Annotated in this window: 47 protein-coding genes, 1 tRNA gene and 2 rRNA genes (2 of these 50 cut by a window edge); 31 read left to right on the forward strand and 19 right to left on the reverse strand. The window is 62.6% G+C overall.

Going from position 1 to position 57,110, the window contains the following annotated elements; translation table 11 throughout:
- The 6 genes from GU3_RS04090 to GU3_RS04115 form a co-directional block, all read left to right on the forward strand.
- Nucleotides 1–2,792: ribosomal RNA gene (locus GU3_RS04090) — 23S ribosomal RNA — on the forward strand (it extends 97 nt beyond the left edge of the window).
- Nucleotides 2,793–2,878: 86 nt separating this feature from the next.
- Nucleotides 2,879–2,993 (forward strand): 5S ribosomal RNA (rrf, locus tag GU3_RS04095).
- A gap of 34 nt (nucleotides 2,994–3,027) precedes the next feature.
- A tRNA-Asp gene (locus GU3_RS04100) sits at nucleotides 3,028–3,104 on the forward strand.
- 429 nt (nucleotides 3,105–3,533) lie between these two features.
- Entirely contained in the window at nucleotides 3,534–4,970 is a 1,437-nt protein-coding gene (locus GU3_RS04105) for a nucleobase:cation symporter-2 family protein (protein ID WP_014291287.1), read from the forward strand.
- A gap of 123 nt (nucleotides 4,971–5,093) precedes the next feature.
- Entirely contained in the window at nucleotides 5,094–6,437 is a 1,344-nt protein-coding gene (locus tag GU3_RS04110) for an 8-oxoguanine deaminase (protein WP_014291288.1), read from the forward strand.
- Nucleotides 6,438–6,568: 131 nt separating this feature from the next.
- On the forward strand, nucleotides 6,569–7,270 hold the full coding sequence (locus tag GU3_RS04115) for a phosphatase PAP2 family protein (protein ID WP_014291289.1): 702 nt from the start codon (nucleotides 6,569–6,571) through the stop codon (nucleotides 7,268–7,270).
- 33 nt (nucleotides 7,271–7,303) lie between these two features.
- Here the strand turns inward: GU3_RS04115 and GU3_RS04120 are convergent, their stop codons facing one another.
- Nucleotides 7,304–8,479, reverse strand: coding sequence for a CinA family nicotinamide mononucleotide deamidase-related protein (locus tag GU3_RS04120; protein WP_014291290.1), 1,176 nt, complete (start codon nucleotides 8,477–8,479; stop codon nucleotides 7,304–7,306).
- 141 nt (nucleotides 8,480–8,620) lie between these two features.
- Between GU3_RS04120 and metA the strand changes: the two genes are divergently transcribed.
- Nucleotides 8,621–9,574, forward strand: coding sequence for a homoserine O-succinyltransferase (gene metA / locus GU3_RS04125; protein WP_014291291.1), 954 nt, complete (start codon nucleotides 8,621–8,623; stop codon nucleotides 9,572–9,574).
- 34 nt (nucleotides 9,575–9,608) lie between these two features.
- Here metA and GU3_RS04130 read toward each other — a convergent pair whose 3' ends face one another.
- Nucleotides 9,609–10,898: a sodium:proton antiporter gene (locus GU3_RS04130; protein ID WP_014291292.1), complete on the reverse strand. Its 1,290-nt coding sequence runs from the start codon at nucleotides 10,896–10,898 to the stop codon at nucleotides 9,609–9,611.
- Nucleotides 10,899–11,140: 242 nt separating this feature from the next.
- Between GU3_RS04130 and metH the strand changes: the two genes are divergently transcribed.
- Together metH and GU3_RS04140 are read left to right on the forward strand one after the other, a co-directional pair.
- Nucleotides 11,141–14,821, forward strand: a complete 3,681-nt coding sequence (gene metH, locus GU3_RS04135) for a methionine synthase (protein WP_041542916.1) — start codon at nucleotides 11,141–11,143, stop codon at nucleotides 14,819–14,821.
- 226 nt (nucleotides 14,822–15,047) lie between these two features.
- Nucleotides 15,048–16,271, forward strand: a complete 1,224-nt coding sequence (locus GU3_RS04140) for a serine hydrolase (RefSeq protein WP_014291294.1) — start codon at nucleotides 15,048–15,050, stop codon at nucleotides 16,269–16,271.
- A gap of 470 nt (nucleotides 16,272–16,741) precedes the next feature.
- On the opposite strand, the gene GU3_RS04145 is transcribed toward GU3_RS04140, so the two are convergent.
- Nucleotides 16,742–17,194 (reverse strand): methylated-DNA--[protein]-cysteine S-methyltransferase, encoded by a 453-nt coding sequence (locus GU3_RS04145; protein WP_014291295.1) that lies wholly within the window; start codon nucleotides 17,192–17,194, stop codon nucleotides 16,742–16,744.
- Between the two features lie 68 nt (nucleotides 17,195–17,262).
- Nucleotides 17,263–17,574 (reverse strand): YqfO family protein, encoded by a 312-nt coding sequence (locus tag GU3_RS04150; RefSeq protein ID WP_014291296.1) that lies wholly within the window; start codon nucleotides 17,572–17,574, stop codon nucleotides 17,263–17,265.
- Nucleotides 17,575–17,686: 112 nt separating this feature from the next.
- Between GU3_RS04150 and GU3_RS04155 the strand changes: the two genes are divergently transcribed.
- Genes GU3_RS04155 through GU3_RS04180 form a run of 6 tightly spaced genes read left to right on the forward strand, consistent with a single transcriptional unit; the run spans nucleotide 17,687 to nucleotide 23,549 of the window.
- Nucleotides 17,687–19,345, forward strand: coding sequence for a chloride channel protein (locus GU3_RS04155; RefSeq protein ID WP_014291297.1), 1,659 nt, complete (start codon nucleotides 17,687–17,689; stop codon nucleotides 19,343–19,345).
- On the forward strand, nucleotides 19,342–20,451 hold the full coding sequence (locus GU3_RS04160; RefSeq protein WP_014291298.1) for an ABC transporter permease: 1,110 nt from the start codon (nucleotides 19,342–19,344) through the stop codon (nucleotides 20,449–20,451). The genes GU3_RS04155 and GU3_RS04160 overlap by 4 nt, the downstream gene beginning before the upstream one ends.
- On the forward strand, nucleotides 20,448–21,227 hold the full coding sequence (locus GU3_RS04165) for an ABC transporter ATP-binding protein (RefSeq protein WP_014291299.1): 780 nt from the start codon (nucleotides 20,448–20,450) through the stop codon (nucleotides 21,225–21,227). Before GU3_RS04160 ends, GU3_RS04165 begins: the two co-directional genes overlap by 4 nt.
- 2 nt (nucleotides 21,228–21,229) lie before the next feature.
- Nucleotides 21,230–22,147, forward strand: a complete 918-nt coding sequence (locus GU3_RS04170; RefSeq protein ID WP_014291300.1) for an MlaD family protein — start codon at nucleotides 21,230–21,232, stop codon at nucleotides 22,145–22,147.
- Nucleotides 22,144–22,749 (forward strand): ABC-type transport auxiliary lipoprotein family protein, encoded by a 606-nt coding sequence (locus GU3_RS04175; RefSeq protein ID WP_014291301.1) that lies wholly within the window; start codon nucleotides 22,144–22,146, stop codon nucleotides 22,747–22,749. Before GU3_RS04170 ends, GU3_RS04175 begins: the two co-directional genes overlap by 4 nt.
- Nucleotides 22,746–23,549 (forward strand): glutaminyl-peptide cyclotransferase, encoded by an 804-nt coding sequence (locus GU3_RS04180; RefSeq protein WP_014291302.1) that lies wholly within the window; start codon nucleotides 22,746–22,748, stop codon nucleotides 23,547–23,549. The genes GU3_RS04175 and GU3_RS04180 overlap by 4 nt, the downstream gene beginning before the upstream one ends.
- Here GU3_RS04180 and GU3_RS04185 read toward each other — a convergent pair.
- Both GU3_RS04185 and uvrA read right to left on the reverse strand, forming a co-directional pair.
- Nucleotides 23,495–25,216, reverse strand: a complete 1,722-nt coding sequence (locus tag GU3_RS04185; protein ID WP_014291303.1) for a PglL family O-oligosaccharyltransferase — start codon at nucleotides 25,214–25,216, stop codon at nucleotides 23,495–23,497. The genes GU3_RS04180 and GU3_RS04185 overlap by 55 nt on opposite strands.
- A 19-nt stretch (nucleotides 25,217–25,235) precedes the next feature.
- Nucleotides 25,236–28,064, reverse strand: coding sequence for an excinuclease ABC subunit UvrA (gene uvrA, locus GU3_RS04190; protein ID WP_014291304.1), 2,829 nt, complete (start codon nucleotides 28,062–28,064; stop codon nucleotides 25,236–25,238).
- 149 nt (nucleotides 28,065–28,213) lie between these two features.
- Between uvrA and GU3_RS04195 the strand changes: the two genes are divergently transcribed.
- The 3 genes from GU3_RS04195 (at nucleotide 28,214) to GU3_RS04205 (ending at nucleotide 32,269) form a co-directional block, all read left to right on the forward strand.
- Nucleotides 28,214–29,587 carry an MFS transporter gene (locus GU3_RS04195; RefSeq protein WP_014291305.1) on the forward strand — a complete coding sequence of 458 codons (1,374 nt, stop codon included), beginning with the start codon at nucleotides 28,214–28,216 and terminating at the stop codon, nucleotides 29,585–29,587.
- Between the two features lie 14 nt (nucleotides 29,588–29,601).
- The gene (locus GU3_RS04200; protein WP_014291306.1) at nucleotides 29,602–30,189 is read left to right on the forward strand and encodes a single-stranded DNA-binding protein; all 588 of its coding nucleotides are present in this window, start codon (nucleotides 29,602–29,604) and stop codon (nucleotides 30,187–30,189) included.
- A 166-nt stretch (nucleotides 30,190–30,355) separates the two neighbouring features.
- Complete coding sequence (locus tag GU3_RS04205; RefSeq protein WP_014291307.1) at nucleotides 30,356–32,269, forward strand: EAL domain-containing protein; 1,914 nt, start codon at nucleotides 30,356–30,358, stop codon at nucleotides 32,267–32,269.
- Between the two features lie 124 nt (nucleotides 32,270–32,393).
- On the opposite strand, the gene GU3_RS04210 is transcribed toward GU3_RS04205, so the two are convergent.
- Complete coding sequence (locus GU3_RS04210; RefSeq protein ID WP_148265848.1) at nucleotides 32,394–33,305, reverse strand: pyridoxal-phosphate dependent enzyme; 912 nt, start codon at nucleotides 33,303–33,305, stop codon at nucleotides 32,394–32,396.
- Between the two features lie 173 nt (nucleotides 33,306–33,478).
- Between GU3_RS04210 and GU3_RS04215 the strand changes: the two genes are divergently transcribed.
- The 8 genes from GU3_RS04215 to tldD all read left to right on the forward strand — a co-directional run bounded on the left by GU3_RS04215 (nucleotide 33,479) and on the right by tldD (nucleotide 44,052).
- Entirely contained in the window at nucleotides 33,479–34,522 is a 1,044-nt protein-coding gene (locus GU3_RS04215; protein ID WP_014291309.1) for a rod shape-determining protein, read from the forward strand.
- Nucleotides 34,523–34,557: 35 nt separating this feature from the next.
- Nucleotides 34,558–35,424, forward strand: coding sequence for a rod shape-determining protein MreC (mreC, locus tag GU3_RS04220; RefSeq protein ID WP_014291310.1), 867 nt, complete (start codon nucleotides 34,558–34,560; stop codon nucleotides 35,422–35,424).
- Nucleotides 35,421–35,909 carry a rod shape-determining protein MreD gene (gene mreD / locus GU3_RS04225; protein WP_014291311.1) on the forward strand — a complete coding sequence of 163 codons (489 nt, stop codon included), beginning with the start codon at nucleotides 35,421–35,423 and terminating at the stop codon, nucleotides 35,907–35,909. The genes mreC and mreD overlap by 4 nt, the downstream gene beginning before the upstream one ends.
- Before the next feature lie 9 nt (nucleotides 35,910–35,918).
- Entirely contained in the window at nucleotides 35,919–36,494 is a 576-nt protein-coding gene (locus GU3_RS04230) for a nucleoside triphosphate pyrophosphatase (RefSeq protein WP_014291312.1), read from the forward strand.
- A gap of 69 nt (nucleotides 36,495–36,563) precedes the next feature.
- Nucleotides 36,564–38,033: a ribonuclease G gene (rng, locus tag GU3_RS04235; RefSeq protein WP_014291313.1), complete on the forward strand. Its 1,470-nt coding sequence runs from the start codon at nucleotides 36,564–36,566 to the stop codon at nucleotides 38,031–38,033.
- On the forward strand, nucleotides 38,033–41,779 hold the full coding sequence (locus GU3_RS04240; protein ID WP_014291314.1) for a YhdP family protein: 3,747 nt from the start codon (nucleotides 38,033–38,035) through the stop codon (nucleotides 41,777–41,779). The genes rng and GU3_RS04240 overlap by 1 nt, the downstream gene beginning before the upstream one ends.
- Before the next feature lie 3 nt (nucleotides 41,780–41,782).
- Nucleotides 41,783–42,610 (forward strand): carbon-nitrogen hydrolase family protein, encoded by an 828-nt coding sequence (locus tag GU3_RS04245; RefSeq protein ID WP_014291315.1) that lies wholly within the window; start codon nucleotides 41,783–41,785, stop codon nucleotides 42,608–42,610.
- Nucleotides 42,607–44,052, forward strand: a complete 1,446-nt coding sequence (gene tldD / locus GU3_RS04250) for a metalloprotease TldD (RefSeq protein ID WP_014291316.1) — start codon at nucleotides 42,607–42,609, stop codon at nucleotides 44,050–44,052. The genes GU3_RS04245 and tldD overlap by 4 nt, the downstream gene beginning before the upstream one ends.
- Before the next feature lie 118 nt (nucleotides 44,053–44,170).
- Here tldD and yjgA read toward each other — a convergent pair whose 3' ends face one another.
- Complete coding sequence (gene yjgA / locus GU3_RS04255; RefSeq protein WP_014291317.1) at nucleotides 44,171–44,692, reverse strand: ribosome biogenesis factor YjgA; 522 nt, start codon at nucleotides 44,690–44,692, stop codon at nucleotides 44,171–44,173.
- A 103-nt stretch (nucleotides 44,693–44,795) separates the two neighbouring features.
- On the opposite strand from yjgA, the gene pmbA reads away from it, so the two are divergent.
- Nucleotides 44,796–46,136, forward strand: coding sequence for a metalloprotease PmbA (gene pmbA, locus GU3_RS04260; protein WP_014291318.1), 1,341 nt, complete (start codon nucleotides 44,796–44,798; stop codon nucleotides 46,134–46,136).
- A gap of 206 nt (nucleotides 46,137–46,342) precedes the next feature.
- On the opposite strand, the gene mgtE is transcribed toward pmbA, so the two are convergent.
- From mgtE to GU3_RS04315, 11 genes are read right to left on the reverse strand one after another with little or no spacing between them, the layout of a single operon-like run.
- Nucleotides 46,343–47,704: a magnesium transporter gene (gene mgtE, locus GU3_RS04265; RefSeq protein WP_014291319.1), complete on the reverse strand. Its 1,362-nt coding sequence runs from the start codon at nucleotides 47,702–47,704 to the stop codon at nucleotides 46,343–46,345.
- An 18-nt stretch (nucleotides 47,705–47,722) separates the two neighbouring features.
- Nucleotides 47,723–47,998: an HPr family phosphocarrier protein gene (locus GU3_RS04270; protein WP_014291320.1), complete on the reverse strand. Its 276-nt coding sequence runs from the start codon at nucleotides 47,996–47,998 to the stop codon at nucleotides 47,723–47,725.
- Nucleotides 47,985–48,851 carry an RNase adapter RapZ gene (gene rapZ, locus GU3_RS04275; protein WP_014291321.1) on the reverse strand — a complete coding sequence of 289 codons (867 nt, stop codon included), beginning with the start codon at nucleotides 48,849–48,851 and terminating at the stop codon, nucleotides 47,985–47,987. The genes GU3_RS04270 and rapZ overlap by 14 nt, the downstream gene beginning before the upstream one ends.
- A gap of 9 nt (nucleotides 48,852–48,860) precedes the next feature.
- Nucleotides 48,861–49,307: a PTS IIA-like nitrogen regulatory protein PtsN gene (gene ptsN / locus GU3_RS04280; protein WP_014291322.1), complete on the reverse strand. Its 447-nt coding sequence runs from the start codon at nucleotides 49,305–49,307 to the stop codon at nucleotides 48,861–48,863.
- Nucleotides 49,308–49,309: 2 nt separating this feature from the next.
- Nucleotides 49,310–49,597 (reverse strand): ribosome hibernation promoting factor, encoded by a 288-nt coding sequence (hpf, locus tag GU3_RS04285; protein ID WP_014291323.1) that lies wholly within the window; start codon nucleotides 49,595–49,597, stop codon nucleotides 49,310–49,312.
- 24 nt (nucleotides 49,598–49,621) lie between these two features.
- Complete coding sequence (locus GU3_RS04290) at nucleotides 49,622–51,058, reverse strand: RNA polymerase factor sigma-54 (protein ID WP_014291324.1); 1,437 nt, start codon at nucleotides 51,056–51,058, stop codon at nucleotides 49,622–49,624.
- A gap of 41 nt (nucleotides 51,059–51,099) precedes the next feature.
- A complete protein-coding gene (gene lptB / locus GU3_RS04295) occupies nucleotides 51,100–51,825 on the reverse strand; it encodes an LPS export ABC transporter ATP-binding protein (protein ID WP_014291325.1) in 726 nt (241 codons plus the stop codon).
- A 2-nt stretch (nucleotides 51,826–51,827) separates the two neighbouring features.
- Nucleotides 51,828–52,349 carry a lipopolysaccharide transport periplasmic protein LptA gene (gene lptA, locus GU3_RS04300; RefSeq protein WP_014291326.1) on the reverse strand — a complete coding sequence of 174 codons (522 nt, stop codon included), beginning with the start codon at nucleotides 52,347–52,349 and terminating at the stop codon, nucleotides 51,828–51,830.
- Nucleotides 52,318–52,866 carry an LPS export ABC transporter periplasmic protein LptC gene (gene lptC, locus GU3_RS04305; protein WP_014291327.1) on the reverse strand — a complete coding sequence of 183 codons (549 nt, stop codon included), beginning with the start codon at nucleotides 52,864–52,866 and terminating at the stop codon, nucleotides 52,318–52,320. Before lptC ends, lptA begins: the two co-directional genes overlap by 32 nt.
- Nucleotides 52,863–53,417, reverse strand: coding sequence for a 3-deoxy-manno-octulosonate-8-phosphatase KdsC (kdsC, locus tag GU3_RS04310; protein WP_202798287.1), 555 nt, complete (start codon nucleotides 53,415–53,417; stop codon nucleotides 52,863–52,865). Before kdsC ends, lptC begins: the two co-directional genes overlap by 4 nt.
- Nucleotides 53,414–54,388, reverse strand: coding sequence for a KpsF/GutQ family sugar-phosphate isomerase (locus GU3_RS04315; protein ID WP_014291329.1), 975 nt, complete (start codon nucleotides 54,386–54,388; stop codon nucleotides 53,414–53,416). Before GU3_RS04315 ends, kdsC begins: the two co-directional genes overlap by 4 nt.
- Nucleotides 54,389–54,563: 175 nt before the next feature.
- On the opposite strand from GU3_RS04315, the gene mlaF reads away from it, so the two are divergent.
- The 4 genes in view from mlaF to GU3_RS04335 are tightly spaced (at most 25 nt apart) and all read left to right on the forward strand, a layout consistent with a single transcriptional unit that may run on beyond the window.
- Nucleotides 54,564–55,364 (forward strand): phospholipid ABC transporter ATP-binding protein MlaF, encoded by an 801-nt coding sequence (gene mlaF, locus GU3_RS04320; RefSeq protein ID WP_014291330.1) that lies wholly within the window; start codon nucleotides 54,564–54,566, stop codon nucleotides 55,362–55,364.
- Nucleotides 55,354–56,133, forward strand: a complete 780-nt coding sequence (gene mlaE / locus GU3_RS04325) for a lipid asymmetry maintenance ABC transporter permease subunit MlaE (protein ID WP_014291331.1) — start codon at nucleotides 55,354–55,356, stop codon at nucleotides 56,131–56,133. Before mlaF ends, mlaE begins: the two co-directional genes overlap by 11 nt.
- A gap of 6 nt (nucleotides 56,134–56,139) precedes the next feature.
- On the forward strand, nucleotides 56,140–56,613 hold the full coding sequence (mlaD, locus tag GU3_RS04330) for an outer membrane lipid asymmetry maintenance protein MlaD (protein WP_014291332.1): 474 nt from the start codon (nucleotides 56,140–56,142) through the stop codon (nucleotides 56,611–56,613).
- 25 nt (nucleotides 56,614–56,638) lie between these two features.
- A protein-coding gene (locus GU3_RS04335) for a phospholipid-binding protein MlaC (protein WP_041542919.1) crosses the window boundary here: on the forward strand, nucleotides 56,639–57,110 show its 5' portion. Its footprint extends 161 nt past the window's final position; only the first 472 of its 633 coding nucleotides appear in the window; it begins with the start codon at nucleotides 56,639–56,641; its stop codon lies beyond the right edge, outside the window.

A 57,110-nucleotide genomic window follows, 5' to 3' on the forward strand; every position in this document is an offset into this window, starting at 1 on the left:
GCTTGAGCCCGTGATGTCCGAATGGGGAAACCCACTGCACTTTGTGCAGTATCGCTGCGTGAATACATAGCGTAGCGAGGCGAACCGGGAGAACTGAAACATCTAAGTACCCCGAGGAAAAGAAATCAACCGAGATTCCCCTAGTAGCGGCGAGCGAACGGGGACCAGCCCTTAAGCAGCGTGAGTGGTAGTGGAACGGTCCTGGAAAGGCCGGCAATACAGGGTGATAGCCCCGTACACCAAACCGCTCTCGTTGTGAAATCGAGTAGGACGGGACACGTGATATCCTGTCTGAACATGGGGGGACCATCCTCCAAGGCTAAATACTCCTGACTGACCGATAGTGAACCAGTACCGTGAGGGAAAGGCGAAAAGAACCCCTGTGAGGGGAGTGAAATAGAACCTGAAACCGTGTACGTACAAGCAGTGGAAGCCCTTCGCGGGTGACTGCGTACCTTTTGTATAATGGGTCAGCGACTTACTTTTAGTAGCAAGGTTAACCGTATAGGGGAGCCGTAGGGAAACCGAGTCTTAACTGGGCGAATAGTTGCTAGGAGTAGACCCGAAACCCGGTGATCTAGCCATGAGCAGGTTGAAGGTTGAGTAACATCAACTGGAGGACCGAACCCACTAATGTTGCAAAATTAGGGGATGACTTGTGGCTGGGGGTGAAAGGCCAATCAAACCGGGAGATAGCTGGTTCTCCCCGAAAGCTATTTAGGTAGCGCCTCGGACGAATACTACTGGGGGTAGAGCACTGTTTGGGCTAGGGGGTCATCCCGACTTACCAACCCCATGCAAACTCCGAATACCAGTAAGTACTATCCGGGAGACACACGGCGGGTGCTAACGTCCGTCGTGAAGAGGGAAACAACCCAGACCGCCGGCTAAGGTCCCAAAGTCCTAGTTAAGTGGGAAACGAGGTGGGAAGGCTCAGACAGCCAGGATGTTGGCTTAGAAGCAGCCATCATTTAAAGAAAGCGTAATAGCTCACTGGTCGAGTCGGCCTGCGCGGAAGATGTAACGGGGCTAAAACTAGGCACCGAAGCCGCGGATTCACGCTTTGCGTGAGTGGTAGGGGAGCGTTCTGTAAGTCTGCGAAGGTGTGTTGTGAAGCATGCTGGAGATATCAGAAGTGCGAATGCTGACATGAGTAACGATAAAGGGGGTGAAAAACCTCCTCGCCGGAAGACCAAGGGTTCCTGTCCAACGTTAATCGGGGCAGGGTGAGTCGGCCCCTAAGGCGAGGCCGAAAGGCGTAGTCGATGGGAAACGGGTTAATATTCCCGTACTGACACACATTGCGATGGGGGGACGGAGAAGGCTAGATGGGCCAGGCGTTGGTTGTCCTGGTGAAAGGGCGTAGGCGGTGACTTTAGGCAAATCCGGAGTCATAACGCTGAGACCCGAGACGAAGGTACTACGGTACCGAAGTCATTGATGCCCTGCTTCCAGGAAAAGCCTCTAAGCTTCAGATGTGTGTGAACCGTACCCCAAACCGACACAGGTGGTCGGGTAGAGAATACCAAGGCGCTTGAGAGAACTCGGGTGAAGGAACTAGGCAAAATAGTACCGTAACTTCGGGAGAAGGTACGCTGGAGCGGGTGAAGTCCTTCGCGGATGGAGCCTGAGCCAGTCGCAGTGACCAGGTGGCTGGGACTGTTTATCAAAAACACAGCACTGTGCCAACTCGCAAGAGGACGTATACGGTGTGACACCTGCCCGGTGCCGGAAGGTTAATTGATGGGGTTAGCCGCAAGGTGAAGCTCTTGATCGAAGCCCCGGTAAACGGCGGCCGTAACTATAACGGTCCTAAGGTAGCGAAATTCCTTGTCGGGTAAGTTCCGACCTGCACGAATGGTGTAACCATGGCCACGCTGTCTCCACCCGAGACTCAGTGAAATTGAAATCGCCGTGAAGATGCGGTGTACCCGCGGCTAGACGGAAAGACCCCGTGAACCTTTACTATAGCTTGGCACTGAACATTGACCCTACATGTGTAGGATAGGTGGGAGGCTGTGAAGCGGTGACGCCAGTTGCCGTGGAGCCGACCTTGAAATACCACCCTTGTATGTTTGATGTTCTAACTTGGTCCCCTTATCGGGGATGAGGACAGTGCCTGGTGGGTAGTTTGACTGGGGCGGTCTCCTCCCAAAGTGTAACGGAGGAGCACGAAGGTTGGCTAAGTACGGTCGGACATCGTACGGTTAGTGCAATGGCATAAGCCAGCTTAACTGCGAGACGGACAGGTCGAGCAGGTGCGAAAGCAGGTCATAGTGATCCGGTGGTTCTGAATGGAAGGGCCATCGCTCAACGGATAAAAGGTACTCCGGGGATAACAGGCTGATACCGCCCAAGAGTTCATATCGACGGCGGTGTTTGGCACCTCGATGTCGGCTCATCACATCCTGGGGCTGAAGTCGGTCCCAAGGGTATGGCTGTTCGCCATTTAAAGTGGTACGCGAGCTGGGTTCAGAACGTCGTGAGACAGTTCGGTCCCTATCTGCCGTGGGCGTTGGATGATTGAGAGGGGCTGCTCCTAGTACGAGAGGACCGGAGTGGACGAACCTCTGGTGTTCGGGTTGTCACGCCAGTGGCACTGCCCGGTAGCTAAGTTCGGAATCGATAACCGCTGAAAGCATCTAAGCGGGAAGCGAGCCTCGAGATGAGTCATCCCTAGGCACTTGATGCCTCTAAAGGGCCGTCCGAGACCAGGACGTTGATAGGCAGGGTGTGGAAGCGCTGTGAGGCGTGCAGCTAACCTGTACTAATGACCCGTGCGGCTTAACCATACAACACCCAAGAAGTGTGAGGCCTTGCAGGCTCAAGAGCACAACCAAATTCATCATCAAAGCTTTTTTCGAATTCAAGTTTAATGCCTGGCGGCCATAGCGTTGTGGAACCACCTGACTCCATGCCGAACTCAGCAGTGAAACGCAACCGCGCCGATGATAGTGTGGCAGCTGCCATGTGAAAGTAGGTCACTGCCAGGCACCCAATTTAGTACTCTGACTATACAGCTTTTGCGGAGCGGTAGTTCAGTTGGTTAGAATACCGGCCTGTCACGCCGGGGGTCGCGGGTTCGAGTCCCGTCCGCTCCGCCATCTTAAAGAAGCCCTTAGCTAGTTGATAGCTAAGGGCTTTTTGCTGTTTTGCCTTCAGTAAAATCCCCCTTGCTCAACCTGTCAAATCACCCCTCGTGACCAAACCGTGACCATTGGGTGACCTGAACCGTCCCGTCCCTTTACTGTATACAATTCTTTATTGGTTTGACCTTTTCTGGCGGCATTCAGTGCTAGGTATAAAGGTGGATATAGATCACATTGATGTCAATTTTGTGTACAAAGAATTCACATCGGTATAACACTCATGTTTTTTTTACGGTATCATCTAGCTGACTCTGCACTTGGCTCCGGCCTTGAAGTGGAGACTGGAGGGTAGTGCCACCGTCTCGACAGGATGTTGGCCAATAATAAAATGGCGGCTCGTTTAAGGAGTCCGCTCATTGGCAACGATTAACAAAGGGATCTGTTATGACCCAGGATGCAAAAACCACTCAAAGCAAAAACCACGATTTGCTTTATTCACTGCACGATAAACCCAGCTTTTTTCCATCTGTCTTTGCTGCATTGCAGCACGTACTGGCCAGTCTGGTCGGTGTCATCACCCCCACCCTGATTGTGGGTGGCGCGCTTGGGCTGGGTGAACATGTTCCCTACCTGATCAGTATGGCGTTGATGGTGTCCGGTGTGGGTACCTTTATTCAATGCCGCCGTATCGGTCCCGTCGGTGCCGGCATGTTGTGCCTGCAGGGCACCAGTTTTGCCTTTCTGACCGCGGTGCTTTCCGCCGGCTTTATCGTCAAGAGCCGGGGCGGTACCCCTGAAGACATTCTGGCCACCATCTTTGGTGTGAGCTTCTGTGCCGCCTTTATCGAAATCTTCCTGAGCCGTTTTGTACACAAGCTGCAGAAGATCATTACTCCCGTGGTCACCGGTACCATCATCATTCTGATTGGTATTCCGTTGATCAAGGTCGCCATGACCGACATCGGTGGCGGCTTTGGTGCCCTGAATACAGAAAACTTCGGCTCCCTCGACAATCTGCTGCTGGCGGGTATTGTTCTGGTCAGTGTCATTCTGCTGAACCGCTCCAAAAACCCCATGATCCGCCTGGCGGCGGTGGTTATCGGCCTGTTCTTGGGCATGCTGGCCGCCTTCTTTATGGGTCGGCTGGACTTCTCTCATATTGCCAGCCTGCCGCTGGTATCCATTCCGGTGCCCTTCAAGTTCGGTTTTCAGTTTGACCTGGCCGCCTTTATTCCACTGGCCATTCTGTTCTGCGTGAGTGCGATGGAAACCACCGGTGACCTGACCGCCAACTCCACCATCTCCCGCGAGCCGGTGAAGGGCCCTGTTTACATCAACCGTATTCGTGGTGGTGTGCTGGCTGATGGCGTGAACTCCATGATCGCTGCGGTGTTCAACAGCATGCCCTCCACTACCTTCAGTCAGAACAACGGCGTTATCGCCCTGACCGGTGTGGCCAGCCGCTTTGTAGGCCTCTATATCGCCGCCATTCTGTTTATCATGGGTCTGTTCCCCATTATCGGCGGCGTGCTGCAGACCATGCCCAAGCCGGTGCTGGGCGGTGCGACCCTGATCATGTTCGGTACCGTGGCGGTAGCCGGTATTCGTGTACTGTCCCAGGCCAACCTGGATCGCCGGAACATGATGATCATTGCCATTTCCGTGGGCATGGGGATTGGTGTTTCCACTGTGCCGGACGTGCTGCAGGCGCTGCCGGATACCGTCGCAAACATTCTGAAATCGCCGGTTGCCATGGGTGCCATCACCGCGATTTTGCTGAGCCTGATTCTTCCTGAAGCTAACCATGAGGAAGCGGAAGAGGAAGCCGACGCCGCCGCTCCGGCGATAGACGCTAAAAAAAAATTAGGTGAGGTTGGTTAATACTCACTACTGAATTGATGCCCGCAATGGCTCAATCCCCTGGCGTACCTTCCCGGATTGTACGTCAGGGGTTTCCACATCCGGGGGATGCCAACTTTCCAGTAAATCGGAGTAGAAAGTCTGATGCAAAACCCCAAAACACTCTGGATAAAATCACCCCTTGCCACGCTTGACCCGGCCTGTGCCGGTGGGGTGGTGGTCAGCGGTAACACCATTGTTGAACTGGTCGCGGAAGGTCAAAAGCCGCAACGCCGGATTGACGAGACCTTTGACGCCAGGGAGCATGTGCTGCTGCCCGGCCTGATCAATGCCCACCACCATTTCTACCAGACCCTGACCCGTGCCCATCCGGTGGCGCTGAACAAGGAGCTGTTTTCCTGGCTGACTTCGCTCTATCCGGTATGGGCGAAGCTGCAGCCGGAAATGGTGGAGGTGTCCACCCAAATCGCCCTGGCCGAGCTGCTGCTGTCCGGTTGTACCACCGCCAATGATCACCATTACCTGTTTCCGCAAGGGCTGGAGCAGGCCATCGATATCCAGGTGGAGCAGTCCCGCAAACTGGGGGTGAGGGTGCACCTGACCCGGGGCTCCATGAGCCTGGGCAAGGAGCAGGGCGGATTGCCCCCTCAGTCCACGGTACAGACAGAAGACGCCATCCTCACCGACAGTGAGCGGCTGATCCACCGTTATCATGACCATGCCGACGGTGCCATGGTGCGGGTGGCGCTGGCTCCCTGCTCACCGTTTTCGGTCAGCACCGAGCTGATGAAGGCCTCGGCCCGGCTGGCCGAGCAACACGATGTGCAACTGCACACCCATCTGGCGGAAACCCACGATGAAACCGAGTTTTGCCAGCGTATGTTCGGCATGCGCCCGGTGGATTACCTGGAATCGGTGGGCTGGCTCAATCACCGTACCTGGCTGGCCCACGGTATTCACTTCAACGAGGAAGAAATCGGTCGTCTGGGCCAGGCGGGGGTGGGTATCGCTCATTGTCCGTCTTCCAACATGTTGCTGGCCTCGGGCCAGTGCCCCACCCTGGATCTGGAAGCGGCGGGTTGTCCGGTGGGCCTCGGCGTGGACGGTTCGGCCTCCAACGACGGGTCCAACATGATACTGGAAGTGCGTCAGGCGCTGTTGCTGCAGCGCCTGCGTTACGGTGCCAAACGCATTACCCACCAGAAGGTGATCGACTGGGCCACTCAAGGCTCGGCCGCCTGTCTGGGGCGGGATGATATTGGTGAGATTGCCGTGGGCAAGCAGGCAGATCTGGCGCTGTTCCGGCTCAACGACATTCAGTTTGCCGGTGCCGGTGATCCCCTGGCGGCCCTGGTGCTCTGTGGCGCGCAGCGGGCCGATAGGGTGATGGTGGCGGGTCGGTGGCGGGTAACAGACGGCACCATTCAGGATCTGGATATCGAGGCGCTGAAGGCACGGCAGCGCACCTTGTCGGCGCAGTTGCGCTGATCCCCGATGGGGAATGAGAGGATTAAAGAGTGCTTCGGCACTCTTTTTTATTGCCTGCCATCGTATTGTTGCGGCTGGTTTTTTTCAGCCAATCTGGTATAAATCCCGGCTTTTGCAAATGGGGGTTCAGAATGCAATGGGATGTAAAAGGCTGGGTCAGTCTGCAGCTGCTGGCCGCCGTGCTTTTTGTTTCCTGGTGGCAGGGGTACTGGCTTGAGCTGGATGAAGGCGTGTTCTGGTGGTTCAATGAGCGGCTGGTCACGGTGCCGGGCTTTGCCGAGCTGGTGGCCTTCGTCAACCAGCGCTGGATCGACGGCGTCGTGGCCTTGCTGATGGCGCTGTTCGTGCTTCGTCATGCCTGGCTGGCCTCCGGGCGGGAGCGCGCGCGCATCGGCTGCCTGTTAGTGATCATGGCCGGTTGTTTTTCACTGGAAGCGGCGGCGGGCAAGGCGTTGCCGGTGGAGCGGCCCAGCCCGACCCTGGTGTACGAGCAGGCCCAGCGGGTCAGCCAGCTGGTGCCCCATATCAAGGCCAAGGACGCCTCGGGCGATTCCTTCCCCAGCGATCACGGCATTGGCTTTGCCACCTTCCTGTTGTTTGCGGTTTACCGTTTTCCACGTCGTTACCTGTACGCCGTGGTGCCCCTGGTGCTGGCCCTGGCCATGCCGCGGGTGATGTCGGGTGCCCACTGGTTTACCGACTTTATCTGCGGCTCCATTCCCCTGGCGCTGATCACCGCCGCCTGGCTGTTTCATACCCCCCTGGCGCACCGGCTGACCGAAACCCTGGTCACCCCGGCGGAAAAACTGCTGCGCCGCTGGCAACTTCAGTAAAGCGCAACAAGGGCGGCCTGGCCGCCCTTTGGGTTATTGCGGCAGGCTGACCTGCTCGCTGCGGGGCAGAATGTCATAGTCGACGATCACCGGCAGCCCTTCCAGCTGCCGGCGCAGCATGTCAAAGGCGGCAAAGGCCAGCAGCCGGCGTCGCATCAGCGGATCGCGAAAGTGTACCTTTACCGTTTGTGCCTGGCAGCCTTCCGGCGTCAGCAGGGCCAGCGGTACGCCATTGGGCCCTTCGGCACCAATGGCCAGGGTGGTGGCCCGGCCCGCGCCCTGTAGCCACTGGGCCAGATCCTCGGCGCTGTCGGGCAGTCCGGCCAGGTAGTGGCCTTCAAACTCCGTGGTCAGGGTGTGAATGGTGTCGGTCAGCCGGCCGCCACTGGCGTCTTCAAACACCACCAGATCCCGGTCGTGCAGTTGTGCCGCCAGCGCATCAAATGTCAGCGTGTTGCGGGCCACCACATGGCTGCCTACCTGCTCCAGCAATTGCGCTTCGGCCTGGGCGATGGCGTCGGCAGTGCCGCTGTCGATGATCAGTTTCAGCTCTATGGTGGGCGAATTGGCCCGGTACCCCAGGGTGATGCCCGCCGGCCAGCTCAGGGGATCGAGCCGATCGCTCAGGCCCGACTCCGACAGCCCGAAGGTAAAGTAGCGCCGTACCTGGCTTTGTCCCTGCTGGCCCAGCCGGGTGCGCAGCCGGGGCAAAATTTCCTGCTCCATCATTTTTTTCAGCTCGGACGGCACCCCGGGGGTAAAGAAAAACAACGCCCGGTTGTATTGCACCGCAAAGCCGCAGGCGGTACCGATGGGATTGTCCACCAGCTCGGCGCCTTCGGGCAGCATGGCCTGCTTGGTATTGCTTTCCGGCATGGTGCGGCCGCGGCCGGCGTATTTGTCCTGCATGACCTTCAGCCAGTGTTCATTCAGCACCAGGGGCACGCCGGCGGCCGCGGCCATGGCCTCGGCGCTGATGTCGTCCGAGGTCGGCCCCAGGCCGCCATTCACGATCACCACATCGGCCTGATGGCTGCGCTGTTCAAACAATTCCACCAGATCGGCCTTGTCGTCGCCCAGGGTAAAGCGCCGGCGTACCTGCCAGCCCTGCTCCAGCAGCCGTTGCGACAGCCAGCCGGCATTGGTATCGGTTATCAGGCCGGTGAGCACCTCGTCGCCGGTACTGACCAGTTCAATCACGGGTTCCATATGTAAATCCTTGAAGAAAAACGCTCAAATTCTAACGCATCTTTTCGGTGCAACACAGGTTGCGGATGACAAGCGCCGGCCCTTATTGTAGATTTCTAGATGTCTAGACTTTCCTACCGATGCAGTACATGGAGTAAGCACATGCCCATTCGAATTCCGGATCGCCTGCCGGCGGCCAATGTCCTGAGCCGAGAAAATATCTTCGTGATGACGGAGACACGGGCGGTGAATCAGGATATACGACCGATGCGGGTGCTGCTGCTCAACCTGATGCCGAAGAAAATCGAAACCGAAAACCAGCTGTTGCGCATGCTGTCGAACTCGCCGCTGCAAATTGGCGTGGATCTGCTGCGCATCGACAACCGGCCGTCCAAGAACACGCCCCAGTCGCACCTGGAGCATTTTTACTACGACTTCGAGCAGATCAAGGATCAGTTTTATGACGGCCTGATCATCACCGGCGCGCCCCTGGGGCTGACCGATTTTTGCGACGTGGTGTACTGGGACAAGATCGAGCAGGTCGTGGAGTGGTCAAAAAGCCATGTCACCTCCACCCTGTTTCTGTGCTGGGCGGCCCAGGCCGGTCTCAAGATCCTGTATAACCTCGACAAGCGTACCCGGCTGGAAAAGCTCTCCGGTGTGTATGAGCACCAGAACATGGGCCAGTTCGAGCCCTTGGTCCGTGGATTTGATGATGTGTTTCTGGCACCCCATTCCCGTTATGCGGATTTTCCGCTGGAGCTGATTCGGGAAAAAACCAACCTCAAGATCCTGGCCGGCTCGGAGCAGGTGGGCATGTACCTGGCGGTGAGCCCGGATCGGCGTCAGGTGTTCGTGACCGGCCACCCGGAATACGATCCCGATACCCTGCACCAGGAATACCAGCGTGATCTGGCGGTGGGCATAGAGCCGAACATGCCGGTGAACTATTACCCCGACAACAACCCGGACAAGGCACCCAGGGCGACCTGGCGCAGCCACGGTCACCTGCTGTTTGCCAACTGGCTCAACTACCACGTTTACCAGCTGACGCCCTATGATCTGAACACCCTCAGCGCCGCCGGTGACACCCTGACCAAAGACTGGGAAGACTAACAACGAAAAAGGGGCCGAGGCCCCTTTCTTCTATTCAGTCGATGGGAAAGCCGGCCTTTTCCGCCGCCTTGGCCTTGTTGATCATCGGGGTAATGGTCATGCCCTGCACGATAATCGAGAACAGCACGATGGCGTAGGTCATCATCAGCACCAGATCGCGCAGGTCAACCTGGCCGTCGCTGCCCAGTTTCACGCCCGCCGGAATGGACAGTGCCATGGCCAGCGACAGACCGCCCCGCAAGCCGCCCCAGGTGAGAATGCGCACCGAATACTTGTTGTAGCTGCGTACCCGGCGAAAGCCCACATAGGGCAGCGCCACGCTGGCAAAGCGGCTGGCCAGTACCAGCGGAATGGACAGCAGCACCAGTATCCAGGCCTGCCAGTGGAACTGCACCAGCAGCATGGCCAGACCAATCAGCAGGAACAGCAGGGCGTTGAGGAACTCGTCCAGCAGATGCCAGAAGTGATCCAGGTATTTCTGGCTCTGCTCCGAAAAGCCGGTGTAGCGGGTCCAGTTGCCGACAATGATGCCCGCCACCACCATGGCCAGGGCGCCGGATACGCCGAGCAGGTTGGCCATGGCAAAACCGGCGGTGGGGACGCACAGGGTCATCAGCAGCTCCATGGAGCCGTCGTCGGTGGCGCTGATCATGATGTGACACATCAGCCCCAGCAAGCCGCCAAAGATGATGCCGCCGATGGCCTCGTGGGTGAACAGCGACATCACTGAGCCGAAGCTGGCTTCATTGCCGTTGAAGGCCACCGCGAAAATGGTCAGAAAGGCCACCAGGCCGATGCCGTCGTTGAACAGCGATTCGCCCTCGATCTGAATGGCAATCTGCTCCGGCGCCCCCAGTTTCTTGACGATGGCCAGCACCGCAATGGGATCGGTGGGGGAGATCAGGGTGCCAAACAGCAGGCAGTAGATAAAGGGAATGGGAATGGCCGCCATATAGCCCAGCAGCCAGAGGCCGCCGGCCACCACCAGGGTGGAGATCAGGACGCCAAAAATCACCAGTACCGAAATTTCCCATTTCTGGCTTTTCAATGCCGGCAGGTTGATGCCGAGGCCGCCGGCGAACAGCAGAAAGCCGAGGATCCCCTGCAGCAGGAAAGAGCCGAAGTCGACGGTCTTGACCACTTCCACCGCATGTTGCTGCAGCTCGGGCCAGGTGGTCTTGCCGAGGATCAGCATCAGAATGGAGATGGCGAGGGCGCCGGAGGTAATGGCGATGGTGGTCTGGATTTTCATGATGTACTGATTGACGAAGGCAATGGTGATCGCCATGGCCGCCAAAAAGCACAGAGTGTAATAAACGCTCATGAGAGGGCACTTCCGAAAGGTTATTTTATTATTTGCAAGCTAAGTTGGCCGAACCGGGTCGGTCGTGCATAGTTTGCCCTATTGGCTACGGCTTCACTAGCGAAAATGCAGCAAATCCGCGCATTTTACCTTCGACTTTTTCGCCGCCGCCGCCAGCCATGCAGATGGCCGGATTTCCGATTGTGCAAAGTGTGGTAGCATGGATGCCGCATACAGGAATCAGGTTGTAACAGGAGTCAGCAGTGTCCCGATCCCCCGTGTTTTCTCAGCTCGAACAGGCCCTGGCCGAACGCATATTGATCATCGACGGGGGCATGGGCACCATGATCCAGTCATACCGGCTGGACGAGGCCGCCTACCGGGGCGAGCGCTTTGCCGACTGGGGCAGTGATCTCAAGGGCAACAACGATCTGCTGGTGTTGACCCAGCCCGAGATCATCGCCCAAATCCACAGCGATTATTTCGCCGCCGGCGCCGACATTGTGGAAACCAATACCTTCAACGCCACCACCATCGCCATGGCCGACTACCACATGGAAAGCCTGGCGGCGGAGATCAACCTGGAGGCGGCCAAACTGGCGCGCCGGGTGGCCGATGAATGGACCGCCAAGGAGCCGCACAAGCCGCGTTTTGTGGCCGGGGTACTGGGCCCGACCAACCGCACCGCCTCCATCTCGCCGGACGTGAATGATCCCGGCTACCGCAACATCAGCTTTGACCAGCTGGTGGCGGCCTACACCGAGGCCACCGAAGCGCTGATCGACGGCGGTGTCGATCTGCTGATGATCGAGACCATCTTCGATACCCTCAACGCCAAGGCGGCGGTGTTTGCCATTGAAGGGGTGTTTGAGAAGCGGGGCGTGCGTCTGCCGGTGATGATTTCCGGCACCATTACCGACGCCTCCGGCCGCACCCTGACCGGCCAGACCACAGAAGCCTTTTACCATTCCCTGCGCCATGCCCAGCCCATTTCCTTTGGTCTGAACTGCGCCCTGGGGCCGGATGAGCTGCGCCAGTACGTGGCCGAGCTGTCCCGCATCAGCGAGACCTATGTGTCGGCCCACCCTAACGCCGGCCTGCCCAACGCCTTTGGTGAATACGATCTGGACGCCGCCGAGATGGCCGCCCACATTCGCGAGTGGGCCGAAAGCGGTTTCCTTAACCTGGTGGGCGGCTGCTGCGGCTCCACCCCCGAGCATATTCGTGCCATCGCCGAGGCGGTCAAGGGCATTGCCCCCCGGCCACTGCCCGAGCTGCCGGTGGCCTGCCGGCTGTCCGGCCTGGAGCCGGTGTTGATCACCCCCGAGAGCATGTTCGTCAACGTGGGGGAACGGACCAACGTGACCGGCTCGGCCAAATTCAAGCGGCTGATCAAGGAAGAGCTCTACGACGAGGCGCTGGAAGTGGCGCTGCAGCAGGTAGAAAACGGCGCCCAGATCATCGACATCAACATGGACGAGGGCATGCTCGACGCCGAGGCCTGCATGGCCCGCTTCCTCAACCTGATCGCCGGCGAACCGGATATTTCCCGCGTGCCCATCATGATCGACTCTTCAAAGTGGGAAGTGATTGAGGCCGGCCTCAAGTGCATTCAGGGCAAGGGCATCGTCAACTCCATCTCCCTGAAGGAAGGGGAAGCCAAGTTTATCGAGCAGGCCCGGCTGGTGCGCCGTTATGGTGCCGCCGTTATCGTCATGGCCTTTGATGAAGTGGGCCAGGCCGACACCCGGGAGCGCAAGTTCGAAATCTGCCAGCGGGCCTACCGGGTGCTGGTGGACAAGGTCGGCTTTCCGCCGGAAGACATCATCTTCGATCCCAATATTTTTGCGGTGGCCACCGGCATCGACGAACACAACAACTATGCAGTCGACTTTATCGAGGCGGTCAAGGACATCAAGGACAACCTGCCCCACGCCATGATCTCCGGCGGCGTGTCCAACGTGTCCTTCTCGTTCCGGGGCAACGAGCCGGTGCGGGAGGCCATTCATGCGGTATTCCTGTACCACGCCATCAAGAACGGCATGGACATGGGTATCGTCAACGCCGGCCAGCTGGCCATTTACGAGGACATCGAGCCCGAGCTGAAGGAGAAGGTGGAGGCGGTGGTGCTCAACCTCAACGATAACGCCACCGAGGCCCTGCTGGAAGTGGCCGAGCGTTATCGCAACAGCGGTGGCCCGGCCAACGACGCCCGGGATCTGGAATGGCGCAGCTGGCCGGTGAACAAGCGCCTCGAGCACGCCCTGGTCAAGGGCTTGACCGACTTTATCGAGGAAGACACCGAAGAGGCCCGCCAGCAGGCGGCGCGCCCGCTCGACGTGATTGAAGGCCCGCTGATGGACGGCATGAACGTGGTCGGCGATCTGTTCGGCGAGGGCAAGATGTTCCTGCCCCAGGTGGTGAAATCGGCCCGGGTGATGAAGCGGGCGGTGGCCTACCTCAACCCCTATATCGAAGCCACCAAGGCGGTGGGCCAGAGCAACGGCAAGATTGTGATGGCCACGGTCAAGGGGGACGTGCACGACATCGGCAAGAACATCGTCGGTGTGGTGTTGCAGTGCAACAACTTTGAGGTGGTGGACCTGGGGGTCATGGTGCCCTGCGAAACCATCCTCAAGACCGCCCGGGAAACCAACGCCGACATGATTGGCCTGTCGGGGCTGATCACCCCGTCACTGGATGAAATGGTACACGTGGCCAAGGAAATGCAGCGTCAGGGCTTCAAGATCCCGTTGCTGATCGGCGGCGCCACCACCTCCAAGGCCCATACCGCGGTGAAGATTGAGCAGAACTACGACGAGCCGGTGGTGTATGTGTCCAACGCGTCACGCGCCGTGGGCGTGGTGCAGAGCCTGCTGAGCGAGACCAACAAGCCGGCCTTTGTGGATCGCCTTAACAAGGAATATGAGGTAGTGCGGGATCAGCACGCCCGCAAAAAGCCCCGCACCAAACCGGTGACCCTGGCCGAGGCCCGGGCCAACAAGGTGGACATCGACTGGGACGCCTACACCCCGCCGGTGCCGGTGAAACCGGGCATTCATGAATTCCGCGACGTGCCCATTGCCACCCTGCGGGAATACATCGACTGGACGCCGTTTTTCCTCACCTGGTCCCTGGCAGGCAAGTACCCGCGCATTCTGGAAGACGAGGTGGTGGGCGAGGAAGCCAAGCGGCTGTTCGCCGATGCCAACGCCATGCTCGACAAGCTGGCCGCCGAGGGCGAGCTGAGCTGCGCCGGGGTGATTGGCCTGTTCCCCGCCAACAGCGTGGGCGACGACGTGGAAATCTATGCCGACGAGAGCCGCTCACGAGTGCTGCACACCCTGCGCTTTTTGCGCCAGCAGACCGAGAAGAAGGACGGCTTTCCCAACTACTGCCTGGCCGACTATGTGGCGCCCAAGGGCAGCAAGCCCGACTACATCGGCGGCTTTGCGGTCACCGGCGGCATCGGCGAGGACGAGATCGTCCAGCGTTACAAGGATGCCCACGACGACTACAACGCCATCATGGCCAGCGCCGTGGCGGACCGGCTGGCGGAGGCCTTTGCCGAATACATGCACCTGCGAGTGCGGCGGGAGTTCTGGGGCTATGCTCCGGACGAAACGCTCAGCAACGACGAGCTGATCCGCGAAAAGTATCAGGGCATTCGTCCGGCGCCGGGCTATCCCGCCTGTCCCGAGCACACCGAAAAAGGCACCCTGTGGCAGTGGCTGGACGTGGAAAACCGCATCGGCATGAAGCTGACCGAATCCTACGCCATGTGGCCGGGGGCGGCGGTGTCGGGCTTCTATTTCTCCTATCCGGACACCCGCTACTTCGCGGTGGCCCGTATTCAGGAAGATCAGTTGCTCGATTATGCCGCCCGTAAGGGCATGACCCGGATCGATGCCGAAAAGTGGCTGGCTCCCAACCTGAATGACTGACCGAAAAAGGCGCCGCAGGCGCCTTTTTGATAAAAATGTGTGCCCTCTTGTTCTGCCTCAGGGCGGGGGGATATATGCTTGATAAGGTAGGCGGACAGATGACCATCTCGGCCGGAGCGTCTTGTCAGCGTGTCGTCCTGTCGTCTGCGCACACGGGGGACTGGACAGGCTTAACGGCTTGGCGTAGCTTCTGCCGGTTTTTATTCAACATTGGGAGGAGGGTCCCATGTTTGTTGTATCCCGTCCGGGAAAAACACTTGCTCACCTTCTTGGGCTGCTGCTGCTTTGCCTGAGCGCCCAGGTTCAGGCCAATCCGCGTTATGCGGCCATCGTGATCGACGCCGAAAACGGCACCGTGCTGCATGCGGCCAATGCCGACGCCAGCCGCTACCCGGCATCCCTGACCAAGATGATGACCCTCTACCTGTTGTTCGAGGCCATGGAGCAGGGGCGCATGACCCTGGACACCGCCATGCCGGTGTCGGCCCACGCCGCCGCCATGCCCCAGACCAATATCTCCCTCAAAAAGGGGGAGACGCTGCGCGTGCGCGATGCCATCCCGGCGCTGATCGTGCGCTCGGCCAACGATGTGGCGGTGGTGGTGGCCGAGGCGCTGGGGGGCAGCGAGGAAGCCTTTGCCCGGCGCATGACCGCCAAGGCGAAAGAGCTGAAAATGCACAATACCACCTTTCGCAATGCCTCGGGGCTGCCCGAACCCAGGCAGATTTCCACCGCCCGGGATCTGGCCGTCCTGTCGTTGCGGCTGATGAAAGACTACCCGGCCTACTACCATTATTTTTCCACCTCCTCGTTCAGCTACAAGGGCCGGACCTATCGCAGCCACAACCGCATGGTGCAGAATGTGCCCGGGGTGGATGGCATGAAAACCGGCTATATTCGCGCCTCCGGGTTTAACGTGGCGACCTCGGCCCTGCGGGATGATCGCCGGGTGGTGGGGGTGGTGATGGGGGGCAAGACCGCGCAGTCACGAGACAAGCAGATGGCCTCGCTGATTGAACGCAGTATCGGGCGGGCCACCCAGGTCGCTCGGGTCTCCGCCAAGGAGGCGCCGGCCGCCGAGCATCTGGTGGTGAGTACCCGCACCGTGCGTCAGACAATGCGTCAGGCACCGCAAACCCAGGCCCCGGTCTCGTTGCAGCCGTCGGCGGTGGCTTCGCTGCCCGTGGCTCAGAGCACAGCCGAAGATAACCTGGGCTGGGCGGTGCAAATCGGCTCCTTCCGTATGCCCGAGCAGGCCCGGGAGCGGGCGTCCGATGCCGCCAGCCGGCTGGGGGATGCGGCCCAGGCCCGGGCCGCGGTGTCTGAAGTGGAGATCAGCAACCGCAAGCTGTTTCGCGCCCGTCTGGTGGGGTTTGAAGAGAAGCAGGCCAAGAATGCCTGCCAGCACCTGTCCCGTCAGGGCATGGATTGCCTGGTGGTCCGGCTGTAATCGCCGCATGAATCGCGGACACGAAAAAGGGGCAACATCACTGTTGCCCCTTTTTCGGTCGTCCTGACGGCTCTATTCCGTGAACCTCATGGCTCCCTGCCATTTCCCTGACTGTATTTCACTCCGTGAAATATTCCCCTTCCCGATCCGTCGGGGTGTCCTGGTCCTTCCTGACCGCGCGTCCTTCCTGACCCGCTTCACCTCTTCAACCCTGAAGGTGTCCTTTTGCCTTCCTGGCCGACCAGTCATCCTGACCGGTCTTCCTGCTTCCTAACGGGGGAGATAATAACCCGAAGCGAGTTCTGCTCAATCCGGCTGGCGCCATTGTCCCTGCGGTCAGAATGGGTTAAAAAATGTCAGTGGTTTGATTTTTAAAAGGAAAAAAGTGGACTTGCGGTGATGGCATAGGGACGAAAATGTATTGTCTGCGCTCAGCTTGAGAGATCTCGCACACGCCGGCGGGGGAATTGTCAGGATCCTGCCTCGTGCGCCAGCAGCCAGCGCTTGCGCGCCAGACCGCCCGCATACCCGGTCAGGCTGCCATTGGCGCCGATCACCCTGTGACAGGGAATGATGATGGCGATGGGGTTGCGGCCATTGGCGGCGCCCACGGCCCGCACCGCCCTGGGATTACCGATGGCGGCGGCGATGTCGGTATAGCTGCAGGGCTGATTCCAGGGAATCTCCTGCAGGGCGCGCCACACTTGTTGCTGAAAAAGCGTTCCGTGCGGAGCCAGCGGCAGGTCGAAGTGCTGCCGCCGGCCGGCGAAATAGGCGGCCAGCTGGGCACTGGCCTCGGCCAGCAGAGGCGAGCCGGCGGCAACGGGCAGGACTTCATCGTCCAGAAACTGAACCCGGGTAATGGCCTCGGGGGTGGCCTCAATGCGAAGGGGGCCGCAGGGGCTGGGCAGAATACAATGCATGGTGCGCGCTCAATGAGGAGTGACAGGCATTGGAGCCCCGCAAGGGAAAAAAGTTGCGGGGCCGGGCTTCAAAGTCCGGCCAGGGGCCAGACGTCATAGGCGGGCTCTTCATAGGGGTGGGCGCGGCGCAGGGCCTCCAGGGCCTCGCGGATCAGGTGATCCTCGCACACCAGCTCGATGCGCAGCTCATCCACCCGCGCCAGCCCGCCGGGCTCGCCGATAAAGGGATTGGCGCCGGCCAGGGGCCGAAACTGCCCTCGGCCAGGGGTTTCAAAGCAGCACTGATCGTAGTTGCCGATTTTGCCGGCACCGGTGGCGAACACCGCCTGTTTCACTACCTCGGCATGGGATTCGGGTACAAAAAATACCAGCTTGTACATAATGCCTCCCGTTCAAAGTCTGTGAAATATACCATAAATCATTGCTGCAAAAGTGGTTTATTCCGCCACTGGGGAGGATAATGGAAAGTCCTGACGCGTTCGGAACCTGTTCATGATGCAAGCGGACAACCTGATCCAGCGCCTGTTTGCGCGCCGTTCCGGCAGCCTGCTGCCGCTGGTGCTGCTGGGCGTAATGACCGGCATCATCGCCAGCCTGGTGATGATGAGTTTTCTGTTGTTGCTCAATGCCACGCTGGACGCGCTCAACGGCAAAAATCTGGAAGATTTCGAGGCGCTGAGCTGGCACTGGCGGCTGGGGCTGCCCCTGCTGGGCAGCGTGCTGCTGATCCTGCTTTACCGGCTGACGCCGCCGGCGTGCCAGTCGGTGGGGCTGGCCTACGTGCTGGAGCGGCTGCAGTTTGGCCAGGGCCGGCTTCCGGCGGCCAATATCGGTTTTCAGTTTGTGGCCGCACTCATTGCCCTGGGCTCCGGCCACAGCGTGGGGCGGGAAGGCCCGGCGGTGCACCTGGGGGCGGGCATTGCCAGCCAGATTGGTCAGCTCAGTGGCCGTCCGCCCAGCCAACTGCGGTTGTTGCTGGGTTGCGGCACGGCGGCGGCGATCTCGGCGGCCTTTAACACTCCCCTGGCCGGGGTGCTGTTCGCCATGGAGGTGGTGCTGATGGAATACAGCCTGCTTGGCTTTGCGCCCATTATCGCCGCTGCCATTACCGCCTCCGCCCTGACCGGTGCTCTGCTGGGGGAGCATGCCGTGCTGGCACCGGTCAGCCTGTCACTGGCGTCCTACTCGGACATGCCCGGTCTGCTGCTGACCGGGCTTTGGGTGGGGCTGCTGGCGGCGCTGTTTCAGCGGCTGGTGCTGGCGTTCATCCGTTTTCCGCTCAAGTCCCGTGCGTTCCGCCTGTTGCTGGCCGGGGGCATGACCGGCGCCCTGGCCCTGGCCGCTCCCCAGATCCTGGGATCCGGTTACGACACCATCAATGCCACGCTCGGCAACCAGCTGCCCTGGCTGCTGTTGCTGGGCATACTGGGGGCCAAGCTGCTGGCCACGGCGGCGGCCATCGGCCTGGGCGTGCCCGGCGGCCAGATTGCCCCCACCCTGATGCTGGGCGTCTGTGCCGGTGGGGTGGCCGGTACCCTGCTCCCTGGTGCATCGGATCCGGCGCTGTATGCGCTGCTGGGCATGGCGGCGATGATGAGCGCCGTGCTGCACGCGCCACTGGCAGCCATCGCCACCGTGCTGGAGCTGTCCCTCAGTGCCGAGGCCATGCTGCCGGCCATGGTGGTGGTACTGGGGGCCAACCTGTTGTGCCAGCACGGTTTTCACCTGCCGTCCCTGGTGATCACCCAATTGCGCGTCCGCGGCCGGGAGCTGCAGACCCATCCGCTGCGCACCGCCCTGGCCCAGCGTTACCTGTCGGAGCTGGCCGACATGAGCCTGGTAGAGTGGAGCGGGGAAGGCGCGCCGCCGCGCACCGATGCCAAGGCCCTGGTGGTCAAGCGGGAGCAGGGCTATTACCTGCTCAACCCGTCACAACTTGAACCCGCCATGACCCCGGAAACCCTGACGGCACTGCTCACTCCCGCCCAGCGGCTGAAACGGCTGGAACGGGACATGTCGCTGCTGGAAGCGCTGCGCATTCTGCAGGGGGAGGGCGGCGCCGGTTTTCTGGTGCCGGTGCGCCGGGGCCGGGGGCTGGTGACCCGCAGCCGGCTGATGCACATGCTTACCGAGGAAGGAGGTCTGTATTGAGCGATAACGAGCGCGGCTGGCAGCTGAGCGCAGGCCGGCTGTGCCTGAGCGGCGACTGGACCCTGGCTCATCACGACCGGCTTGACGCCGGGCTGGCTTCCCTGCCAGCCCGGGACATCAGGACGCTGGACGGCAGCGGGCTGACCCGGCTCGACACCGCCGGCGCCGGCCTGTTGTGGCAGCGGCTGGGGGAGCCGTTGCTGGCGCTGGCCCGGGACGCCACCGGCCTGACCGATGGCCAGCGGGCCTTGTTGCTGGCGGTGGCCGGGGCCATGAGCGGACGGGAGCCGGCACCCGCCCCCGAGACTCGCTGGAGCGACGGCCTGGCCCGGCTGGGGGCCGGGATGCAGTCGGGCTGGCGGCAGGGGCGCTTGCTGCTCGGTTTCACCGGCTTGACTCTGAGCACCGGTCTGGGGCTGGTGCTGCGCCCGGGCCAGTGGCGCCTTACCGCCCTGGTGGCGCAGATGCAGCAGTGTGGCCTGAATGCGGTGCCCATAGTGGCCTTGCTCACCTTTCTGGTGGGGGCCGTGGTGGCCTTTCTCGGGGCCACCGTGCTGGAAAACTTCGGTGCCACCATCTACACCGTGGATCTGGTGGCCTACAGCTTTATGCGCGAGTTTGGCGTGTTGCTGACCGCCATTCTGCTGGCCGGCCGCACCGCCAGCGCCTTTACCGCCCAGCTGGGCTCGATGAAGGTCAACCAGGAGCTGGATGCCCTGCGCGCCCAGGGGCTGGATCCCATCGCCCTGCTGGTATTGCCCCGGCTGCTGGCGCTGTTGCTGACCCTGCCGCTGCTGACCTTTATCGCCATCATCAGCGGCCTGTTTGGCGGCGCCCTGGTGGGCCTGCTGTCGTTGGACATCGCCCCGGCGCGCTACCTGGCCATCGTGCAGGAGGTGCCGGTGCGCCACCTGCTGGTGGGGTTGGGCAAGGCGCCGCTGTTCGCGGTACTGATCGCGCTGATTGGCTGCCTGGAAGGCTTCAAGGTGGCGGGCAGCGCCCAGTCGGTGGGCGAGCACACCACCTCCAGCGTGGTACAGTCGATCTTTGTGGTGATCCTGCTCGACGCCATCGCCGCCCTGTTCCTGATGGAGATGGGCTGGTGAGCGGGGCCATGATTCGGGTGCGGGGCCTGCGCAACTGTTTTGGCAGCCAGGTGGTGCATGATCGTCTGGATCTGGACGTGAACGAAGGGGAGATCCTCGGCCTGGTGGGCGGATCCGGCAGCGGCAAATCGGTGCTGTTGCGCTCCATCATTGGTCTGCACCGCCCCGATGCCGGCGAGGTGCGGCTGTGGCAGCAGGACTTGCTGACCCTGCCGGCGGCGCAACGCAGCCGGCTTGAGCGACGCATGGGCGTGCTGTTTCAGAGCGGCGCCCTGTTTTCTTCCCTGACGGTGCTGGAAAATATCGCCCTGCCGCTGGTGGAGCATGCCGGCCTCAGCCGGGAGCGGGCCGGCGAGCTGGCGGACATCAAGCTGGCGCTGGCCGGGCTGCCGGCGCTGGCGGGCAGGCGTTATCCGGCGAACCTGTCCGGTGGCATGGTCAAACGGGCGGCCCTGGCCCGGGCATTGGCGCTGGATCCGCAAATCCTGTTTCTGGACGAACCCACCGCCGGCCTGGATCCGGTGTCGGCGGCGGCCTTTGACCGGCTGCTGCTGACCCTGCGCGACGCCCTGGGGCTGACCGTGGTGCTGGTCACCCATGATCTCGATACCCTCTATGCCTGCTGTGACCGGGTGGCGGTGCTGGGGCAAAAACGGGTGCAGGCGGCGGGCACCCTGGACGAGGTGGCCGCCACCGAGGATCCCTGGATTCAGGATTATTTTCACGGCCCGCGGGGCAGAGCGGCCCGGCGCGCCGCCCACGGCAACGAGGAGTAAACATGGAAACCCGAGCCCATCATGTGCTGATCGGCCTCTTTACCTTGCTGACGGCGGCGGCGGCCCTGGTCTTTGCCCTCTGGCTGGCCAAGATCGGGGACGAGCGGGAGCTGCGCCGTTACGACATTCTGTTCAGCGAGCCGGTGTCCGGGTTGTCGGTGGGCAGCGCGGTGCAGTACAGCGGCATTCGCGTGGGCGAGGTGGAAAGCCTGACCCTGAACCCGCAGGATCCGCGCCAGGTGCGGGCCCGGGTGCGGATTGCCGCCGATGCGCCGGTCAAAACCGACACTCGGGCCCGGCTGGCCCTGGCCAACATTACCGGGGCCGCCAATATCGAACTCAGCCATGGCTCTCCGTCGAGTCCGCTGCTGGCGGACGGACGCGACGACATTCCGGTGATCCGGGCCGAGCCATCGCCCCTGGCCCGGTTGCGGGTCAGCAGTGAAGAATTGATGTTGAGCCTGAACACCCTGCTCGACAACGCCAACCGGCTGTTGACGCCGGCCAACGCCGCCCATGTGAGCCGGATCCTGGGCAGCCTCGACAGCGTGACCGCCACCCTTGCGCAACAGCAGGGCACCCTGAGCGAGGGCGTGGTTTCCCTGACCACGGCCGCCTCTCGGCTGGATACCCTGCTGGCGCGCCTCGATCGGCAGCTGGCCCGCCACGGTGAGCCCCTGCTGGCCGATACCGCCGCCACCGCCGCCAGCCTGCAGCGCCTGAGCGAACGGCTAGAGCGGCTGCTGACACAACAGCAACCGGCGCTGGAGGCGGGGGCGCAGGGGCTGGCCGAGCTGGAGCCGGCGCTGCGGGAGCTGCGCCGAACCCTGAGATCCCTAGGCGAGCTGGCCCGACAGCTGGAGCAGGATCCCGCCGGTACGCTGCTGGAGCGAGAACCCATGGAGGAGTTTCAACCATGAACAAATGGTGTGTGTGGATGATGGCCCTGCTGGGGCTGGCAGGCTGTTCGGTGCTGCCGCCGGCGGAAACGGTCAGCCGCTACCGGCTGCCCCCGCCCAGCCTGGCCCTGCACGAGCAGGCGCCGCCGCTCAAGGGGCTGCGCCTGGTGCGGCCTCAGAGTACGGGCGTGCTGAACGGCAACCGGCTGCTGGTGCTGACCGAGCAGCAGTCCTACCAGGCTTACGGCGGTGCTCGCTGGGCGGCTCCCTTGCCCGAGCTGTGGCAGGACTGGCTGCTGGATGCGCTGTGGCGGAGTGCGCAGTTTGACGCTCTCAGCCATGAAGACGACGGAGCCCGGGCCGAGTGGGAGCTGGCCGGCACCTTGCGGGCCTTTGAAGTGGATCTGAGTGCGGACCGGCGAGAGGCGGTCATTCGCTATGATGCCCGGCTGTTGCGCACCGCCGACAGGCGCATTGTGGCCAGCCGGCGTTTCGAGCAGCGGGAAGCCCTGGATAACCTGAGTGCGGATGCCGCCGTGGCCGCGCTGGGCCGGGCCGCCGACCGGCTGGCGCCGGAACTGGCCCGCTGGCTGCTGGCCTTTGGGGAGGCCGCGGCGGAATGAACCGGTGCAGCTGGTGGCTGTGGGGGATGCTCTGGCTGAGCGCGCCGGTGGCGGCGGTGGAGCGGCTGACGGTGCAGGTGCTGGAGGTGCTGCCCCATGACATCAATGCCTTTACCCAGGGCCTGACCTGGCACGACGGCCAGTTGTTTGAAAGCACCGGGCTTTACGGCCAGTCCAGCCTGCGGCGGTTGAGTACGCGCAACGGCGAGGCCGACCGGCAGACCCGGCTTTCCGACAGCCTGTTTGGCGAGGGAGTGGCCCGGGTGGGGGAGCAACTGGTGCAGCTGACCTGGCGGGAAGGGCTGGCCCTGGTCTGGCGCCTGCCAGAACTTGAGCTGGAAACCGCGTTTTCCTACGAAGGGGAAGGCTGGGGCCTGTGCTTTGACGGTGACAGCCTGTGGATGAGCGACGGCTCGGCCACCCTGCAGCGGCGCCACCCGGCCGACTTTGCCCTGCAACAGCGGCTGACCGTGCGCCTGCAGGGGCGGCCGCAGTCCCGGATCAACGATCTGGCCTGCGCGGGAGAATATATCTATGCCAATGTCTGGAAGAAGGCGCACATTCTGCGCATTCACAAGGCCAGCGGCGAGGTGGACGGGGTGATCGACGCCGCCCCCCTGCTGCCCTTGAGCGGCCGGGTTGCGCACCGGGAAGCGGTGCTCAACGGCATTGCTCACAATCCCGATACCGGTGAGTTTTACCTCACCGGCAAGTGGTGGCCCCGGCTGTTCCGGGTGCGCTTTGTTCAGGCATCGGCGGCCTTTGCCAACGCGGAAGCGGGCGCCGTCAGTGCCCGCTGAATGCTGTCGTCAGCCAGGGTGGTGTCTTTCGGGTAGAAGTCGCGGGCCCGTTGCAGCAGCCGCTGCGCTTCCTCGGGGCGCTCCAGCCGATGCAGCGCCAGCACCATGTTGCGGTACACGCTGGCCCGGGGCGTGTGGCGCACGAATGCCTGCCCCCAGTCCAGGTAGGCCTGCAGCGCTGCGGCATCCTGCCGGGCCGTTGCCAGCGTCAGCTGCAGCGACATGGCGTTGAATTCCACCCGGCCCAGCCAGGCCAGGGGGTTGAGGGCCGACTGCAGCAGTGCTGGCTCCTTGCTGCCGGCACGCTCGTATTGCGTGATCACATGGGCGGTCTGCAGGCCGGTGGCCATAAAAGCCACCACCAGCAACGGAACCAGCAGGGCACTAAAGCGGGCCAGCAGCCGGTGGCGATAGGGCGTTTCCCGAGGGGGCTGCAGCCGCCCGTCAATCCAGTACAGCAACACCAGCAGGGTGACCCAGTGGGCCAGGGAGTGGTAGAAGGGGTACTCTGTCTGGCTGTGCAGGGCAATGGGCCACACCAGCGCCGCCAGGGCCAGGGCCTGGCGCCAGGGCGCCCGGCACAGCACCCGCACCAACATCAGCGCCACCCCGATGATGGCCAGCACCGGCAGCAGGCCCCCTTCCACGCCCCAGAACAACAGCTCGTTATGAGGGTGATCCAGATTGGGTTCCATCGGTGGCAACCCGGCCAGATGTTCCCGCTGGGCGGCGTAAAACTCCATAAACTGCCGCTCAAAGTCGCCGTAGCCCACGCCGACCCAGGGATGCTGGGCAATGAGCGCCAGGCTTTGCTGCCAGTAGTACTTGCGCACCCCCGGATCGCTGTAAATGTCGGCACCCCGTTGCACCCCGTCCACCAGCGCCATGGAGATCAATGCCAGCGCGATGCCCAGGGTCACCAGGCCGAGCAGCATCAGGGTGTGGCGGCGGCTCCGCTGCCAGCTCAGGGGCAGCAACAGCAATACCCCCACCAGGGCACCCAGTTGTCCCACCCGGGACTGCAACACCACCAGCAGCAGCGGTGTGGTCACCAGCACGGCTCCCAGCCAGAGCCGGCGCAGGGCGGGCAGGGGGCGACGGTCTTCCTGCCACAAAAACCAGGCCAGCATCAGGCCGGTGGCCATAAAACTGGCCATCACATTGGGTTGCTGAAAAATGCCATAGGGGCGGTTGGTTTTGGTGTTGTAGCCCATGCCGTTGTCCGGGCCCAGCAGGTAGTACTGCACCAGCCCCAGCAGCATTTCCAGGCTGACTGCCGCCAGCAGCACATAGAGCAGGCGCCAGCGGCCGTGTTCATCAAAGCGGCATTGCAACAGGGCAAACCAGAACAGCAGGCCGCCCGCCAGCCCCGCCAGCCGGGGCAGGGCCCGGTCCGCCAGTTCGGCATTGGGGTAAAGCAGGGGCACCAGCAGCAGCGCAAAGGCCAGCCAGCAGCCCAGGTGGAAGGGCGTCCACACCACCATCCGGTTCAGGGTGAGCTGCCACAGCCCCAGGCCAATCATCAGCGAGACCAGTATCCAGCCGGTCATGTTGAACGGCAGGTAGAGGCCGGCGCCGCCGGGGTTGTGCATGAAAAAATGCATGCCGCCCAGGGCCCAGGCGGCAAAACACCAGAAAAACAGGTAGGGCAGTGAGATACGGGTCATTCCCTGACTCCTTTATCGGCTAGCGCCCATTCAGCATAGGCCGTAAAAAACGGGCCGTGTGCGAGTCCTGATGCTCCGCCACCGCTTCAGGGGTGCCGGCCACCAGAATGCGGCCGCCGCCGCTGCCCCCTTCCGGCCCCAGATCCACAATCCAGTCGGCGGTTTTGATCACGTCCAGGTTGTGCTCGATGATCACCACCGTATTGCCGTGGTCCCGCAGCCGGTGCAGCACCGTCAGCAGCAGCTGAATGTCGTGGAAATGCAGGCCGGTGGTGGGCTCGTCGAGAATGTACAGGGTCTGGCCGGTGTCCCGCTTCGACAGCTCACGGGCCAGCTTGACCCGTTGGGCCTCGCCCCCCGACAGGGTGGTGGCCGACTGCCCCAGGCGAATGTAGGACAGGCCCACGTCCATCAGGGTTTGCAGCTTGCGGGCGATGGCCGGCACCGGTGCAAAGAAGGCGCAGGCGTCTTCCACCGTCATCTCCAGCACCTCGTGAATGCTTTTGCCCTTGTACTGGATCTCCAGGGTTTCCCGGTTGTAGCGCTTGCCCTTGCACACATCGCAGGGCACGTAAACGTCGGGCAGGAAGTGCATTTCCACCTTGATCATGCCGTCGCCCTGGCAGGCCTCGCAGCGCCCCCCCTTGACGTTGAACGAGAAGCGGCCCGGTTTGTAGCCCCGGGAGCGAGCCTCCTGAGTGCCGGAAAACAGCTCGCGAATAGGAGTGAAAATGCCGGTGTAGGTGGCCGGGTTGGAGCGGGGCGTGCGGCCGATGGGGCTCTGATCGATGTCCACCACCTTGTCCAGCTTGTCCAGGCCGTGAATGGCGGTATAAGGCGCCGGCTGGCTGACGGTGGCCTTGTTCAGCTCCCGGTGGGCCAGGGGAAACAGGGTGTCGTTGATCAGCGTCGATTTGCCCGAGCCGGATACCCCGGTGACGCAGGTCATCAGCCCCAGGGGCAGTTCCAGATCTACCTGCTTGAGGTTGTTGCCGCTGGCCCCTTCCAGTTTCAGCCAGTGCTCGCCCACTGGGGTGCGTTGCGTCGGCACGGCAATGCATTCCCGTCCCGACAGATAGGCGCCGGTAAGGGAATCCGGGTTGGCCATCACCTCCGCCGGGGTGCCTTGCGCCACGATTTCGCCGCCGTGCACGCCGGCGCCGGGGCCGATGTCGAGCACATGATCGGCGGCGCGAATGGCGTCTTCATCGTGCTCCACCACGATCACGGTATTGCCCAGATCCCGCAGGTGAGTGAGGGTGGCCAGCAGTCGTTCGTTGTCCCGCTGGTGCAGGCCGATGCTGGGCTCGTCGAGCACGTACATGACCCCCACCAGGCCGGCCCCGATCTGGCTGGCCAGGCGAATGCGCTGGGCCTCACCCCCGGACAGGGTTTCGGCGCTGCGGGACAGGGTCAGGTAGTTGAGCCCGACATTGACCAGAAAGCCCAGCCGCTCAATGATCTCCTTCAGGATCTTGTCGGCGATTTGCGCCTTTTGCCCGGCGAGCTGCAGTCCGGTGAAAAAGGCATGGGCCTCGCCAATGGCCATGTCGGACACCCGGGGCAGGTTGTGATCCGCCACAAACACATGGCGGGCGGCTTCCTTCAGCCGGGTGCCGCCGCAGCCGGGGCAGGCCCGGTTGCTCTGGTATTTGGCCAGCTCTTCCCGCACCGAGTTGGACTCGGTCTCCCGGTAGCGGCGCTCCATGTTGTGAATGATGCCCTCAAAGGGGTGCTTGCGCACCAGCACATCGCCCCGGTCGTTCATGTAGCGGAACTCGATGCTGGTGCGGCCCGAGCCGTACAGCACGGCTTTTTGTATCGGCCCGGACAGGCTCTCAAAGGGCGCCTCCAGATCGAAGTCGTAGTGCTCCGCCAGGGATTTCAGCATCTGGTAATAGTAATAACTGCGCTTGTCCCAGCCGCGAATGGCACCGCCGGCCAGGCTCAGCTCGGGGTTGGACACCACCTTGTCGGGGTCGACGATTTGCTGCACGCCCAGGCCGTCGCACTGCTCGCAGGCCCCCGCCGGGTTGTTGAAGGAGAAAATGCGCGGCTCCAGCTCGGCGATGGAGTGGCCGCACTCGGGGCAGGCGAAGTTGGCGGAAAACACCAGGGGATCTTCGTGCTCGTCGTCCATGCTCACCACCGAGGCGATGCCGCCGGACAGCTCCAGCGCCGCTTCAAAGGACTCGGCCAGCCGCAGCTGCAGATCGTCCCGCACCTTGAAGCGGTCCACCACCACTTCGATGGTGTGTTTTTTCTGCAATTCGAGTGCCGGCGGATCCGACAGATCACACACTTCGCCGTCGATGCGGGCGCGAATAAAGCCCTGGGCCGAGAGGTTGTCGAGCAGCTTGCTGTGCTCCCCCTTGCGGTTGCGCACCACCGGCGCCAACAGCATTAGCCGCTTGCCCTCGGGCTGCTCCAGCACCTTGTCCACCATCTGGCTGATGGTCTGGGCGGTCAGCGGCAGGTGGTGGGTGGGACAGCGGGGCTCGCCCACCCGGGCAAACAGCAGGCGCAGGTAGTCATGAATTTCGGTAATGGTGCCCACGGTGGAGCGGGGATTGTGAGAGGTGGACTTCTGCTCGATGGAAATGGCCGGCGACAGCCCCTCGATATGGTCGACGTCGGGCTTTTCCATCAGGGACAAAAACTGGCGGGCGTAGGCGGAGAGCGACTCCACATAGCGGCGCTGGCCTTCGGCATAGAGGGTGTCAAAGGCCAGGGATGACTTGCCCGAGCCCGACAGGCCGGTGATCACGATCAGTTTGTCCCGGGGCAGTTCCAGGCTGATGTTCTTCAGGTTGTGGGTGCGGGCTCCGCGAACGTCGATTTTATCCATCTGCAGCTTGACCAAGTTTTAAACCAGACCGGCTAGTATGGCACTGGATGAATAGCCAGCCAAGAGCGCAACAAGAGGGATTAATCTCGACCGGCGCTCCGTGCTAAACTGCCGCTCCTTTGTGAACAATGACTGCGGAACCATCATTCATGAGCGATCAGCAAGGCTTCAGCCCGCGGGAGCGACGGGCGTCCTTTACCCTGGCGGGCATTTTTGGCATGCGCATGCTGGGCCTGTTCATGATCATGCCGGTGTTTGCCCTGTACGGTGACAGCCTGGAAGGCTATTCGCCCCTGTGGGTGGGCATCGCCATCGGCGCTTACGGCCTGACCCAGGCGCTGCTGCAGATCCCCGCCGGCTGGCTGTCGGACCGCATCGGCCGCAAGCCGGTGATCTATGCCGGCCTGGGGCTGTTTGCCGCCGGCTCGGTGGTGGCGGCGCTGTCCGACTCGGTCTATGGCGTGGTGGCTGGCCGAGTGCTGCAGGGCAGTGGTGCCATTGCCGGCGCCATTCTGGCCTTGGCCGCCGACATTACCCGGGAAGAAAACCGCACCAAGGCCATGGCCATTATCGGCGTCTGTATCGGCCTGTCGTTTGCCGTGGCCATGGTGGCGGGGCCCTTGCTGGCGGCGCTGTTTGGGCTGTCCGGGGTGTTCTGGAGCACGGCGCTGCTGGCGCTGGTGGGCATGGTGATGGTGCGTTTTATGCTGCCGGATTCGGTGAGCAAGGGCCAGATCCGGGACGTGACCGCCGCCCCCGAGCTGCTGGGCCGGCTGCTGAAAGACAAGCAGTTGCTGCGGCTCGATTTTGGCATTCTGCTGCTGCACATGACCCTGACGGCGGTGTTTGTGGCGTTTCCGCTGTCCCTGAAAGACGCCGGCCTGGTGCCGGAACATCACTGGTGGCTGTATCTGCCGGCGCTGATGCTGTCGTTTGTGCTGATCATTCCCTTTCTGATCATTGGCGCCCGGCGCAACATGAACAAGCTGCTGTTTCAGGCCTCCATTCTGGTGATGATGGTGGCATTGGTGCTGATGGCCCTGGGGCAGGGCCAGTTGTGGCTGCTGGCGGTAGCCATGGTGCTGTATTTTACCGCCTTCAACTTTATGGAAGCCTCGCTGCCGGCGTTTTTGTCGATGCTGGCGCCGGCGGGCGGCAAGGGCACCGCCATGGGCATCTACTCCACCAGCCAGTTTTTCGGCGCCTTTCTCGGCGGCGTGCTGGGGGGCGCCCTGTTCCAGCAACTAGGCGGTTCGGGGGTATTTTTACTGGTGGCGCTGACCATGGTGTTGTGGTTCTGGCTGTCGGCGGGCATGACCAATGTGAGCCGGGTACGGTCTCATATTCTGCCCATCGGTGGTAATATGGAAACGGAGTCTGCCCGCAGTCAGCTGCTGCAGCGCCTGATGGCACTGCCGGGGGTGCACGAGGCGCTGATCATTCCCGATGAAAGCGCCGCCTACCTCAAGGTAGATGGCAACATTTTTGAACTGGATCAGGCCAAACGCCTGGTCAACCTGTGAGTACGGAGCAAGTTATGGCCAATAGAGGCATCAACAAAGTCATCCTGATCGGGCATCTGGGTCAGGATCCCGAAGTGCGCTATATGCCTAACGGCAACGCCGTCGCCAACATCACCCTGGCCACCAGCGAAACCTGGCGGGACAAGCAGAGTGGCGAGCAGCGTGAGCGCACCGAATGGCACCGGGTGGTGTTTTTCGGCAAGCTGGCCGAAATTGCCGGCGAATACCTGCGCAAGGGCTCGCAGGTGTATGTGGAAGGCCGGCTGCAAACCCGCAAGTGGCAGGATCAGGGCGGCCAGGATCGCTATACCACCGAGGTGGTAGTGGATCAGGGCGGCACCATGCAGATGCTGGGCGGTCGTCCTCAGGGTGGTGGCCAGCAGCAGGGCGGCTGGAATCAGGGCCAGCAGGGCGGTGGCCAGCAGGGCAACTGGGGTCAGCAGCAGGGCGGCAGCCAGTACGGCCAGCAGGGTGGCCAGCCCCAGTATGGCAACCCGTCTCAGGGGCAGCCTCAGAGCCAGCCGCAGCCGGCGTCCAAACCCCAGAGCCAGCCGGTGTACAACGAGCCGCCGATGGACTTTGATGACGACATTCCGTTCTAAGCTGGAAGCGCCGATGCTCGAGGCCCCGCTCAGGCGGGGCCTTTTGCCGTTTGGGGGCGCCGTTCAAACTGAACGATACTGAACAAAGGCGGGGTAAGGGTTCATCTGAATCTTTAATGATCATCAACAGGACGTGCCGGCACGCGCTCGGTGGCAAGGACAGCGAATGAAATTCACCAATCAGTTTATTACCACCATCACCCTCTGTGTGCTGGCGGCGGTGCTGATGGTTCTGGTTGGCGCCGGCATCAGTTTCTATCAGATGGGCGTGGCCTACCAGCAGCGTCAGGTCGACGCCGTGGTGCGCATGGTCGACGAGGCCTGGCAGAGCGGCAGCGCAGAGCAACCCGCCCTGGAGCGCTGGCTGCCGGCGCTGCTCGATATCAACGACATCATCGAGTTTACGGTGCAGGACGAGGCGGCGGAGCAGTACCGCTACCGCCAGGGCCAGCCGCTGTCTGCCAATGAGGTGTCCCGGGAGTACCGGCGCGTCCTGCCAGGCGAGCCGGGGCTGTCGGTTCGGCTGGTACTGCGTCCGCCCTTTTATCATATCGACAGCTCGCTGGCGGCGGTATCGGGGCTGACCGGTGCCATCATGCTGGTGCTGGCTGGCCTGTTGTTCAGCCTGCGCTGGTTTCGCCGCCAGCTGCGCGGTGCCGAATTGCTCGATCAGCGCGGCCGGCTGATCCTGGCTGGCCGGCTCAGCATGCTGCAGCACAGTCCGCGGGAGGAATGGCCCCAGGCCGCCAGCCGGGCGCTGGACAAGCTGATGAGCGACCTCAAGGAAGCGCGCAAGGAGCGCAGCCGCTTCGATACCTTCATTCGCGCCAATGTGTTTGTCGACCGCAAGATCGGCATCGGCAACCGAATCTTCTTCGACAACCGGCTGGAAGCGGCGCTCAACGACTCCGCCAGCCACTCTGGCGCCCTGCTGCTGGTGGAGCTGCAGGACCTGGAGCACATCAACCACAAGTTGGGCCACGACAGGGGCGATGAGCTGCTGAGCTCGGCCTCGGTGTACCTGGGGCACCTGATCCGGCGTTATCCCGGTGCCCTGCAGGCCCGCTATACCGGCAACACCTTTGCCCTGCTGTTTCCCAACCTGGTGGAAAGCGAGGCGCTGGACGCGGCCCGTCAGGTGATGAAGCTGCTGCGCCGGTTGCACTGGCCCGATACGGTGCGCGACCCTACCCTGTTTATCGGAGGTGTGTGCTTTCGTTTTGGCGAGCAACTGCACCAGGTGGAGGAAGAGGCGGAGCTGGCCCTGCGCAGCGCCGCCCTGCAGGGCGGCGACGGTTATTTCATGTATTACAAGGGCCTGACCGAGGAGAGCAGCGGCAAGGGCACGGTACGCTGGCGCACCCTGCTGGGCCGGGTGCTGGAGCAGGACGCGGTGCTGCTCGACCGCCAGGGCATTTATCGCGCTCGGGGCCGTGAGCCGGAGAGCCTGGAGCTGCTGGCGCGCATTCGCGATGAGCAGGGCCGGGAGCTGGCGGCGGGGCACTTTCTGCCGATGGCGGAAAAATGCGGCCTGCTGCAGGAGCTGGATCGCAGCATCATGCTGCGCTGCCTGACCCTGCTGCAGGAAAGCGACCGCCGGGCCACCCTGGCCATCAACCTGTCGGTGGACAGCCTGCTCAACCGGGGCTTTCATCGCTGGCTGGTGTTTGAGCTTATCCAGCTGCCGAAGGCACTGCTCAACGATCTGGTGATCGAGCTGTCGGAAGCCGGGGTCAGCCGTCATTTCCAGGACCTGGTCAAGCCGCTGCGGGCGCTCAAGGCGCTGGGCTGCGGACTGGCGGTGGATCATGCCGGCCAGGACGTGGTCAGCACCCAATACATCAAGGATTACGAGCTCGATTATCTCAAGCTGCATCCCAGCCTGGTGCGGGACATTGAAAAGAAACCCAATAACCAGATGGCGGTGCGCAGCCTGCTGGGCAACTGCATGGGCAACCGCACCGAGGTGATTGCGGTGGGGGTGGAAACCGAGGCGGAATGGCAATGCCTGCAACAGCTGGGGGTGCACGCCGGCCAGGGCTATTACTTCTCCTGCCCCGAGCGGTTTGCGCTGGTGTAGTTGAATGCCAAGGGACTCTGCTTCACGACTCGCCGTAAACCCGTCCATGGGGGCTCCGCTGCGCCATCCATGGCGCAGAGGGTCGTGAATCAGAGCTCCCTTGTCCTTCTCGTTGGTTTTGGAGTTAGAGGCAGGTTCTGGCCCCCTGTAAACCGCCGGTATGCAGAAACACCAGCCGGCGGCCGTGTGAATAATGGCCGGCCTCGATATCCCGAAACAGCCCCAGCATTGCCTTGCCGCTGTACACCGGCTCCAGCGGCACAGCCAGTGTCTCGCTCAAGGCGGTGATGGCGACGTTGTCCTCGGCACTGCACCTGGCATAGCCGCCGCCGTGATGGTCCAGCCGCAGCTGCCAGCCGTTATCGTCGGCCGCGGGTCCATACAGCCCGTGCACGGTATCGGCCAGCCAGCCTTCGCCTTTCAGTACCGCATAGCCGGTGACTTGAGTGCCGGCGGGGCGGGCCGAGAGCAGCCCCGCCAGGGTACCGCCGCTGGCGACCGGCAGGATCAGTTCATCGCACTCGGGCAGCTCTTGCCACAGCTCGGCCACCCCGGGCAGGGCCAGCTCGCAGCTGCCGCCTTCGGGGATCAGGTAAAAACCCGGATAACGGGCGGCCAGGCCGGCCAGAAAGTCCGCATCGTGGCGGCGCCGATAGGTTTGTCGGTCCACGAACTCAAGCTGCATGCCCCAGCCTCGAGCATCACTCAGGGTCGGGTTGCCGGCATACTCGGCTTCGCCCCGCACTATGCCTGCGGTGGGCAGCCCCAGGGCGTGGCCGGCGGCAGCCAGGGCGTGCAAATGGTTTGACCAGGCACCGCCAAAGCTGAGCAGGCCGGCAGCGTCTTCAGACAGCGCCTGGCGCAACACATATTTAAGTTTTCGCCACTTGTTGCCGGAAATAAAAGCATGTAGCCGGTCGTCCCGCTTGATGTGCAGGGTCAGCCCGTAGAGCTCGAGCAGTGAATGCTGTACCGGTTGCAGAACGGCGGTGCCGGCCCGCCCGTACAAGTGTTGCCAGCGATGCAGTGAAAGCACGGAAAAACAGTGAAAATGAAAGTTCTGGCGCAAGTGTAAGGAACTTATCGATTTATTGAAACTCGTATTCGTTCGTGACCGGCCTCACCGGGGTTGCGCCTTGCGGGGGGCCGGTTGCGTTGGTAAAGTTAGCCGAATTTTCCGGTTTCTCAACCCAGGACCCCCTTCAGCATATGTTCAAGAAACTCAGAGGCATGTTTTCCAACGATCTGTCGATCGATTTGGGGACGGCCAATACCCTTATCTACGTCAAGGATCAGGGCATAGTTCTGAACGAGCCCTCCGTCGTGGCCATTCGCCAGGAAAGAGCCGGCTCGGCCCAGAGCGTTGCCGCCGTCGGCCATGCCGCCAAACAGATGCTGGGGCGTACGCCCGGCAATATCGCCGCCATTCGTCCGATGAAGGACGGCGTGATCGCCGATTTTTACGTTACCGAGAAAATGCTGCAGCATTTCATCAAGCAGGTACACGACAACAACTTTTTCCGCCCCAGCCCCCGTGTGCTGGTGTGCGTGCCCTGCGGCTCCACCCAGGTGGAACGCCGGGCCATCAAGGAGTCCGCCCTGGGGGCCGGCGCCCGTGAGGTATACCTGATCGACGAGCCCATGGCGGCGGCCATCGGCGCCGGCTTGCCGGTATCCGAAGCCACCGGCTCCATGGTGGTGGATATCGGTGGCGGGACCACCGAAGTGGCCATTATCTCGCTCAACGGCGTGGTCTATTCCCAGTCGGTACGGGTGGGGGGCGATCGCTTTGATGAGGCCATTATCAATTACGTGCGCCGCAACTACGGTTCGCTCATCGGGGAAGCCACCGCCGAGCGCATCAAGCACGAGGTGGGCTCCGCCTACCCGGGGGACGAGGTACTGGAAATCGAAGTGCGGGGCCGCAACCTGGCGGAAGGGGTACCGCGCAGCTTTACCCTCAACTCCAACGAGATCCTGGAAGCGCTGCAGGAGCCGCTGTCGGGCATTGTCAGCGCCGTGATGGTGGCGCTGGAGCAGTCCCCGCCGGAGCTGGCTTCCGACATTTCCGAGCGGGGCATGGTACTGACCGGCGGTGGCGCCCTGTTGCGGGATCTGGACCGCCTGCTGATGGAAGAAACCGGCATTCCCGTGGTGGTGGCCGATGATCCCATGACCTGTGTCGCCCGGGGCGGCGGCAAGGCCCTGGAGATGATCGACATGCACGGCGGCGACCTGTTCCACTACGACTGATGAACCGGGCCGGGTGACCGGCCCGATCTGCCTTGATGAAACCCATATTCGGTCGCGGACCATCCCTGCCCATTCGCCTGACCCTGGCGGTGCTGGCCAGCCTTGCCCTGATGGTGGCGGACAGCCGCTACCAGTCCTTTACCGACATCAAGCTTTACCTTAACTCCCTGGTGAGCCCGCTGCAGTACATGGCCAACAGCCCGCGGGTGCTGCTGGACTCCGCCTCGACCCAGCTGATGTCGCGCCGGGCGCTGCTCAACCTGACCGAGCGCATGGAGCGGGAGCTGTTCCTGCTGCGGGACGATCTGCTGCGGCTGCGTCACCTGGAGCAGGAAAACCAGCGCCTGCGCGAGCTGCTGGGCTCGCCGGTGCAGTACGATACCCGGCGCATGGTGGCGGAGATCATGGCGGTGGACACGGATCCGTTTTCCCACCAGGTGGTGATCGACAAGGGCAGCCGGCAGGGGGTGTTTGAAGGCCAGCCGGTGCTCAACGAGCAGGGGGTGGTCGGCCAGGTGACGTCCGTGGGTCAGACCACCAGCCGGGTGCTGCTGATCACCGACATCAGCCATGGCATTCCGGTACGGGTGGCGCGCAACGACATTCGCGCCATCGCCAGCGGCAGCGGCCGGCTGGACCGGCTGGTGCTCGACAACATCACCCGCAATACCGATATTCAGCAAGGCGACGTGCTGCTCAGCTCCGGCCTGGCCGGGCGCTTTCCCGAGGGGTATCCGGTGGGCCGGGTCACCCATGTAGGGTACGAGGAAGGCCAGCCCTTTGCCGATATTCGCATCACCCCCTTCGCCGCCCTCGACCGGGTGCGTTACCTGTTGTTGCTGTGGCCCGAGCCCAGGGTCACCGAGCCCGAGGCCCCCACATCCAGCGAGGACTCGCCATGAGCGCCTTTCCCTTGCGCAGCCGGCTGGGCATCATGTTCAGCCTGGCGCTGGTGCTGATGCTGTCGATTTTGCCGCTGCCGGAGTTGATCGCGCCGTTTCGGCCCGACTGGCTGCTGATCACCCTGATCTACTGGGCCATTGCCCTGCCGCACCGGGCCAACGTGGGCACCGCCTTTGTGGCTGGGCTGCTGCTGGACCTGCTGCTGGGCTCGGTGCTCGGCGTGCGCGCCCTGGCGCTGGTCATTCCGGTGTACCTGGCGGCGTCCCAGTTTCAGCGCATGCGCAATTACTCGGTGTGGCAGCAGGCCTTTGTGGTGGGTGGCCTGGTGATGCTCAACAAACTGTTGATCTTCTGGACCGCCTACCTGCACCGGGATATTCAGGTGGATTACCACTACTTCTGGTCCATCGTCAGCAGCATGGTGTTCTGGCCCTGGATCTTCCTGTTGCTGCGCAAGTGCCGGCGCCAGTTTGCCCTGACCTGAGGAGCTGTCATGACCCTTGCCCTGTACCTGGCCTCCGCCTCGCCCCGCCGCCGTGAACTGCTGGCCCAGCTGGGGGTGTGCTTTGCACTGGTGCGCCCGGAAGTGGAGGAGCGCCAGCAGCCGGGTGAGGCGGCCTTCGACTATGTGCAGCGACTGGCCCGAAGCAAGGCCCTGGCCGGGGCGGCACTGGCACCGCAGCCGCTGCCGGTGCTGGGGGGCGATACCATAGTGGTGGTGGACGGCGAGGTGCTGGAAAAGCCCCACAGCGAGGCTCACGGCAAGGCCATGCTGCGCCGGCTGTCGGGGCGCACCCACGAGGTGATGACCGCCATGGCCCTCGCCGGCGGCGCCGGCTGCGAGGTGGTGCTGGTGACCACGGCCGTGACCTTTCGTGAGTTGAGCGATGCCGACATCGACCGTTACTGGCGTACCGGCGAGCCGGTTGACAAGGCCGGGGGCTATGGCATACAGGGCCTGGGTGGTCGTTTTGTGTCGCGCATCAACGGCAGTTACAGCGCCGTGGTGGGCCTGCCGTTGGTGGAAACCGAAGCTTTGCTGCACCGCGGGGGCGTGGTGACCGGCTGATTCGGGCTCCGGAACACCGCCATTCTGTGTTAATTTAGGACATTCTCTATCCAGACTGGCGGAGCCTACATGTCTGCAGAACTGATTATCAATATGACGCCGGCGGAGACCCGGGTCGCCCTGGTGGAAAACGGTATCCTGCAGGAAGTGCATATCGAGCGCCAGACCCGGCGCGGCATTGTCGGCAATATCTACAAGGGCAAAGTCAGCCGGGTGCTGCCCGGCATGCAGGCGGCCTTTGTGGACATCGGCGGCGAGCGCGCCGCCTTTCTGCACGCCTCCGACATCGTGCCCCACACCGAGTGCGTGGATACCCGCGAGCAGGCCCATTTTCAGGCGGGCAACATTGCCGAGCTGGTGCGCCAGGGCCAGGACATCATGGTGCAGGTGGTGAAAGACCCGCTCGGCACCAAGGGCGCCCGCCTGACCACCGACATTACCCTGCCGTCCCGTTACCTGGTATTCATGCCCGGCAGTGCCTATGTGGGCGTGTCGCAACGCATTGATTCGGAGCAGGAGCGGGAGCGGCTCAAGGCCCTGGCCGCCGAGCATGTGGACGAGCAGGGCGGCTTTATCATTCGCACCGCCGCCGAGGGCATCGGCGAGCAGGAGCTGGCCCAGGACGCCGCCTTTCTCAAGCGGCTGTGGCGCAAGATCCAGGAGCGCCGGGGCAAGTACCCGTCCTGCTCCATGCTCTACGAGGATCTGCGGCTGGCGTTTCGCATTGTGCGCGACTTTGTCGGCGCCGAGCTGGATCGCATTCGGGTCGACTCCCGGGAAACCTGCGATGCCCTGCGTACCTTCGTGGATGAGTTCGTGCCTGAACTGTCCGGGCGTATCGAGTACTACCAGGGCAATGCGCCCATCTTTGATCTGTATGACGTGGAAAACGAAATCCAGCGGGCGCTGGATCGCAAGGTGGAGCTCAAGTCGGGGGGCTATCTGATCATTGATCAGACCGAGGCCATGACCACCATCGACATCAACACCGGCGCCTTTGTTGGCCACCGCAACCTCGAAGAGACCATCTTCAACACCAACATCGAGGCCACCCAGGCCATTGCCCGCCAGCTGCGGCTGCGCAACCTGGGGGGCATCATCATCATCGACTTCATCGACATGTACGATGAGGATCACAAGCGCCGGGTGTTGCACAGCCTGGAGCTGGCACTAAGTAAGGACAGGGCCAAGACCAACGTCAACGGCTTTTCCCAGCTGGGGCTGGTGGAGATGACCCGCAAGCGTACCCGGGAGAGCCTGGAGCACGTGCTGTGCGATGCCTGCCCCGAGTGCAACGGCCGGGCCCGGGTGAAAACCGTGGAAACCGTGAGCTACGAGATTTTGCGGGAGATACTGCGGGTCAACAAGGCCTACGATGCCGACAAGTTCGTGGTCTATGCCTCCACCGCCGTGGCCGACGCCCTGCAGGAGGACGAATCCCACATGCTGGCCGAGCTGGAAGTCTTTATTGGCAAGCAGGTCAGGGTCAACAGTGAGCCCCTGTACAATCAGGAGCAGTTCGACGTGGTAATGATGTAGTGTTAAGACGCAGTCTGAGCTGGGCCTGGTTCGGCCTGGCCGCCGGCGCCGTGGTGCTGGCGGTGCTGGTCACCCTGCTGCGCTTCGGGCCGCCCTGGCTGGCCACCCTGCAGCAGCAGTGGCTCGACCGGCTGCTGAGCGAGCACAGCCTGACCCTGAATATCGGCGGCCTGGGGCTGGACTGGCAGGACTACGGCCCCGTGCTGGTGCTGGAACAGGTCCGCCTGCAGCGGCCGGCCCAGCCGGATCTCACCCTGCGTCGCGCGTTGATCGACATGCAGTTGTGGCAAAGCCTGCGCCAGTGGCGACCGGTGCTGAATCAGGTCACCCTCGACGGTTTGCGGCTGCCCCTGCAGCCGGCAGAAAACGGTGAGGGCAATGCTCCCGATCTCCATGTCCTGCGCACCCTGGCGTTGCAGGGGGTAGAGCGGCTCACCCTGGTGGATGCGCAACTGGAGCTGGCCAGCCCCGGCAGGCCGCTGCTGACGCTGCACATTCCCGCCCTACGCTGGCACAACGGCCCCGGTCTACACCAGGGGGAAGGGCGTCTCGGTTTTGGTGACGATGCCGGCCAGCAGTTCCTGTTCAAGGGCCGGCTAGAAGGCGAGCTCGATAACCTGAGCGGCGGTATCTACCTGCAGGCCGACGGCGTGGACGCCAGTCCGGTGCTGGCCCGGGTACGGCCCGCCGACGACAGTGTCTCCGCCGAGCTGTCGTTCGAGGCCTGGCTGGAGTGGCAGCAGGGAGAATTGCACACGGCCCTGCTCAGCCTGGGGCGCAACCGGGCCGGCTGGGGCGAGCAGCATACCGTGGCGGTGGACGGCGGACGCCTGCAGTGGCAGCCCACCGCCAGTGGCTGGCAGCTGGCCAGCGGCGACATCGACATCAGCGTCGACGGCGAGGCCTGGCCCAGTTGGCGGGTGCAGCTCGACCGCCAGGGCGATCGCCTCAGCGGCTACCTGGATCGACTCAGCTTTACCGATCTGGCCTTACTGGCCCAGTGGGGTGAAGACTACTGGCCAAAGGCTGCCCGCCAGCTCGCCGGTATCGCTCCCGGTGGCCAGCTTTCCGGGCTGCGTTTTGAGTCCAATACCGACGGCAGCGACTGGCGGCTGGACGGCGAGCTCCATGACGTCAGCACGCGGGCCTTTGGCTGGGCGCCGCAAACCCGGGGCATTAACGGCCGTTTTGTGCTGGCCGCCGATCACGGCCGTCTGGCTCTGGAGCAGGCGGCCCCGGCCGACTGGCAATGGGACAAGGCCTTTCGCGGCAACTGGCCGATACAGCGGCTCGCCGCCGGGCTGCAGTGGCAACAGCGCGCCGATGGCTGGTGGCTATGGAGCGACCGGCTGGAGCTGGACGGAGACGATTTAAGCCTGGACGCCTGGTTCAGCCTGCAGCTGGCGGCGGGCCAGTCGCCCCTGCTCAGCGCCTCGGCCCGGGTGGATCTGCACCGGGCCGGCCAGGCCGGATCCTACCTGCCGGAACCGGTGATGGGGCCGCGGCTGGTGGATTACCTGCAGGGCGCCATTCGTGCCGGCCATGCCGACCATGCCGAGGTGCTCTGGTATGGCCGGCTCAATCAGTTTCCTTACCGCGACGGCTCGGGCCTTTTTCAGGCCCGGGTGCCCCTGCGCGACGCCGAATTCCGCTTTGATCCCCGCTGGCAGCCGCTCACGGCTCTCGATCTCGATTTGCTGTTTGAAAACGACGGCCTGTTCATGACGGGGCCGAGCGGGCGCCTGGGCGAGGCCCGGGCGGAAAACATCGACGCCCGCATCGTCCCCCTCAACCGCAGTGCCCGGCTGACACTCGATGCCGGCATTGGCGGGGGCGGCGAGGCGGTCACCGCCTACTTGCAGAATTCCCCCCTGGCCGGCTCGGTGGGCACCACCCTGAAGCAGGTGCAGGTGTCCGGGCCGCTGACCGGCCGGCTTGGCCTCGACATTCCTCTTTCCGGCGGGCCCGTGGGAGTGAACGGCGAGGTCAACTTTGCCGGCAACGAGGTGCTGGTCACGCCCCTGGCCATGCCCCTGACCGGAGTCAGCGGCACCCTCACCTTTGATGAAAAGCAGACAGATTTACAGCAGCTTCAGGCCCGATGGCTGGGCCAGCCGCTGCGGGTGGATTATCGGGGGCGAGTGACCGAGGCCGGTTACCGGGCCGACATCGGCCTGGCGGGCCGGCTGCAGGGGGCCGCCCTGAGCCGGGCGCAGCCCGTGCTTGGCGGCCTGAGCGGGGAAGCCGGCTGGCGGGGGGATATTCAACTGCGGCTGGAACAGGGCAGGGTGAATTACGACGCCGAGTTCGGCTCTGAGCTGACGGGGCTGGGCAGCCGGCTGCCTACCCCGCTGGGCAAGGACGCCCAGCGGGAGCGGCCGCTGCGTCTGAGCCTGTCCGGCGACACCGCTCAGGCAAAGGCTCAGGTGAGCCTTGCTCCGGATATTGATGCCGAGGTCCGGCTGGCCTTTGCCGCGGGCGGCGCTGAAATCAAGCGGCTGTGGCTGAATGCCGGCGGCGCCGTGGCCCGGCCGCCCCGGGCGCCACTGGATGTGGCAGCGCATCTGGCGGAGCTGAAACTGGATGACTGGCTGGCCCTGCTGGGCGGTGGTCAGGGCGAGCCCCCTTCTTCGGGGCGGTTGCTGCGCTGGCCGGCAGGCTACCGGGCCGCCATTCGGGCCGATGGTGGCGAGTTGTGGCATCAGCCCCTGAGCGATCTGCGGCTGACCCTGACCCCCGCCGAGGCGGGGCGCCACCGGCTGGCAGTGAATGCCCAGCAGGCAAAAGGCGAGCTTGCCTGGGGGAATGGTGAGCCGGTTACCGCCCGCTTTGAGCGGTTGTGGCTGGCCCCCCGGCTTCCTGAGACCGGGCCCACGGTGGGCCGGCTTTCCCCGGGGCAGATACCGGCACTGGTGTTCCGCTGCGAAGACTGCCGCTGGCGCGATCTGGCCCTGGGCAAGACCGGGTTTCAATTAACCCCGCTGACGGCGGAAAACGGCGTGCAGCTCGACGATCTCTGGCTGGACGGCCCCCGGTTGCAGGGCCGCGCCCAGGGTCGCTGGCTGCAGCATGAGAGTGGCGACATCAGCCGGCTGCAGTGGCAGGGGGGCACCCCGTCGCTGCAGGCGCTGTGGCAGGCCATGGGCCAGCCCTCGCCTTTTCGGGATACCCAGGCGCTGCTGGAGGGCGAACTGACCTGGCCCGGCTTGCCCTGGCAACCAGCGCCGGGCACCCTGAACGGGACGGTCAGCGTGGAGACCGGCGCCGGCGTGCTCACCGGGGTCAGCGACAAGGGGGCCGGCCTGTTGTCGGTACTGAGCATGGAGTCGGTGCTGCGCCGCCTGCGGCTGGATTTTCGCGATGTGTTTGAGCAAGGGTTTTATTTCGACAGCATTACCGCCACCGGTGAGTTTCGCAACGGCGTGTTGCACAATGACGATTTTCTGCTGAAAGGGGCCGCCGGGGATCTGGCCGGACGCGGGCGAGTGGATCTGGCGGCGGAACGGCTGGACTACCGTTTTGACTTCACCCCCAACCTTACTGGTAACCTGCCGGTACTGGCGGCCTTTGCGGTGACCCCGGTCACCGGCCTGTATGTGCTGGCCCTGTCCAAGGTGCTGGGGCCCGTGGTAGATGTATTTACCCGTATTCGTTACGGCGTGAGCGGCCCCCTGGCCAGCCCGCAAGTCAGCGAACTGGGCCGGGAGCGCAACCGCATACGCCTGCCGCAAACCGACAAGGAGTAATACATGGAACTGGTAGCCCTGCAACTGAATGCCGGCGCCGACTGGCCCGCCAACCAGGAACGGATTGAAGCCCTGCTGGAGCGCCTGCCCGCCACCCGGCCGCTGCTGGTGCAGCTGCCGGAAAATGCCGTGGTGTTTGGTGGTCGCGAGGCGGTCGCGCGGGTGGCCGAGCCGCTGGGGGAAGGGATCATACAGGACTGGTTTGCAGATCAGGCACAACGCCGTGGCATCTGGCTGGTGGTGGGCTCAATGCCCACTCGTATAGAGGGCTGCGACAAACTGCACACCAGTTGCCTGGTGTATGATGATCAGGGAAGGCGGGTCGCCTGCTACCACAAGCTGCACCTGTTTGATGTGGACGTGGCCGATGGCCATGGCCGCTACCGGGAGTCGGACAGTTTCAGCCCGGGTAATGAACTGTGCGTGGTGGACAGTCCCTTTGGCCGCCTGGGGCTGTCGATCTGCTATGATCTGCGCTTTCCCGAGCTGTATCGCGCCCTGCGCGAGCGGGGCGCCGATATTTTAATGGTGCCGGCGGCCTTTACCCAGGTCACCGGCAAGGCACACTGGCTGCCCTTGCTGCAGGCCAGGGCCATTGAAAACCAGTGCTATGTGCTGGCCGCCGCCCAGGTTGGCGACCATGCCGGCGGGCGGCAGACCTGGGGCCACTCGGTGATCCTGGATCCCTGGGGCGAAATTTGTGCCTGCCTGCCCAAGGGCGAAGGCCTGATCGTGGCCACCCTTGATAACACGCGCCTCGACAGCGTGCGCCGGCAAATGCCGGTAGCCCAACATGCCCGCCTGCGAGCGGTGTGGAGAGATAACCAATGAGTATTGAACAGATCAATCAAAGCCTGCTGGTGCCCAACGAGCTGGACATGGCCCTGCTCGACGCCCAGCTGGCGCGGCTGAGCCGCCACCAGATCGACTTTGCCGATCTGTACTTTCAGAACAGCGTGCACGAGTCCTGGGTACTGGAAGACGGCATCGTCAAGGATGGCAGTTACAACATTGAGCAGGGCGTGGGGGTGCGCGCCGTCAGTGGTGAAAAGACCGGCTTTGCCTATTCCGACGAGCTCACCGCCGCCGCCCTGGATCAGGCGGTGAGTGCCGCCCGGGGCATTGCCGCCCATGGTGGCGACGGCCGTTTCAAGGTGGGCAAGGCTCAGCCGGTGGTGGCCCGTTACTCGGCGCTGAACCCCCTCGACAGCCTGAGCCGGGAGCAGAAGATTGCCCTGCTGCAGCAGATGGACGCCTTTGCCCGCAGCCTGGAGCCGGCCGTGACCCAGGTGATTGCCTCCATTTCCGGGGTGTATGAAGAAGTGCTGGTGCTGGCCACCGACGGTACCCTGGCCACGGATCTGCGCCCCTTGGTGCGACTGAACTGCTCGGTGCTGGCGGAGCGCAATGGCCGGCGCGAACGGGGCAGCAGCGGCGGTGGCGGCCGCTTTGGCTACGACTACTTTCTGGAAGAGATCGACGGCCAGCCCCGGGCCTTGGGGTATGTCAAGGAAGCGGTGCGCCAGGCCCTGGTCAACCTGGAGGCGGTGGACGCCCCCGCCGGCACCATGCCGGTGGTACTGGGCGCCGGCTGGCCCGGCGTACTGCTGCACGAGGCGGTGGGCCACGGCCTGGAAGGGGACTTCAACCGCAAGGGGTCTTCCGCCTACTCCGGCCGTATCGGCGAGCAGGTGGCCTCAAGTCTGTGCACCATAGTGGACGACGGCACCCTGGCCAACCGCCGCGGCTCGCTGACCATCGACGACGAGGGCACCGCCAGCGGCTATAACGTGCTGATCGAGAACGGCGTGCTCAAGGGCTATATGCAGGACAAGCTCAATGCCCGGCTGATGGGCATGGCGCCCACCGGCAACGGCCGGCGCGAGTCCTACGCCCACCTGCCCATGCCGCGCATGACCAACACCTATATGCTGCCCGGCCAGACCCCGCCGGAGGAGATCATTCGCAGTGTGAAAAAGGGCATTTACGCCCCCAACTTTGGCGGTGGCCAGGTGGACATCACCTCGGGCCGGTTCGTGTTTTCCGCCTCCGAGGCCTATCTGATTGAGGACGGCAAACTGACCGCCCCCCTCAAGGGGGCGACCCTGATCGGCAATGGCCCCGAGGCCATGAGCCAGGTGTCCATGGTGGGTAACGATCTGAGTCTGGACGCCGGCGTGGGGGTGTGCGGTAAGGATGGCCAGAGCGTGCCGGTGGGGGTGGGCCAGCCGACCCTCAAGCTGGATCGCATGACGGTCGGCGGCACTCAGTAAGCTTTCGCTGAAAGCAACAACGCCGGCATATTGCCGGCGTTGTGGTCTGGAGCGCGGGTCTGTCCCTGAATAGGGGCCGCTTGCCCGCCAGTGGCCGCGCAGCGGCACACTGCTGCCGTCAGGACGTCAGGTTTTCCTTCAGGTACTGGAACAGCTCCCGGTAGGCCTTGGGGGGCAGGCCGGCGGCCAGCTCCTTGCGGCCGGTGCGGGCCAGCTGGCGCAGCTTCTGACGATCCAGCTGATGATGCTCGGCCACCAGAGCGTTCACCGCCTTGTCGCCTTCCTTGATCAGCCGATCCCGCCATTGCTCCAGCTTGTGAAAATGGGCGTTTGCCACGGCACTTTTCTGATCAAAGGCGTTGAGCGCCTCGCGAATGGCGGTGACGTCCCGGCTGCGCATCAGCTTGCCGATAAACTGCATATGGCGGCGCTGGGCCTCACGCTTGTTGGCCAGCTTGTGGGCCAGGGCAATGGCATCCTTGAGCTCATCGTCCAGGGGCACCTTGGCCAGATCGCTTGGCTTGAGCTTGACCAGATCCATGCCCAGTTGCTGCAGGGCGTGGCTTTCCCGCTTCATTTCGCTTTTGCTGACCCACTCGATGTCGTCGTCGTGGTCCGGGTGGTCGTCGTGATGGCGCATGGCATTTCTCTTGCAAATCGTTAGTTGCGATTATTCTACCAGCTTCTCCCAAGGGGCGCAGGGGTCTGTTATGCTAACTGCAAACGGAACCAGCGAATTCATTATGACTCCCGAAGAGATTCACACCGAACAGCGCCAGCTTGAACTGGCGGTAGAGCAGGCGCTGGACAGCGCCAAACGCCTGGGGGCCGAGGCGGCGGAAGTATCCATCAGCAAGCAGACCGGGCTGTCGGTCAACACCCGTAATGCCGAGCTGGAGAACATCGAGTTCAACAAGGATGGCGCCCTGGGGATTGCCGTCTACCGGGACGGCCGCAAGGGCTCGGCCTCTACCTCGGATCTGCGTCCCGATGCGATTGCCCGTACCGTGGCGGCGGCCCTGGACATCTCCCGTTACACCACCGCCGACCCTTGCGCCGGTCTGGCCGATGCCGACCAGCTGGCCTGGCAGGCCCCCGAGCTTGAGCTGTGTTTTCCCCGGGAAATGGATCCGAATGACTTTATGGAGTTGGCGTTGCGCTGCGAGCGTTCGGCGCTGGGCCGGGATCCGCGCATCAAGCAGTCGGACGGCGCCAGTTTTTCCGCCAATGTGGGTATTCGGGTTTACGGCAACAGCCATGGTTTTATCAAGGGCTACGCCGGCTCCCGCTACGGCATGAGCTGTGTGCTGATCGGTGAGCAGGACGGCGACATGCAACGGGAGTACGGCTACACCTCGGCCCGCCGTTTTGACGAACTGTGGGCCCCCGAGCGGGTGGCCGACGAAGCGGTGAGCCGCACTCTTGGGCGCCTTGGCGGACGCAAGATCGGCACTACCCAGGCGCCGGTACTGTTTCATCCGGACGTAGCGGCGGGCCTGTTCGGTCACCTGGTAATGGCCATCAGCGGCGGCAACCTCTACCGCAAGTCGTCCTTTCTGCTCGACGCCTGCGGCGAGCGGCTCTTTCCCGACTGGCTCTCCATTCACGAACAGCCCCACCTCAACAAGGGGCTGGCCAGTGCGCCCTTTGACAATGAAGGGGTGCGCACCGTTGAGCGCAATATCATTGAGCACGGCGTGCTGCAGACCTACCTGCTGACCAGCTACTCGGCGCGCAAGCTGGGGCTGCCGGTCACCGGCCATGCCGGTGGCATTCACAACTGGACGGTATCGAGCAGCGGCCAGAGCTTTGATGAGCTGCTGAAACAAATGGGCACCGGCCTGCTGGTGACCGAGATGATGGGCCAGGGCGTGAATATCGTGACCGGCGACTATTCCCGGGGCGCCGCCGGCTTTTGGGTGGAAAACGGCGAAATTGCCTACCCGGTGGAAGAGATCACCATTGCCGGCAACCTGAAAACCATGTTCGCCGGCATTCAGGCCATCGGCACCGACGTGGAAACCCGCTCCAGCCTGCATACCGGCTCGGTGCTGATCGACAATATGAAGATAGCCGGACAGTAAAACCCAGCTGTAAGCCATAAGCTGTCAGCTGTAAGAAGGGCCGCATATGCGGCCCTTGGCATTTCTGGCAACTGGGGTTGTGGTAGCTGCCGCTTTAGCCGGCAGAGCCTGTGCAACAGGCTTTGGATGTGTCGGCTGGTCTGCGGTATTGCGCCGGCTAAAGCGGCGCCTACAGCTAACTCCTGAACAGCTTCTGGCTTCCCGCTTCAGTGCAGCAGGATCAGCGTGGCCAGCCCCAGGAAAGACAGCAGGCCCACGGTATCGGTGATGGTGGTCAGCGCCATGGAGCCGGCCAGGGCCGGGTCGATATTGAAGCGCTTCATGACCAGCGGAATGCTGGCGCCGGCCAGGCCCGCCACCGACAGGTTGATAAACATGGCGGCGGCGATCACCAGACCGATTTCCCAACTGCCCTTCCACAGGCTGACCACAACGGCGATGGCCAGGGCCCACACCATGCCGTTAATGAGGCCCACCAGGGCTTCCTTGGTCAGCAGCCAGCGGGCGTTGCTGTCACCGATATGGCCCACCGCCATGCCCCGGATCACCAGCGCCAGGGTCTGATTGCCAGCGATGCCGCCCATGGACGGCACTATGGTCATCAGAATGGCCAGGGTGGCCAGCTGCGACAGGGTTTCTTCGAACATGTTGGACACGCTGGCCGCCACCAGGGCGGTACCCAGGTTGACGGTGAGCCAGATGGAGCGGCGGCGGGCACTGATCAGCACCGGCGCGAAGGTGTCTTCGTCGTCGTCCATCTTGGCCATGCCCATCATGGAGTGCTCGCCTTCCTCGCGAATAATATCGACCACGTCATCGATGGTAATGCGGCCCAACAACTGGTTGCTGTCGTCCACTACCGGGGCCGACAGCCAGTCGTGGCGCTCAAACAGGTTGGCCACCTCGGTGTCGGTCATGGTCAGGGGAATGGCTTCTACCGTGGTGTCCATGGCTTCCGCCACCGTGGTGGTGGGGGACTGCACCACCAGGCTGGCCAGGGAGATATCCCCCAGCAAGCGGTTGTGCTGATCCACCACATAAAGGGTGTCGGTGCCTTCCGGCAGTTCGCTGTGGCGGCGCAGGTAACGCAGCACCACATCGATGGTAACGTCCGGGCGCAGGGTAATGAACTCGGTGTTCATCAGCGAGCCGGCGGTGTCTTCCGGGTAGGACAGGGCCAGCTCGGCCCGGTGCCGGTCCTGCTCGTCCATTTCGGTGAGCACCTGATTGAACAGCTGCTCCGGCAGATCCCTGAGCACATAGGCCAGATCGTCCGACTCCATGTCTTCCAGGGCGCTGGCCAGTTTTTCCGGCTCCATCAGCCGAATGATGCCGTCCCGTACCTCTTCCGACAGCTCTTCCAGGATCTCGCCGTAGTCGTCGGGATCGATCAGCTGCCACAGCACCTTGCGGCTGGGTGAAGGAGACGATTCCAGCAGCCAGGCCACGTCCCCCGGGCGCATTTGTTGCAGCATGCGGCGTACGTGCACGAACATGCCGCTGTTCAGGGCCTGGGTAATGGTTTCCAGATGATCCGGGGTGCTGCTTTGCTCTGCGGGCTCTGTCATTCGGTGTCCGGCTGAGGGTTATTCCGACTCGTTGAAACGATCTGCCACCAGCCGGGCCACGGCGTCCATGGCCGCCTGGGCATCCGGCCCTTCCGCCACCACGCGAATGGCGTGCCCCTGGGCGGTTTCCAGCATCAAGAGTCCCATCACGCTGTTGGCGGGGGCCTGTTTGTGCTGGTTGCAGACGGTCACTTCGGCGTCGAATTGCTGGGTCAGCTGCACCAGCTGAATGGCGGCCCGGGCATGCAGCCCCAGTTTATTGACGATCTGCAGGTCGCGTTCAATTTTCGGCATGGCGTTTTTCCAGGGTACGATGGCGCAGTTGCACGCTTTTGCCCAACTGGGTAAAGACCCGGGCCAGTTGTTCGGCGATGAACACCGAGCGGTGCTGGCCGCCGGTACAGCCGATGGCCACGGTGACGTAACTGCGATTGTTGCGCTCCAGGTGGGGCATCCAGGTGATCAGCAGGTTTTCCAGCTGCCACAGGTATTTCATCACCTCCGGCTGGCTGCCCAGGTAGTCGGCCACCGGTTGATCCTGGCCGGTATAGGGGCGAAGTTCGGCAATCCAGTGGGGATTGGGCAGAAAGCGGGCGTCAAACACGAAGTCGGCGTCCTTGGACACACCGTATTTGTAGCCAAAGGACTCGAACACCCAGTTCAGCTCCTTTTCCTTTTTGCCGAGAATGCGTTCACGAATGATCTCGCTGAGATCGTGAATGCTCAAGGCGGAAGTGTCGATGCGCAGATCCGCATCCGACGACAGCGGCGCCAGCAGGTGGGTTTCTTCGCGAATGGCCTCGTCCAGGGTCAGGCTGTGGCGGGACAGGGGATGCAGCCTACGGGTGTCGCCAAAACGACGGATCAGCACCGAGTTGTCGGCGTCGATAAAGAAGCTGGACAGCTGCACGTCGTCCATGGCCCGCACTTCGGCGAGAAAGGCCTCAAGCTGCTCGGGACTGTCGGGCAGGTTGCGTACGTCTATGCTCACGGCCACGGCCCCGGGCTTGTCCTGGCGCAGACGCACCAGCTCCGGCAGCAGTGCCACCGGCAGGTTGTCGACGCAGTAGTGGCCGAGATCCTCAAGCACCCGCAACGCCACTGTCTTGCCCGACCCGGAACGGCCACTGACAATCACCAGCTGCATCTTGGCTCCTCAGGCTGAAATCATGATTTGATAAAGTTCTTCGTCACTGCCGGCCTGACGCAGTTGCCGGCAGACCTGCTTGTTGCTCAGCTTCTCGGCGATCAGCGACAGGGTTTTAAGGTGCTGTTTGCATTCCTGCTCCGGCACCAGCAGGGCAAACACCAGACCGACCGGCTGATTGTCGATGGCATCGAACTCCACTGGCTCGGCAAAGGTAAGCAGTACGGCCGTCGCCTTGTTGTCATTACCGATCCGGCCATGGGGAATGGCGATGCCGTTGCCAATGCCGGTACTGCCCATTTTCTCCCGGGCCAGCAGACAGTCAAAAAGCGACTGGCTGCCGATATTGAGGTGGTCGGCAGCCAGCTCGCTGATGATTTCCAGAGCACGTTTTTTGCTCGTGCAGGGAACTGCACTGCGGGTGCAGTCCCTGCTTAGTATGTCGGCGACTTCCATGGTTACTTTTGCTTGAGCTTCTCTTTGTGTTTGATGATCTGGCGATCCAGCTTGTCGATGAGGCCATCGATGGCGGCATACATGTTTTCGTGCTGGGCGTTGGCGAACAGCTCACCGCCACTGACATGCAGCTTGGCCTCGGCAATCTGCTGCATTTTTTCCACATTGAGGATGACGTGCGCATTGGTGATGTGATCGAAGTGGCGTTCCAGCCGGGAAAACTTGCTGTTTACATAATCACGCAGTGCATCGGTGATTTCGACATGGTGTCCAGTCAGATTAATTTGCATAACGTCTTCCTTCTGTCGTTGCCTTTAAACCAGGCGTTTGCGCTGATTGGAAGGGGGAATGGCCAGTGACTCCCTGTACTTGGCGATGGTCCGCCTGGCCACCTTGATCCCCTGGTCGGCCAGCAGCTGGGCAATTTTGCTGTCGCTCAGCGGCTTGGCCGGGTTTTCGGCCCCGACCAGTTTTCTGATCAGGGCGCGAATTGCCGTGGAAGAACACTCACCGCCATCGTCGGTGCCCACATGGCTGGAGAAGAAGTACTTGAGTTCAAACACGCCTCTGGGGGTGTGCATGAACTTCTGGGTGGTCACCCGGGAAATGGTGGACTCATGCATTTCCACCGCCTCCGCCACATGGTTCAGCACCATGGGCTTCATGGCCTCTTCTCCATACTCAAAGAATGCCTGTTGTTGTTCAACAATACAATTGGCAACCTTGAGCAGCGTCTCATTTCGGCTTTCAAGGCTTTTGAGGAACCATTTGGCATCCTGCAAATGGTTGCGAATAAACTGGCCGTCTTCGCTGTTTCTGGGCTTGTTGGCCAGGGCCGCATAGGTCTGGTTGAGCCGTACCTTGGGCATGGCCTCGGGGTTGAGCTCCGCCACCCAGGCGCCGCTGCGTTTGGTGACCACCACGTCGGGAATAACGTATTCGGAGTTGCCCTGAAGAATGCTGCTGCCGGGGCGGGGCTCGAGCTGCTGGATCAGGGCCAGCACTGCGCGCAGCTCCTCTTCCCGGAGTTTGGTCTTGCGCTGCAGGCTGCGATAGTCCCGGTTGCCGAGCAGGTCCATGTGCTGCAGCAGCAGGTTGCGGGCCTCGGCCAGCCAGGGGGTGTCGGGCGGAAACTGGTCCAGCTGAATGCACAGGCATTCCTGCACGCTGCGGGCGGCCACGCCGACGGGATCGAAGTGCTGAATGCGCTTGAGCACGGCTTCCACTTCGTCCGCCTCTATGTCCAGCTCGTCCGCCGACACCGCCTGCAGCAAGTCGTTGATATCGGCGGTAAGGTAACCGGCATCGTCGATGGCGTCGATAATGGCCAGGGCAATGGCCTGATCGGTCTCGCTGAAGGGGGTCAGGTTCATCTGCCAGATCAGGTAGTCCTGCAGGCTTTCGGTGGTTTCACCCTGGTAGACGGTGTCTTCCAGCCCTTCCGGCAGGCCGGCGCCGCCGCTGACGGGAGAGGCGGTGTACACCTCTTCCCAGCTGGTGTCCATGGGCAGATCTTCACCCAGCTGGTTGCGCTCCATGGCGGTATCCGAAGCCATCTGCTCTTCGTTGCGGTTGTCGTCGACCTTGATGCTGTCCGGCTCCTCCTGCTCCAGCAGCGGGTTGCTGTCCAGGGCCATCTGGATTTCCTGCTGCAGTTCCATGCTGGACAGTTGCAGCAGGCGAATGGCCTGCTGCAACTGGGGGGTCATGGTCAGCTGTTGGCCAAGGCGTAACTGAAGAGTGGGCTTCATTCGTTGCAACGTCCTTCCTAATCAACCGCGTCGCGGTGCCGTCAAAGGCTGAATTGTTCGCCGAGATAGACCTTTTTGACCTGTTCGTTGGCCAGTATCTCCGCCGGGGTCCCGGCCGCAATCCGATGGCCATGACTGACAATATAGGCCTTTTCGCATACGTCCAGGGTTTCGCGCACGTTGTGATCGGTGATCAGCACGCCCAGACCCCGTTCCTTCAGGTGCAGAATGATCTTCTTGATGTCTATGACAGAAATGGGATCCACGCCGGCAAAGGGTTCATCGAGCAGTATAAAGCGCGGATCTGCCGCCAGTGCCCGGGCGATCTCCACCCGTCGCCGTTCGCCGCCGGACAGGCTCATGCCTAAGCTGTCGCGAATATGGGTGATGTTGAACTCTTCCAGCAGCTGCTCCATTTTTTCGTTACGGCCGTCGGCATTCAGATCCTTGCGGGTCTGCAAGACCGCCATCAGGTTGTCGGCCACGCTCAGGCGGCGAAAAATGGAGGCTTCCTGAGGCAGGTAGCCGATGCCGGCCCGGGCGCGCACATGCATCGGCTCGTGGCTGATGTCCTGATCGTCGATGGTAATGCTGCCCGCGTCCCGCTGCACCAGGCCCACTATCATGTAAAAAGAGGTGGTCTTGCCGGCACCGTTCGGGCCCAGCAGACCCACGATCTGGCCGGTGTTGACGGTCAGGCTGACGTCGGCCACTACCTTGCGGCCCTTGTAGCTTTTCTGTAGCCCGCGCGCTTTCAGTATCGCCATGCTTAGTTCTGATCCTGGTTATCGAGGTCCTGCACCTGCTCGGGCAGGAAGATGGTGGTCACGCGATCCTGGCCGCCCTGGCTTTCGGCTTCCATCTGCTCCTTGTCGATAAAGTAGCGAATGCGGTAACCGGTGACGATGTTGTCGTTTTGCTTGAGTTTGGCGTCCTGCACCAGGGTGATGGTGCGGGCGCGCATGTCATAGTGAATTTCCCGGGCCTCGGCATGCACCGGCTGACCGTTGTTGAGCACTTGCTGGTAGGTGGCCGGGCTGCCCTTGGCGGTCATCGACTGCAGCCCCTGCTCGTTGCGGATCACTACCAGCTCGTCGGCGCGCACGTCAATGCTGCCCTGCTTGACCACCACCTGGTCGATAAAGGTGACCTTGTTGTCGGCCAGCTCCACCAGCTGACGCCCGGCGTCGATGGTGACCGGCTGGCGGTAATCGCTGTCTCTGGCCTGTGCCTGACCCAGGCCAAGCAGGCCACCAAGACTAAGGATTGAAATAAGTTGCCCGGGTTTCATTCAGTAATTCCACCGTTTGTTGATCCAGCCTGCCTCGCAGGCCCGTGCCTTCCGCCTGGTATTGCGGGCTTTCCAGCCGCACCCTCTGGTTGGAGCGCAGCCGATTATTGATAAAGTCCATTTCCAGATATTCGGTGGTCAGGGTTTCCACCAGGGCATCCGGTTGCAGCCCCTTGCCGACGACGTTGCCGGTGAGTACGGCGTTGTCGCCGGTGTTGATGGTGCCGTCATTCCCGCTCAGCCGCCACTGGGGCTGGCCATCGGGGGAATAAAGCAAGATAACAGGTTTTTTCATCAGGGTCATGGACAGGGACTCGTAGTACTCTGCATGCTCCGCCTGCATGCCCCGGTAGGGCAGCCCCAGCCGGTTGTACTGTATGCTGGTCAGGTTGGTGGCCACGAAGTCCGGCTGAAAGTCCTGCTCACTGACCGGCGCTCGGCGGTCGTTACCAAACCATTGCCAGGCCGCCAGGGCCACCACGAACAAGGCACCAAACAGCCAGGTCTGGCGGCTCATATACTCATGCCCTCGGCCTGCTCCAGCGTGCCACGGGCATCAAGCAGCAGATCGCACAGTTCCCGTACCGCGCCCCGGCCACCCGGGGTGCGGGTGGTGTAGCCGGCCCGCTGCAGCACCAGCGGATGGGCATCGGCCACTGCCACGCCCAGACCACAGTCCTGCATTACCGGCAAGTCCACCACGTCGTCACCGATGTAGGCCACCTGTTGCGGCGCGAGCTCCAGGCGGGCAAGCAGTTCACCGTAGCTGTGCAGCTTGTCGCTCTGGCCCTGGTAAATGTGGCGCACGCCCAGGGCGCTCATGCGGTCACTGACGATGCGCGAGCTGCGCCCGGTGATCACCGCCACCTCGATACCGGCATTGAGCACCGCCTTGATGCCAAAGCCGTCCCGGGTGCAAAAGCTTTTGTATTCCTCGCCCTCGTTGCCGAGGTAAATCAGGCCGTCGGACAGCACGCCGTCCACGTCGCAGATCAGCAGGCGAACCGCTTTCAGTTGCTGCCAGACCTCTTTGGTTACGGCGCCATACAGGGTTTGTACCGTCATCAGATCACTCCCGCGCGCAGCAAATCGTGCATGTTAAAGGCCCCGACCGGGCGCCGTTCCTCGTCCAGCACCAGCAGGCCGCTTATCTTTTTCTCTTCCATCAGTTTGACCGCCTCCGCCGCCAGCATGCCGGCGGGCACCGTGGTGCAGCTGCGGGTCATCACCTGGGCGATGCGAGTGTGGTGCACATCTATCTTGTGATCCAGGGTGCGGCGCAGGTCACCGTCAGTATAGATGCCGGCCAGCCGGCCTTCGGCGTCGACCACGGCGGTAAAGCCCATGCCGCTGCGGCCGATTTCCAGCAGCGCCTCAATCACCAGGGTATCGAGGGCGACTTTCGGCACCCGCTCTTCCTTGTGCATGATGTCCGCCACCCGCAGCAGCAGCCGCTTGCCCAGGGCGCCGCCCGGATGGCTGAGGGCGAAGTCGTCAGCGGTAAAACCGCGGGCTTCCAGCAGTGCCACCGCCAGGGCGTCGCCCATGGCCAGGGTGGCGGTGGTGCTGGCGGTGGGGGCCAGCCCCAGGGGGCAGGCTTCCTGCTCGACCCGGGTACACAGGTGCACGTCCGCCTCCCGGGCCATGGTGGACTCGGGCTTGCCGGTCATGCAGATCAGCTTGAGGCCGCGGCGCTTGAGCACCGGCAGCAGGGCGATGATCTCCTCGCTTTCCCCGGAATTGGACAGGGCCAGCACCACGTCCCGGCTGTCGATCATGCCCAGGTCGCCGTGGCTGGCTTCCCCCGGGTGCACGTAAAAGGCCGGGGTGCCGGTGCTGGCCAGGGTGGCGGCAATCTTGTTGGCAATATGGCCCGACTTGCCCATGCCGGTGACAATCACCTTGCCGGGGCAGTCAAACATCAGCCGGCAGGCACGATTGAAGGACTCATCCAAATATTGATAAAGGCCGTCCAGGGCCGCCTTTTCAATATCGAGAACACGACGGGCGGTGGTACGATAATCAAATTCTGCTGACATGGCTTTCTCCACACTGAGGCGGCGCCATTATAGAAAAGCCCGGCCCGAGAAGCGACCGGCTTGATGCGTTGAGTCCTGAGTCTCCTGGGTCAGAGGGTGGCGCAAATTCGGTGTCATTCGGTTGCCGATATTCGGCCGAACCCCTACAATCCTTTCTTTTTTGCGGGGACACAGCGTGAGTCAAAGCCTTGTCGAGATAAGGGACCTTTGCTTCAGCCATGGTGATCGCACTCTTTACGAGGGCATCAGCATGGACATTCCGCGCGGAAAGATCACCGCCATCATGGGGCCCAGCGGCATTGGCAAAACCACCTTGCTGCGTCTGATCGGCGGTCAGATCAAGCCCGACAGCGGCGAGGTGCGCTTTGACGGCGAGTCGATTCCGTCCCTGGGCCGCCGCCGGCTGTACGAGGTGCGCCGGCGCATGGGAATGCTGTTTCAGAGTGGCGCCCTGTTTACCGGCCTGTCGGTATTTGACAACGTGGCCTTTCCCCTGCGCGAGCACAGCGGCCTGCCGGAAGCCATTATTCACACCCTGGTGATGATGAAGCTGGAAGCGGTGGGCCTGCGCGGGGCCGCCCAGTTGTTTCCGTCTGAGCTCTCCGGCGGCATGGCCCGGCGCGCGGCCCTGGCCCGCAGCATCGCCCTGGATCCGGAACTGATCATGTACGACGAGCCCTTTGCCGGGCAGGATCCCATCAGCATGGGCGTACTGGTACGGCTGATCGCCGAGCTCAACCGGGCCCAGCAGCTCACCTCCATCGTGGTGACCCACGACGTGGACGAGGTGATGACCATCGCCGACTACGCCTACATCATCGCCAATAAAAAGGTGATTGCCGCGGGTACTCCCGAGGAGCTGCGGGTCCATCAGGATCCCCAGGTGATTCAATTTTTGCGGGGCGAGGCGGACGGGCCCGTGCCCTTCCATTACCCGGCCCCGGACTACAGGGAGTCACTGGCTTATGCTGATTGACGTGATTGGCCGTCTCGGCCGCCAGGGGGTGTCCGGTCTCACCGCCCTGGGCCGGGCCGGTTTTATGCTGAGCCACGCCCTGGTGGGGCGGCCGCAGCCGAAAAAGCACTTTCCACTGCTGGTACAGCAATTGCACGTGGTCGGCGTCCAGTCGGTGCTGATCATCCTGGTGTCGGGCATGTTTATCGGCATGGTGCTGGCCCTGCAGGGCTATAACGTGCTGGTGGACTTCGGTGCCGAGGGCAGCCTGGGACCGCTGGTGTCGCTGTCGTTGCTGCGGGAGCTGGGGCCGGTGGTCACCGCCCTGCTGTTCGCCGGCCGGGCCGGCTCTGCCCTGACCGCCGAGCTGGGCCTGATGAAGGCCACCGAGCAGCTGTCCAGCCTGGAAATGATGGGGGTGGATCCACTGCGCCGGGTGGTGGCGCCCCGCTTCTGGGCCGGCTTTATCAGCATGCCGTTGCTGGCGTTTCTGTTCAACATGATCGGTATCTGGGGCGCCAAGCTGGTGGGCGTGGACTGGCTGGGGGTGGACGAAGGCGGCTTCTGGTCTGCCATGCAGGCGGCGGTGGACTGGCAGGAAGACATCATGCAGGGCTTTGTCAAAAGCCTGGTGTTCGCCCTGGTGGTCACCTGGATTGCCCTGTTCAACGGGTTTGATGCCAGGCCCACGGCGGCGGGCATCAGTCAGGCGACTACCCGTACCGTGGTTCATTCTTCTCTGGCGGTGCTGGGGCTCGACTTCGTGCTCACCGCCATCATGTTCGGGTAAGCGATAATGAAATACAGCAAACTGGAATTCAGCGTCGGCTGCTTTATGCTGGCCGGCATCGGCGCCCTGCTGCTGCTGGCCTTCAAGGTGGCCGGCGTGAACGTCAATGGTCAGGGTGAAACCTATACCCTCTATGCCCGTTTTGACAACATCGGAGGCCTCAAGGTACGTTCCCCGGTCAAGGTGGGGGGCGTGGTGGTGGGCCGGGTGGCCGACATCACTCTGGACAGCGGCACTCAGGTGCCGGTGGTGACCCTGGCGGTGAACCGGGAGGCGGGCGAGTTTGCCGAGAGCAGCACCGCCGCCATTCTGACCTCCGGCCTGCTGGGCGAGCAGTACCTGGGCATTACCCCGGGCTTTGCCGACGAGGAGATGGGCATTGGCATGCTCAAGGACGGTGACACCATTGCCGACACCCAGTCCGCCCTGGTACTGGAAGAGCTGATCGGCAAGTTTATTTATTCCATCGGTAAAGACTGAACCGGCGTTGTGCCGAGGAGGAAGCATGAAAACACGACTGATGTCCTGGCTGCTGGTGCTGACCGGCCTGTTTGCGATGCCGGCCCTGGCGGCGAACGATCCTTACGTGCTGGTGGATCAGGTGGCCCAGCGCACCTTTGACCGGCTGGAGCGGGAACAGAATGAAATTTCATCCAACCCCGAGCACCTGCGCACCATAGTGCGGGAAGAAATGCTGCCGGCGGTGGACGTGCGCTTTTCCGCCTTTCGGGTGATTGGCAGCCAGCTCAACCAGACCACCGCCGAGCAGCGCGAACGCTTTGTCGACGCCTTCAGCGATTACCTGGTGGTGACCTATGCCGACGCCCTGGCCGCCTACCGTCAGCAGACCGTCAACATCGGCAAGGGCGCGGTGGGGCCGGAAGACAAGCTGGCGACGGTGCCGGTGACGGTACTGGAGCCGAACAAGCCCGAAATCAAGCTGGAATTCAAGCTGCGCAAAAACAGCCGCACCGGCG

The organism is Oceanimonas sp. GK1 (assembly GCF_000243075.1).
In the GTDB taxonomy this organism is placed as follows: domain Bacteria; phylum Pseudomonadota; class Gammaproteobacteria; order Enterobacterales; family Aeromonadaceae; genus Oceanimonas.

Excerpts from the sequence above, each read along its gene's own strand:
- GU3_RS04205 (WP_014291307.1), top strand. The coding sequence starts at position 30,356 with ATGAAATTCACCAATCAGTTTATTACCACCATCACCCTCTGTGTGCTG.
- GU3_RS04195 (WP_014291305.1), top strand. The coding sequence starts at position 28,214 with ATGAGCGATCAGCAAGGCTTCAGCCCGCGGGAGCGACGGGCGTCCTTT.
- hpf (WP_014291323.1), bottom strand. The coding sequence starts at position 49,597 with ATGCAAATTAATCTGACTGGACACCATGTCGAAATCACCGATGCACTG.
- GU3_RS04170 (WP_014291300.1), top strand. The coding sequence starts at position 21,230 with ATGGAAACCCGAGCCCATCATGTGCTGATCGGCCTCTTTACCTTGCTG.
- GU3_RS04200 (WP_014291306.1), top strand. The coding sequence starts at position 29,602 with ATGGCCAATAGAGGCATCAACAAAGTCATCCTGATCGGGCATCTGGGT.
- GU3_RS04155 (WP_014291297.1), top strand. The coding sequence starts at position 17,687 with ATGATGCAAGCGGACAACCTGATCCAGCGCCTGTTTGCGCGCCGTTCC.
- GU3_RS04230 (WP_014291312.1), top strand. The coding sequence starts at position 35,919 with ATGACCCTTGCCCTGTACCTGGCCTCCGCCTCGCCCCGCCGCCGTGAA.
- GU3_RS04115 (WP_014291289.1), top strand. The coding sequence starts at position 6,569 with ATGCAATGGGATGTAAAAGGCTGGGTCAGTCTGCAGCTGCTGGCCGCC.
- GU3_RS04105 (WP_014291287.1), top strand. The coding sequence starts at position 3,534 with ATGACCCAGGATGCAAAAACCACTCAAAGCAAAAACCACGATTTGCTT.
- GU3_RS04185 (WP_014291303.1), bottom strand. The coding sequence starts at position 25,216 with ATGACCCGTATCTCACTGCCCTACCTGTTTTTCTGGTGTTTTGCCGCC.
- mgtE (WP_014291319.1), bottom strand. The coding sequence starts at position 47,704 with ATGACAGAGCCCGCAGAGCAAAGCAGCACCCCGGATCATCTGGAAACC.
- mlaD (WP_014291332.1), top strand. The coding sequence starts at position 56,140 with ATGAAATACAGCAAACTGGAATTCAGCGTCGGCTGCTTTATGCTGGCC.
- GU3_RS04215 (WP_014291309.1), top strand. The coding sequence starts at position 33,479 with ATGTTCAAGAAACTCAGAGGCATGTTTTCCAACGATCTGTCGATCGAT.
- GU3_RS04130 (WP_014291292.1), bottom strand. The coding sequence starts at position 10,898 with ATGAGCGTTTATTACACTCTGTGCTTTTTGGCGGCCATGGCGATCACC.
- uvrA (WP_014291304.1), bottom strand. The coding sequence starts at position 28,064 with ATGGATAAAATCGACGTTCGCGGAGCCCGCACCCACAACCTGAAGAAC.
- GU3_RS04150 (WP_014291296.1), bottom strand. The coding sequence starts at position 17,574 with ATGTACAAGCTGGTATTTTTTGTACCCGAATCCCATGCCGAGGTAGTG.
- tldD (WP_014291316.1), top strand. The coding sequence starts at position 42,607 with ATGAGTATTGAACAGATCAATCAAAGCCTGCTGGTGCCCAACGAGCTG.
- GU3_RS04315 (WP_014291329.1), bottom strand. The coding sequence starts at position 54,388 with ATGTCAGCAGAATTTGATTATCGTACCACCGCCCGTCGTGTTCTCGAT.
- metA (WP_014291291.1), top strand. The coding sequence starts at position 8,621 with ATGCCCATTCGAATTCCGGATCGCCTGCCGGCGGCCAATGTCCTGAGC.
- pmbA (WP_014291318.1), top strand. The coding sequence starts at position 44,796 with ATGACTCCCGAAGAGATTCACACCGAACAGCGCCAGCTTGAACTGGCG.
- yjgA (WP_014291317.1), bottom strand. The coding sequence starts at position 44,692 with ATGCGCCATCACGACGACCACCCGGACCACGACGACGACATCGAGTGG.
- GU3_RS04270 (WP_014291320.1), bottom strand. The coding sequence starts at position 47,998 with ATGCCGAAAATTGAACGCGACCTGCAGATCGTCAATAAACTGGGGCTG.
- GU3_RS04245 (WP_014291315.1), top strand. The coding sequence starts at position 41,783 with ATGGAACTGGTAGCCCTGCAACTGAATGCCGGCGCCGACTGGCCCGCC.
- GU3_RS04110 (WP_014291288.1), top strand. The coding sequence starts at position 5,094 with ATGCAAAACCCCAAAACACTCTGGATAAAATCACCCCTTGCCACGCTT.
- ptsN (WP_014291322.1), bottom strand. The coding sequence starts at position 49,307 with ATGGAAGTCGCCGACATACTAAGCAGGGACTGCACCCGCAGTGCAGTT.
- lptC (WP_014291327.1), bottom strand. The coding sequence starts at position 52,866 with ATGAGCCGCCAGACCTGGCTGTTTGGTGCCTTGTTCGTGGTGGCCCTG.
- GU3_RS04145 (WP_014291295.1), bottom strand. The coding sequence starts at position 17,194 with ATGCATTGTATTCTGCCCAGCCCCTGCGGCCCCCTTCGCATTGAGGCC.
- GU3_RS04175 (WP_014291301.1), top strand. The coding sequence starts at position 22,144 with ATGAACAAATGGTGTGTGTGGATGATGGCCCTGCTGGGGCTGGCAGGC.
- mlaE (WP_014291331.1), top strand. The coding sequence starts at position 55,354 with ATGCTGATTGACGTGATTGGCCGTCTCGGCCGCCAGGGGGTGTCCGGT.
- GU3_RS04140 (WP_014291294.1), top strand. The coding sequence starts at position 15,048 with ATGTTTGTTGTATCCCGTCCGGGAAAAACACTTGCTCACCTTCTTGGG.
- mreC (WP_014291310.1), top strand. The coding sequence starts at position 34,558 with ATGAAACCCATATTCGGTCGCGGACCATCCCTGCCCATTCGCCTGACC.
- GU3_RS04180 (WP_014291302.1), top strand. The coding sequence starts at position 22,746 with ATGAACCGGTGCAGCTGGTGGCTGTGGGGGATGCTCTGGCTGAGCGCG.
- lptA (WP_014291326.1), bottom strand. The coding sequence starts at position 52,349 with ATGAAACCCGGGCAACTTATTTCAATCCTTAGTCTTGGTGGCCTGCTT.
- GU3_RS04290 (WP_014291324.1), bottom strand. The coding sequence starts at position 51,058 with ATGAAGCCCACTCTTCAGTTACGCCTTGGCCAACAGCTGACCATGACC.
- rng (WP_014291313.1), top strand. The coding sequence starts at position 36,564 with ATGTCTGCAGAACTGATTATCAATATGACGCCGGCGGAGACCCGGGTC.
- lptB (WP_014291325.1), bottom strand. The coding sequence starts at position 51,825 with ATGGCGATACTGAAAGCGCGCGGGCTACAGAAAAGCTACAAGGGCCGC.
- GU3_RS04120 (WP_014291290.1), bottom strand. The coding sequence starts at position 8,479 with ATGGAACCCGTGATTGAACTGGTCAGTACCGGCGACGAGGTGCTCACC.
- rapZ (WP_014291321.1), bottom strand. The coding sequence starts at position 48,851 with ATGCAGCTGGTGATTGTCAGTGGCCGTTCCGGGTCGGGCAAGACAGTG.
- mreD (WP_014291311.1), top strand. The coding sequence starts at position 35,421 with ATGAGCGCCTTTCCCTTGCGCAGCCGGCTGGGCATCATGTTCAGCCTG.